This window comes from Vibrio wakamikoensis (assembly GCF_050337275.1).
GTDB lineage: Bacteria > Pseudomonadota > Gammaproteobacteria > Enterobacterales > Vibrionaceae > Vibrio > Vibrio chaetopteri.
The window spans coordinates 1-57,671 of sequence record NZ_JAKJST010000028.1 but is presented as its reverse complement, the minus strand read 5'-3'; the positions used below and the strand labels follow the sequence as shown (position 1 = coordinate 57,671).

At 46.3% G+C, this 57,671-nt stretch carries 60 protein-coding genes and 1 tRNA gene (1 of these 61 running past the window's edge); 26 read left to right on the top strand and 35 right to left on the bottom strand.

The genetic code is table 11. The annotated features are described in order from the left end of the window. Together L4C42_RS16985 and L4C42_RS16980 are read left to right on the top strand one after the other, a co-directional pair. Window positions 1–2, top strand: a tRNA-Arg gene (locus L4C42_RS16985); it begins 75 nt to the left of the window's first position. 418 nt (window positions 3–420) lie between these two features. Further along, a complete protein-coding gene (locus L4C42_RS16980; protein ID WP_353496766.1) occupies window positions 421–798 on the top strand; it encodes a YgiW/YdeI family stress tolerance OB fold protein in 378 nt (125 codons plus the stop codon). 385 nt (window positions 799–1,183) lie between these two features. Here L4C42_RS16980 and L4C42_RS16975 read toward each other — a convergent pair whose 3' ends face one another. Further along, window positions 1,184–1,690, bottom strand: a complete 507-nt coding sequence (locus tag L4C42_RS16975; RefSeq protein WP_353496767.1) for a DUF3087 domain-containing protein — start codon at window positions 1,688–1,690, stop codon at window positions 1,184–1,186. A gap of 371 nt (window positions 1,691–2,061) precedes the next feature. Further along, the gene (locus tag L4C42_RS16970; RefSeq protein WP_429761350.1) at window positions 2,062–3,021 is read right to left on the bottom strand and encodes a transposase; all 960 of its coding nucleotides are present in this window, start codon (window positions 3,019–3,021) and stop codon (window positions 2,062–2,064) included. 221 nt (window positions 3,022–3,242) lie between these two features. Here L4C42_RS16970 and L4C42_RS16965 point away from each other — a divergent pair, with 221 nt between their 5' ends. The 8 genes from L4C42_RS16965 to L4C42_RS16930 all read left to right on the top strand — a co-directional run bounded on the left by L4C42_RS16965 (window position 3,243) and on the right by L4C42_RS16930 (window position 10,306). Next, the gene (locus L4C42_RS16965; protein ID WP_429761348.1) at window positions 3,243–4,439 is read left to right on the top strand and encodes an MFS transporter; all 1,197 of its coding nucleotides are present in this window, start codon (window positions 3,243–3,245) and stop codon (window positions 4,437–4,439) included. Between the two features lie 102 nt (window positions 4,440–4,541). After that, a complete protein-coding gene (locus L4C42_RS16960) occupies window positions 4,542–5,546 on the top strand; it encodes a Gfo/Idh/MocA family protein (protein ID WP_353496770.1) in 1,005 nt (334 codons plus the stop codon). 227 nt (window positions 5,547–5,773) lie between these two features. Next, complete coding sequence (locus L4C42_RS16955) at window positions 5,774–6,184, top strand: hypothetical protein (RefSeq protein WP_418642033.1); 411 nt, start codon at window positions 5,774–5,776, stop codon at window positions 6,182–6,184. A gap of 16 nt (window positions 6,185–6,200) precedes the next feature. Then, window positions 6,201–7,022, top strand: a complete 822-nt coding sequence (locus tag L4C42_RS16950) for an LruC domain-containing protein (protein WP_353496772.1) — start codon at window positions 6,201–6,203, stop codon at window positions 7,020–7,022. Between the two features lie 91 nt (window positions 7,023–7,113). Further along, entirely contained in the window at window positions 7,114–7,602 is a 489-nt protein-coding gene (locus L4C42_RS16945) for a DUF4405 domain-containing protein (protein WP_353496773.1), read from the top strand. Further along, window positions 7,599–7,916, top strand: coding sequence for a hypothetical protein (locus tag L4C42_RS16940; RefSeq protein ID WP_353496774.1), 318 nt, complete (start codon window positions 7,599–7,601; stop codon window positions 7,914–7,916). Before L4C42_RS16945 ends, L4C42_RS16940 begins: the two co-directional genes overlap by 4 nt. 170 nt (window positions 7,917–8,086) lie before the next feature. After that, a complete protein-coding gene (locus tag L4C42_RS16935; RefSeq protein ID WP_353496775.1) occupies window positions 8,087–8,455 on the top strand; it encodes a hypothetical protein in 369 nt (122 codons plus the stop codon). Window positions 8,456–8,713: 258 nt separating this feature from the next. After that, the gene (locus tag L4C42_RS16930; protein WP_353496776.1) at window positions 8,714–10,306 is read left to right on the top strand and encodes a BCCT family transporter; all 1,593 of its coding nucleotides are present in this window, start codon (window positions 8,714–8,716) and stop codon (window positions 10,304–10,306) included. Between the two features lie 77 nt (window positions 10,307–10,383). Here L4C42_RS16930 and L4C42_RS16925 read toward each other — a convergent pair whose 3' ends face one another. Then, entirely contained in the window at window positions 10,384–11,220 is an 837-nt protein-coding gene (locus L4C42_RS16925; protein ID WP_418642032.1) for a hypothetical protein, read from the bottom strand. 208 nt (window positions 11,221–11,428) lie between these two features. Continuing rightward, the gene (locus L4C42_RS16920) at window positions 11,429–13,984 is read right to left on the bottom strand and encodes a DUF294 nucleotidyltransferase-like domain-containing protein (RefSeq protein ID WP_429761343.1); all 2,556 of its coding nucleotides are present in this window, start codon (window positions 13,982–13,984) and stop codon (window positions 11,429–11,431) included. A gap of 362 nt (window positions 13,985–14,346) precedes the next feature. Here L4C42_RS16920 and L4C42_RS16915 point away from each other — a divergent pair, with 362 nt between their 5' ends. After that, window positions 14,347–15,807, top strand: a complete 1,461-nt coding sequence (locus L4C42_RS16915; RefSeq protein ID WP_353496779.1) for a DUF3360 family protein — start codon at window positions 14,347–14,349, stop codon at window positions 15,805–15,807. A gap of 65 nt (window positions 15,808–15,872) precedes the next feature. On the opposite strand, the gene rodA is transcribed toward L4C42_RS16915, so the two are convergent. The 5 genes from rodA to dmeF form a co-directional block, all read right to left on the bottom strand. Further along, a complete protein-coding gene (gene rodA / locus L4C42_RS16910) occupies window positions 15,873–16,958 on the bottom strand; it encodes a rod shape-determining protein RodA (protein ID WP_429761341.1) in 1,086 nt (361 codons plus the stop codon). Window positions 16,959–17,019: 61 nt separating this feature from the next. Further along, window positions 17,020–17,697 carry a DedA family protein gene (locus L4C42_RS16905; protein WP_353496781.1) on the bottom strand — a complete coding sequence of 226 codons (678 nt, stop codon included), beginning with the start codon at window positions 17,695–17,697 and terminating at the stop codon, window positions 17,020–17,022. Between the two features lie 52 nt (window positions 17,698–17,749). Then, window positions 17,750–18,124, bottom strand: a complete 375-nt coding sequence (locus tag L4C42_RS16900; RefSeq protein ID WP_353496782.1) for a hypothetical protein — start codon at window positions 18,122–18,124, stop codon at window positions 17,750–17,752. 84 nt (window positions 18,125–18,208) lie between these two features. After that, a complete protein-coding gene (locus tag L4C42_RS16895; RefSeq protein ID WP_353496783.1) occupies window positions 18,209–18,625 on the bottom strand; it encodes a MarR family winged helix-turn-helix transcriptional regulator in 417 nt (138 codons plus the stop codon). After that, window positions 18,625–19,554, bottom strand: coding sequence for a CDF family Co(II)/Ni(II) efflux transporter DmeF (gene dmeF / locus L4C42_RS16890; protein WP_429761338.1), 930 nt, complete (start codon window positions 19,552–19,554; stop codon window positions 18,625–18,627). Before dmeF ends, L4C42_RS16895 begins: the two co-directional genes overlap by 1 nt. A gap of 232 nt (window positions 19,555–19,786) precedes the next feature. Between dmeF and L4C42_RS16885 the strand changes: the two genes are divergently transcribed. Further along, window positions 19,787–20,188 carry a DUF2061 domain-containing protein gene (locus L4C42_RS16885; RefSeq protein ID WP_353496785.1) on the top strand — a complete coding sequence of 134 codons (402 nt, stop codon included), beginning with the start codon at window positions 19,787–19,789 and terminating at the stop codon, window positions 20,186–20,188. A gap of 171 nt (window positions 20,189–20,359) precedes the next feature. After that, a complete protein-coding gene (locus L4C42_RS16880; protein WP_353496786.1) occupies window positions 20,360–21,199 on the top strand; it encodes a transposase in 840 nt (279 codons plus the stop codon). A gap of 81 nt (window positions 21,200–21,280) precedes the next feature. On the opposite strand, the gene L4C42_RS16875 is transcribed toward L4C42_RS16880, so the two are convergent. Next, on the bottom strand, window positions 21,281–23,110 hold the full coding sequence (locus tag L4C42_RS16875) for a hypothetical protein (protein WP_353496787.1): 1,830 nt from the start codon (window positions 23,108–23,110) through the stop codon (window positions 21,281–21,283). Between the two features lie 321 nt (window positions 23,111–23,431). Here L4C42_RS16875 and L4C42_RS16870 point away from each other — a divergent pair, with 321 nt between their 5' ends. Continuing rightward, window positions 23,432–24,799, top strand: a complete 1,368-nt coding sequence (locus L4C42_RS16870) for an endonuclease/exonuclease/phosphatase family protein (RefSeq protein ID WP_429761335.1) — start codon at window positions 23,432–23,434, stop codon at window positions 24,797–24,799. A 76-nt stretch (window positions 24,800–24,875) separates the two neighbouring features. Here the strand turns inward: L4C42_RS16870 and L4C42_RS16865 are convergent, their stop codons facing one another. Next, window positions 24,876–25,046 (bottom strand): hypothetical protein, encoded by a 171-nt coding sequence (locus L4C42_RS16865; RefSeq protein ID WP_353496789.1) that lies wholly within the window; start codon window positions 25,044–25,046, stop codon window positions 24,876–24,878. Window positions 25,047–25,322: 276 nt separating this feature from the next. Between L4C42_RS16865 and L4C42_RS16860 the strand changes: the two genes are divergently transcribed. Beyond that, window positions 25,323–25,664: a hypothetical protein gene (locus tag L4C42_RS16860; RefSeq protein ID WP_353496790.1), complete on the top strand. Its 342-nt coding sequence runs from the start codon at window positions 25,323–25,325 to the stop codon at window positions 25,662–25,664. 223 nt (window positions 25,665–25,887) lie between these two features. On the opposite strand, the gene L4C42_RS16855 is transcribed toward L4C42_RS16860, so the two are convergent. From L4C42_RS16855 to L4C42_RS16840, 4 genes are all read right to left on the bottom strand, one after another. After that, the gene (locus L4C42_RS16855; RefSeq protein WP_429761333.1) at window positions 25,888–26,388 is read right to left on the bottom strand and encodes a DUF3332 family protein; all 501 of its coding nucleotides are present in this window, start codon (window positions 26,386–26,388) and stop codon (window positions 25,888–25,890) included. Window positions 26,389–26,716: 328 nt separating this feature from the next. After that, entirely contained in the window at window positions 26,717–28,063 is a 1,347-nt protein-coding gene (locus L4C42_RS16850) for a magnesium transporter (RefSeq protein ID WP_429761332.1), read from the bottom strand. A 120-nt stretch (window positions 28,064–28,183) separates the two neighbouring features. Then, the gene (locus tag L4C42_RS16845; protein WP_429761429.1) at window positions 28,184–29,851 is read right to left on the bottom strand and encodes an amidohydrolase; all 1,668 of its coding nucleotides are present in this window, start codon (window positions 29,849–29,851) and stop codon (window positions 28,184–28,186) included. A gap of 373 nt (window positions 29,852–30,224) precedes the next feature. Further along, window positions 30,225–31,031, bottom strand: a complete 807-nt coding sequence (locus tag L4C42_RS16840; protein ID WP_429761330.1) for a crotonase/enoyl-CoA hydratase family protein — start codon at window positions 31,029–31,031, stop codon at window positions 30,225–30,227. A gap of 277 nt (window positions 31,032–31,308) precedes the next feature. Here L4C42_RS16840 and L4C42_RS16835 point away from each other — a divergent pair, with 277 nt between their 5' ends. Next, window positions 31,309–31,587: a hypothetical protein gene (locus L4C42_RS16835; protein ID WP_429761328.1), complete on the top strand. Its 279-nt coding sequence runs from the start codon at window positions 31,309–31,311 to the stop codon at window positions 31,585–31,587. Between the two features lie 215 nt (window positions 31,588–31,802). After that, complete coding sequence (locus tag L4C42_RS16830; protein WP_042496929.1) at window positions 31,803–32,042, top strand: hypothetical protein; 240 nt, start codon at window positions 31,803–31,805, stop codon at window positions 32,040–32,042. A 78-nt stretch (window positions 32,043–32,120) separates the two neighbouring features. Here the strand turns inward: L4C42_RS16830 and yihG are convergent, their stop codons facing one another. From yihG to L4C42_RS16775, 11 genes are all read right to left on the bottom strand, one after another. Next, the gene (gene yihG / locus L4C42_RS16825; protein ID WP_353496795.1) at window positions 32,121–33,005 is read right to left on the bottom strand and encodes a 1-acylglycerol-3-phosphate O-acyltransferase, YihG family; all 885 of its coding nucleotides are present in this window, start codon (window positions 33,003–33,005) and stop codon (window positions 32,121–32,123) included. Window positions 33,006–33,210: 205 nt separating this feature from the next. Beyond that, window positions 33,211–33,717, bottom strand: a complete 507-nt coding sequence (gene pgpA / locus L4C42_RS16820) for a phosphatidylglycerophosphatase A (RefSeq protein WP_112462109.1) — start codon at window positions 33,715–33,717, stop codon at window positions 33,211–33,213. Then, window positions 33,714–34,685, bottom strand: a complete 972-nt coding sequence (gene thiL / locus L4C42_RS16815; RefSeq protein WP_353496796.1) for a thiamine-phosphate kinase — start codon at window positions 34,683–34,685, stop codon at window positions 33,714–33,716. The genes pgpA and thiL overlap by 4 nt, the downstream gene beginning before the upstream one ends. Window positions 34,686–34,775: 90 nt before the next feature. After that, window positions 34,776–35,243, bottom strand: coding sequence for a transcription antitermination factor NusB (nusB, locus tag L4C42_RS16810; protein WP_353496797.1), 468 nt, complete (start codon window positions 35,241–35,243; stop codon window positions 34,776–34,778). After that, window positions 35,243–35,713, bottom strand: a complete 471-nt coding sequence (gene ribH, locus L4C42_RS16805; RefSeq protein ID WP_004741508.1) for a 6,7-dimethyl-8-ribityllumazine synthase — start codon at window positions 35,711–35,713, stop codon at window positions 35,243–35,245. The genes nusB and ribH overlap by 1 nt, the downstream gene beginning before the upstream one ends. Window positions 35,714–35,888: 175 nt before the next feature. After that, entirely contained in the window at window positions 35,889–36,998 is a 1,110-nt protein-coding gene (gene ribBA, locus L4C42_RS16800; RefSeq protein WP_353496798.1) for a bifunctional 3,4-dihydroxy-2-butanone-4-phosphate synthase/GTP cyclohydrolase II, read from the bottom strand. A gap of 76 nt (window positions 36,999–37,074) precedes the next feature. Next, window positions 37,075–37,728: a riboflavin synthase gene (locus L4C42_RS16795; protein ID WP_353496799.1), complete on the bottom strand. Its 654-nt coding sequence runs from the start codon at window positions 37,726–37,728 to the stop codon at window positions 37,075–37,077. Window positions 37,729–37,731: 3 nt separating this feature from the next. Next, window positions 37,732–38,841, bottom strand: a complete 1,110-nt coding sequence (gene ribD / locus L4C42_RS16790; protein WP_429761324.1) for a bifunctional diaminohydroxyphosphoribosylaminopyrimidine deaminase/5-amino-6-(5-phosphoribosylamino)uracil reductase RibD — start codon at window positions 38,839–38,841, stop codon at window positions 37,732–37,734. Window positions 38,842–38,877: 36 nt separating this feature from the next. Then, the gene (gene nrdR / locus L4C42_RS16785) at window positions 38,878–39,327 is read right to left on the bottom strand and encodes a transcriptional regulator NrdR (protein WP_042496919.1); all 450 of its coding nucleotides are present in this window, start codon (window positions 39,325–39,327) and stop codon (window positions 38,878–38,880) included. 82 nt (window positions 39,328–39,409) lie between these two features. Then, the gene (gene truC, locus L4C42_RS16780) at window positions 39,410–40,183 is read right to left on the bottom strand and encodes a tRNA pseudouridine(65) synthase TruC (RefSeq protein WP_353496801.1); all 774 of its coding nucleotides are present in this window, start codon (window positions 40,181–40,183) and stop codon (window positions 39,410–39,412) included. Further along, a complete protein-coding gene (locus L4C42_RS16775) occupies window positions 40,180–40,476 on the bottom strand; it encodes a YqcC family protein (RefSeq protein ID WP_353496802.1) in 297 nt (98 codons plus the stop codon). Before L4C42_RS16775 ends, truC begins: the two co-directional genes overlap by 4 nt. Before the next feature lie 135 nt (window positions 40,477–40,611). Between L4C42_RS16775 and L4C42_RS16770 the strand changes: the two genes are divergently transcribed. Continuing rightward, entirely contained in the window at window positions 40,612–41,661 is a 1,050-nt protein-coding gene (locus L4C42_RS16770; RefSeq protein ID WP_353496803.1) for a DUF3549 family protein, read from the top strand. A 9-nt stretch (window positions 41,662–41,670) separates the two neighbouring features. Beyond that, a complete protein-coding gene (locus tag L4C42_RS16765; protein WP_353496804.1) occupies window positions 41,671–41,970 on the top strand; it encodes a DUF3301 domain-containing protein in 300 nt (99 codons plus the stop codon). On the opposite strand, the gene L4C42_RS16760 is transcribed toward L4C42_RS16765, so the two are convergent. Next, entirely contained in the window at window positions 41,861–42,439 is a 579-nt protein-coding gene (locus L4C42_RS16760; protein WP_353496805.1) for a GNAT family N-acetyltransferase, read from the bottom strand. The two genes, L4C42_RS16765 and L4C42_RS16760, sit on opposite strands and share 110 nt — an antisense overlap. 829 nt (window positions 42,440–43,268) lie before the next feature. Here L4C42_RS16760 and L4C42_RS16755 point away from each other — a divergent pair. Together L4C42_RS16755 and L4C42_RS16750 are read left to right on the top strand one after the other, a co-directional pair. Beyond that, window positions 43,269–43,556 (top strand): hypothetical protein, encoded by a 288-nt coding sequence (locus L4C42_RS16755; RefSeq protein WP_353498720.1) that lies wholly within the window; start codon window positions 43,269–43,271, stop codon window positions 43,554–43,556. Further along, window positions 43,549–44,022: a YaiI/YqxD family protein gene (locus L4C42_RS16750; RefSeq protein ID WP_353496806.1), complete on the top strand. Its 474-nt coding sequence runs from the start codon at window positions 43,549–43,551 to the stop codon at window positions 44,020–44,022. The genes L4C42_RS16755 and L4C42_RS16750 overlap by 8 nt, the downstream gene beginning before the upstream one ends. Window positions 44,023–44,101: 79 nt before the next feature. On the opposite strand, the gene L4C42_RS16745 is transcribed toward L4C42_RS16750, so the two are convergent. The 5 genes from L4C42_RS16745 to ftrA all read right to left on the bottom strand — a co-directional run bounded on the left by L4C42_RS16745 (window position 44,102) and on the right by ftrA (window position 49,486). Further along, entirely contained in the window at window positions 44,102–45,352 is a 1,251-nt protein-coding gene (locus tag L4C42_RS16745) for a glutamate-5-semialdehyde dehydrogenase (RefSeq protein WP_353496807.1), read from the bottom strand. A 17-nt stretch (window positions 45,353–45,369) separates the two neighbouring features. After that, window positions 45,370–46,500: a glutamate 5-kinase gene (gene proB / locus L4C42_RS16740; RefSeq protein ID WP_418642026.1), complete on the bottom strand. Its 1,131-nt coding sequence runs from the start codon at window positions 46,498–46,500 to the stop codon at window positions 45,370–45,372. 159 nt (window positions 46,501–46,659) lie between these two features. Continuing rightward, the gene (gene crl, locus L4C42_RS16735) at window positions 46,660–47,049 is read right to left on the bottom strand and encodes a sigma factor-binding protein Crl (protein WP_353496808.1); all 390 of its coding nucleotides are present in this window, start codon (window positions 47,047–47,049) and stop codon (window positions 46,660–46,662) included. Between the two features lie 131 nt (window positions 47,050–47,180). Beyond that, window positions 47,181–48,428, bottom strand: coding sequence for an esterase FrsA (gene frsA, locus L4C42_RS16730; RefSeq protein WP_353496809.1), 1,248 nt, complete (start codon window positions 48,426–48,428; stop codon window positions 47,181–47,183). A gap of 53 nt (window positions 48,429–48,481) precedes the next feature. Continuing rightward, complete coding sequence (ftrA, locus tag L4C42_RS16725) at window positions 48,482–49,486, bottom strand: transcriptional regulator FtrA (protein WP_353496810.1); 1,005 nt, start codon at window positions 49,484–49,486, stop codon at window positions 48,482–48,484. A 65-nt stretch (window positions 49,487–49,551) separates the two neighbouring features. On the opposite strand from ftrA, the gene L4C42_RS16720 reads away from it, so the two are divergent. Beyond that, window positions 49,552–50,490, top strand: a complete 939-nt coding sequence (locus tag L4C42_RS16720) for a DMT family transporter (RefSeq protein WP_353496811.1) — start codon at window positions 49,552–49,554, stop codon at window positions 50,488–50,490. A gap of 108 nt (window positions 50,491–50,598) precedes the next feature. Here the strand turns inward: L4C42_RS16720 and gpt are convergent, their stop codons facing one another. Both gpt and L4C42_RS16710 read right to left on the bottom strand, forming a co-directional pair. Then, complete coding sequence (gene gpt, locus L4C42_RS16715; RefSeq protein WP_042477599.1) at window positions 50,599–51,063, bottom strand: xanthine phosphoribosyltransferase; 465 nt, start codon at window positions 51,061–51,063, stop codon at window positions 50,599–50,601. A 31-nt stretch (window positions 51,064–51,094) separates the two neighbouring features. Continuing rightward, entirely contained in the window at window positions 51,095–52,387 is a 1,293-nt protein-coding gene (locus L4C42_RS16710) for a solute carrier family 23 protein (protein WP_112462098.1), read from the bottom strand. An 891-nt stretch (window positions 52,388–53,278) separates the two neighbouring features. Here L4C42_RS16710 and L4C42_RS16705 point away from each other — a divergent pair. From L4C42_RS16705 to L4C42_RS16695, 3 genes are all read left to right on the top strand, one after another. Beyond that, a complete protein-coding gene (locus L4C42_RS16705) occupies window positions 53,279–54,748 on the top strand; it encodes an aminoacyl-histidine dipeptidase (RefSeq protein WP_429761319.1) in 1,470 nt (489 codons plus the stop codon). 137 nt (window positions 54,749–54,885) lie between these two features. Beyond that, entirely contained in the window at window positions 54,886–55,092 is a 207-nt protein-coding gene (locus tag L4C42_RS16700) for a YaeP family protein (protein ID WP_353496813.1), read from the top strand. 9 nt (window positions 55,093–55,101) lie between these two features. Beyond that, window positions 55,102–55,293, top strand: coding sequence for a DUF4250 domain-containing protein (locus L4C42_RS16695; protein WP_418642024.1), 192 nt, complete (start codon window positions 55,102–55,104; stop codon window positions 55,291–55,293). A 62-nt stretch (window positions 55,294–55,355) separates the two neighbouring features. On the opposite strand, the gene L4C42_RS16690 is transcribed toward L4C42_RS16695, so the two are convergent. Beyond that, entirely contained in the window at window positions 55,356–56,723 is a 1,368-nt protein-coding gene (locus L4C42_RS16690; protein WP_418642023.1) for a sodium-dependent transporter, read from the bottom strand. 737 nt (window positions 56,724–57,460) lie between these two features. On the opposite strand from L4C42_RS16690, the gene L4C42_RS16685 reads away from it, so the two are divergent. Further along, a partial coding sequence (locus L4C42_RS16685; RefSeq protein ID WP_429761316.1) for a helix-turn-helix domain-containing protein occupies window positions 57,461–57,671 on the top strand: 211 nt, incomplete at its 3' end.

The following is a 57,671-nucleotide window of genomic DNA, read 5'->3' as shown; positions in this document are numbered from 1 at the left end:
CATGTAAAACAAGGACTTAGCTATTGCTTCAGCTAAGTCCTTTTTGTTTGTGTCCACCAAACGTACACGGCTATACACCAAAAACAAAAAGCGGCTTTGTTGCACAAATCTAATACACTGAATATTAAGATGAGGGAGATTAATTCACAGACTATGATTTCATGCTTAAGTCCCGCTAAAAAACAACTTACTGGCACAAGTACAATAACGCTTTGATCAACAAAGGTTCACTCCTAAGCTCAATCAGGCAACAAATCCTCTGTGGGTGAAAGTGGTTTTCCTATAGCCATTTGGCACTTTTATGAACGCCACAACTTTTAGTTTTCTAGAGAAACCGCTGTTTATGACCTAGACTTCTCCGAGTATTGTTGAGGATTGTTTGTCTTCGATAAATCAACCACACCTTACTTAGGAGGTCGTATGAAAAAGTGCGCTGTTGCCGCATTGGCCATGTCATTATTGTTTGTTACAAATGTATTCGCCCAGCAGAATACCGCGGGCGGTGGCTTCAAAGGACCAAGCGCCGAAGACAATTTAAACACGGTGCAAGATATTTTGGATGCGACATGGCTATCTGATGGCACATACGTGACGGTTGTCGGAAAAATCACGATGTCGCTTGGTAATGAACTCTATACATTTACAGACAGCACAGGCTCGATGACAATCGAAATTGATGATGACGAATGGCGTGGGCAAACGGTAACCCCCGACCATACAATAAAGATCAAAGGTGAAATTGATAAAAACGACAGTGATAGTGCGGTTGATGTGGAATCGATTGAGATAGTCCAATAGATAGCTTTTGTCGCAATGAATGACCAAGAGACGTTGAAAAGACACACCTCACCATTACAAACAAAGCGACCTAAATAGGTCGCTTATCATTAATGAAATACCTGACTACAGAACCTGAAACATCGCCTATCCGCTATCAGTTCCTGAAATGCTGCCTTTTCAAGTTTCAGTGAGGTTTCATGAACACCCGCTTCAATGTACACATGATCAAGGTGAGTAAGTAGTTCATCAAATGCTAGGACATTGAAGGAGCGCACACTTCAGCATAAAAAGGACTATTACTTATACTCCATTAGGTAGTGAAGAAATAGTGGTGAGGAGCAAAGGGACATGCTACCCCATGAGGCGTTTGGTACGTATCCCTTTCTATGTTGGGCTGTCTCTGTCAAAACTGACGAAGTAGCCCCGACTGATAGCTCGATATATCAAGCTGCAAATTGTACGCTTCAGTCAATCCATCCAGTTTTGACTGCGCTGCATCTAGGCTCGTCATTACAATCGTATTATCATCAAGTTGCCACAACTGGCGTGATCCTTCGTAACTAAACTGAAGCGCTAACATGGCATCAGCATTGCCTTGTTCTGCCGCAGCCAACAACTTTCTGTTTTTCCGGTAAATAAGGTTAAGCTCTTTCTTTAACTGCCACACATACACGACTTCTTTCATTTTTGGGTGTTGTTTAAGTTTTAACAGGGTAAAACCTAGACCCAATGCACTCACCACTACGCCAAGAAGATTCCAATGAAAATGCGAGCCCGTGTCTGATGGTAAAAAGAATATCAAGCTTTGAGATATCGCTAAGCTGGAGACACTTAAGCTCACAATACATGCAACGATGACGATGTTTAGACGTGAGCGATATAACTGCTTGTCGATAGATTGTAATTGCATTTTGAATCCAATGGCGAATAAGGTGATTACGCTTTTCTAACCTTTAGAAGAACTGCTCTTATCAAAGGCTAGAAAACCAGTAGCTAGGGCAAACATTATCAAGCAACTGGCAATATATCCACTGTAAAAGTAAAGCATTAAAGCAGCATTAAAGGGACAGCATTAAAGGGACACACACCTTAAAAACCAAACGCAATCAAAATTGAAGCATTAGCAGACAGCCCTCTCGTTCAGACAAAACATGGAAGATTTGAGTACGTCAATACGTATAGGAAGTAGTTTGATGAAAGTAAAGACGCTATCAGGCACTCATAAAGYAAGCACTTAGTGGTACTTTGAATTGACTTATAAATTGATTCGAAACTTTAAGCTTACTCTAAACGATACATGTAAAGCTTCTGCTTGTTTAGCACTGTTTTCGTCTGTTCAGCCAACATGGGCGCCCCGAGTGCGGTTGCCCGAGATTTCTCYATCTGCGTACATACTTTTAGCCAATTTAATTGATTGATGTTTAGACGCTCCAATACTGGTGGAATCTTGTCTCTCATGGAAGCTTTCCCATCCCGAAGTTGACGAGCGGTCCAATCCACTAACTCGATGTAATCGACTAATCGAAACGGAATACCATCCAACATACGATTGCCGGGGTTGCCCACAAAAGGATGAAGACAAGGCGCTGTTGCTTGATTACGATTAAGTGTGTCAATTCTGAGCTTTATGGATGTATATTCCGAATCTTCTGGCGTTTTGGCTATTCCAGCCCGCACTGGATTTAGATCGACGTAAGCCATTGCGGCGGCCAATGCTTTTTCGTCAAGCAATGCCTGGCTTTTGAATCGGCTTTCCCAAAAGTGACCAGTACAATTATCCTCTCGGTTTGCTCTACAGGCGATGTCAAAGTTGAGCTCTTTCATGAACCAACTGAGGCTCCACAGTCTTTCTCTCCACGTTTCTATTATCTCTAGACACTTTTCTTCCTCAGCGTGAGACGAGAGCTGCTGAGTCTGCCAACGTTGAATTAGACTAGGCAGTTTATGCTCACTGCCCCAACGCTCCACTACATCATCAAGAGTAAGTGTTTGGGCGGATTCCCTGTTGAGATTTAGAACCAAGTGATAATGATTACTCATGATGGCATAAGCACAAATGTCAATGCAGTAGACTTGAGCAAGCGCATAAATCTTTTGTTCAATCCATTTACGTCGGTGTTCATAACTCGTGTTGGTTGAGGCATCCTCACCACATAGGAAACTACGGCGAACACAGCGAGAAACGCAGTGGTAATAGGAAGTTGCATCTATAGAAACAAGTTTTTTTCGAGCCGTTGTCAACGTTTTATCCTCCGTTTAGTCTGAAGGAACTCTAGCAGTCAATCACTAGAAACACCGTTGACAGGCCGCCAAATTAGGCAAAATCATACTATTTTCATACTTTTTGGTATGTGTCCTAGCAAACTCTCTTGCTAGCAAACTCTCTCCAAAAGAGTGTGAGATTGCTTTTCTGTCAAATTCCGTCACCATGGACACCATCAAAGTACCACATAAGAAAAACAATGAAATCATTACCATGGAACGCCTGGTTGCTTGCGCTAGTGCAGCCTTTTGTCCTGTCTGTTGGCGCATTGAATGTGTTTTTAGGCGGGATTGTCGGCGCGCAGCTTCATTCTGATCCTACGTTCGCGACCTTGCCAGTCACTGCGTTGATTGTCGGCGTATCGCTGAATGTTTTTCCCGCAGCTCGAATCCAAAAAAAGCTTGGCAGAAAGCGAGCCTTTGTTTTAGCCGCTATCGTAAGTAGTGCCAGTGCTTTGGGTGCCGCTTGGAGTATCGAGGTTGGCAGCTTTTGGGGGTTCTGCGCGAGTGCATTCTTACTTGGTACTCAGTTGGCGTATGTGGGTCAGTATCGTTTTGCCGCGATTGAAAGCTGTGAAAGTCCTGCTCAGCACCCAAGTGTTATTAGCTTAGTTTTAGTCGGTGGTATCGCTGCGGCGTGGGTTGGACCCGAGTTACTCAACTTAGGACAGGCAATCACCCTATTCGATGCTGAATATGCGCGCGCGTATGCTGCGCTCGGTATTCTAGAGCTGATTGGCGCAGCTATACTTGCTGTTGCGATGAAGCCACTGAATATCCAAGAGAACATCACTGAAGCGGGTGACAGTAGAACCTTGTCGGCGCTATTTCAGCAGCCCGTGCTGTGGCTAGCGATAGGCTCTGGTCTCACGGCATACGCAGTAATGGCTTTTCTTATGACAGCAACCCCACTCGCCATGTCAGGACACGGGCACGATATTCAAAGTGCTAAGTGGGTTATCCAAAGTCATGTTATGGCGATGTACCTTCCCTCACTCGTCACCCCACTTATCATTAAACGTATTGGTGTCTATAAGCTCATTACTCTCGGCTGTGTGGTCTTCCTCGCTTGTATCGCGGTTGCGCTATTGGGTCACTCTGTTCATCATTATTGGTGGGCATTGGTTGCGCTAGGAGTCGGCTGGAACTTTCTGTTTATTGGTGGCACCTCACTATTGCCGCAAACCTATAAACCGAGTGAGCGCTTTAAAGTGCAAGCGGTGAACGATTTTTCAATCACGGCCTTTCAAGCTTCTGGTTCGCTCGGCGCTGGGATCGTGCTCTTTACTCAAGGCTGGACATGGATGCTGCTTGCCTCGCTATTCCCAGTAAGTTTGTTGCTGTTGCTCAACGTAGTAATCAAGAAACGGCAATCGTTTGAGGAGACGAGCATCTAATTATTTAGTCAGATTCACATCACCTAATTAAGTCATTATTTTAAATAGAATTAGACCGTAAAAAGCATTTATTCCTGCAGAGCAGGCGCATAGGAGAATCACTTGACCCAAAAAATACGCTGGGGCATCGCAGGCCTAGGCAACATTGCCCATCGATTTACAAAAGATCTCATCGCTCACGTTGAAAACGGAGAGCTCTTTGCCGTTGCGGCAAGAGATCTCGGCCGCGCCGAAGAGTTTTCTAAGCAATATGGCTGCGAAACAAGCTATGGCTCTTACGTTGAGTTGGCTAACGATAGCAATATTGACGCTATCTACGTGGCGACTATCCATCCGTTTCACAAAGAGCTGATAAAGCTTTTTCTTAAAAATGGAAAACATGTACTGGTTGAAAAGCCCGCTCTCACTAATTTGGCCGACTGGGATGCGATGGCTGCGCTCGCGAAAAGCAATGGTCTACTTCTCGCTGAAGCGATGAAAAGCGTTACATTTCCGGCGTATCGCGCAATGAAGCAGTTTATCCTCGACAATAAAGTTGAAATTACCTCAGTTGAAGCATCGTTTGGCAACTGGCACGAGTACGACGGTGCTTGGCATCTGTTTAACCCTAAGCTTTGTGGTGGCGCGACGTTAGATGTCGGCGTTTATGGTCTTTGGCTATACGCGGATCTATGTCGACTTGCAGGTTGTGCGATTAACATTCCTACTGTCGAGTACGTTCAAGACAATGAACAAAGTAAAGTCGACGAGAACGCTACCTTTTCATTTGATGATCCATTGAAAGGCCGCATTTGCGCCTCAATTACACGCGACCTGCCACGAAATGCCATTATTCGAGGGCCAGAGCTAGAAATCGTTATGCACGAAAAATGGTGGAGTTCTTCGACCATAGACATTACCTACCAAGGTGAAGTGACCCAAATCGCTATGCCAATCAAAGGTGGCGGATTTGCTAACGAAATCGAGCACTTCTCATCATTGTTGCAAAACAATGTCCATCAATCGGATCTCCTAAACCATGAAACGAGTCGAAATGTCGTTCGTGTTATGGAGACCTGTTTGAACCGTGGCGGTTATGCAAGTTTAGTTCAAAGCTCAGAGAAGTAATACGTTATTACTTGGCTTTTCATCTGCTTATTTAGACCGCCTAACAAGGCGGCCTTCGCTCCATATTCTCTCCGGCTGCCTCAATTCTTGAGATGTTCCTTTGCTGATTCTCAGCTTAATACTCAAATTAAAAAACCTTTCTGACACAAGTTTAAATAATTGTTTTTATTAACAAAAAATTGGCGCATTCCGTGCATAAACTTCATCGCGTAGAAAGGAGACATTTTATGAAAGGATTAGCACTAGGAGTAGGACTTGTAAGCTGTGCGGTTACAGCGGCATGGAGTACTGAGTATCATTACCCAACAGGCGGTGCCGAAATTGGTTACAGTTTAATAGGCAAACCTGATGCAACCGTTAATGTTGGAGATTCCTTACCTACCGACTTATTAGAACGGATAGACAGCATGTTACCTCCGGGACAGAAAGTAAATCCGGGTTACATTGCAACGGATGCAAAAAGTAATATCGAGATTGATCCTGAATTTGCTGACACAGCTTGTGTTTCGTTTACCTTTCTCAATGAAGGGGCAAGCTTCAACAATGTGTTTGGCTATTTTGTTTTTGATACGGACACACCACCCACCACACGCAGCGAAGTTGCACAGCACCAAGTTGTCTTTCCCCAATGCCTCTAAGCCGCCCGCAGGGGAAATGCTACAAGGTGATCAACTCACTTACCAAATCCCCCTTCAAGCAGGTCAGAGCCTAGGTTTTTATGTGGTACCTAACGGTTGGGGTTGGCTAGGTGAGTACGGCAAAGTCCCTTATGACGGACTATGGCGACAACCTTTTTACTCTTTGTCGGCACTCAACCCTAAGAGAAGTAAAGCAGAACGCTATCACAATGTGGTTTTTGTCGATGAGGAAAACGAATTCTTAGTCATCGGTTTTGAAGATACTCTATACAGCAGTGGGGATAAGGACTTCAACGATTTATTATTCTCTGTCAACGTGACGCCGTTTGCCGCTTTGGATGGAATTGATGACGCTTCAGACAGCCAATACATTCCTTTGACAGCTTCGGAAAACTCACAACAGGGTGAAAGTACAACGACTTATTATCCAACCGCCAGCACCTATGCGACGCTCGCTTTTGAAGATCATTGGCCTTACGTCGGTGACTTTGATTACAACGATGTCGTCGTCCGCTACCAGATGACGCTTCAAAAAACGCCATCCAACGAACTTAAATCCTTAGAACTGGATGCTACGATTCAATCTTTAGGAGCGGATTACCACAATGCACTTGCGTGGCGAATTCCTAACTTAGGCTCAGACAATATTGAAACGGTCACCCTTACACTCAACAACACGCCTGTGTCACACAACATTGTTCAAATGGATGGCGAAGACGCCCTGTTTATACTGAGTGAAGATCTGCACCAAGACGTGAACACAAGCTGCGGCTTCTTCCGCAGCAAACGAAATTGTCAAATTCCATCGAATGGTGAGGTTACATGGTTCAATTTGTAAATCACTGTAAAACAAATTGAATGACGGCTTGAAATTGGTAGCGTATAGACATGACTTCTTAACGCACGCGGTTTAATTCGGACACCTCATCATGCAAACAAGAACTTGGAAAGACAGCTTAGTCAAAACACAATACGTCATGGATAGCGTATTGCTGATCGGCTTCATTTTGGTCTGCATTCCCAAAGTCACCGGAACGTGGGCACACGAGTGGTTGAGCCTGCTGTTCATTATCCCGCTTATTATCCACTTACTGCTGCACTGGGACTGGATGATGGCCTTGCCTAAGAACTTTGTTCATCGCCAATCCAATAAAGATCGATTTAACGCTATTTGGGATGCCCTTTTCTATCTGGTTATGCTGATGGCGACATTGAGTGGCTTCCTTGTTTCAGAAGCACTGCTTCCACAATTAGGATTACCTATCGATATCTTGCCTGTTTGGTCTAAGCTGCACCACGACCTAGGTAATCTGGTTATGCCGATGCTTGGTGTACACCTTGCTCTGCATTGGACTTGGATCAAAACAATGACCAAAAAAATGATTCAGAAACGCGATACAAAGGCAGGTGCTCAATGAAATATCTGGCAAAAAACTGGCAGCAAAGAACGATCATTATTGTTCTTATTTCATTGATTTTCAGTGGATTGATGTGGACGATAGAGTTTTCTTCATGGGCGGAGTCTATTAACAATTCTGCCATGATGACTGAATCACATAGCGATGAAAAATCCGCGCCATTTATATTCATGCTCGTGATGTCCTTCGTGAAATTGCTCGTACTCACGTTAGTTCCCTTTACTGTCACTTACGGCCTTGTTGCGCTTGTCAATAAAGTGAGTAAAAGCCAAAAACGTTCCGCGAAGACGATGCACACTCAACGCAACCGTTAGCGACACACAAATAATCTGGTAATGAGGTAACTACCTCACGCTTCAAGCGCCAGCTAAAGCTAATCCTTTATTTTAACTGGCGTGGAGCGAACTCCTAGCTTACTGTTTATAAGAGGCACACTTGATATCACTCCTGAAGTAACACGAGTGGACAGCATGTAGGGGGAAATTTGGCCAGCGTTATCCAAGAATGCAACCGTGAACTCAATAAAGTTGTCCAGTATTATCCGGAAGAAGCGCGCGATAGTGTTGATTGCCTAATGGCACAACTATTATGCTGCGAAATCTTTTTGATCCAATTTCCAATCCTCAACCATTTTAGAGGTAAAAGCTCTCCTTGGTATCATGTGCAGAACTTGCGTCATGCCCTGCTAACTAGCCCTCATCAAGGTGCTGTAAAGTGTTATGAAGAGCCGATATTTCAGGGTTGGTCGATGGCAAAAATTGATGACGCCCGTGTCTATGAAAAACCAATTCCAGACAGAGTGCGAAAAGCTTATGTCGACTATCAAGGCTTTCTTGAGCAGCTAAAACCTTAAGGTCGCTAACACCTAACTTACTGGTCTTGATAAATAATACCATTCAACCTGTCAATACCAAGCTTCCGAAGCCCCCTCGATCATGTCACAGCACACACATTGCAACAGCTTGAACTCTCAAAAAACTTCTGAACCTGAATGCGCTTTGTGTTAGGATGCTCGACCATTTTATGATGTGGGTCACACTTTTAACTACATGGCCACATTTAAATCCACAGCGCGATAAATTAACAGCGCTCCGTGAACAGTGATAATTTAATGTCAAATTCCAATACGGTTGAGGCTTGCTCAACCGCATCGATATCAGCGTATGATGCGATTCATCCACCTGAACGCATCAAGAGCCTTGCTGAAAAACTAGAAATGAACAACCCTGTATTCTGGCTCAGCGGTTCTTTCCTAACCCTCTTTGTCCTCCTTGCATTGACACACCCTATTGCCCTCTCAAGCGCTGTGAACTCCGGCTTTGATCTCGCTACTCGTTATTTTGGTGCCTTTTGGCAGCTACTCTTAATGGCTAACTTCATCATTGGCTTGGCCCTTTGTTTTGGTCGAACTGGTGATGTGAGACTTGGTGGTATGGCGCGTCCCGATGTAGAGAGCTTCAAATGGATGTCGATTGTGCTCTGTACGTTACTTGCTGGCGGCGGCGTCTTTTGGGCGGCGGCCGAACCAATTGCCCACTACTTGTCTCCACCACCACTATTCGGCTCTTCGTCCCCGGAAAACAACGCTATCAACGCGCTGTCACAATCTTTTGTACACTGGGGCTTTCTCGCATGGGCAGTATTAGGGGGGTTATCGTCAATCGTGCTAATGCATCTGCATTACGACAAAGGCCTGCCACTTAAACCCCGTACACTACTCTACCCATTGCTCGGACAGCGCGCCATTGAAGGTTGGATTGGCAATACTATTGATGCTTTAAGTATCATCGCTGTTGCCGCAGGTACTATTGGCCCGATTGGTTTTCTTGGCCTTCAGATCAGTTATGCGATGCAAGCGCTGTTTTCTATTCCCGACACCTTTGCCACTCAGGCGACGGTGGTCGTCATTGCGATGCTTTTTTACACCTTGTCTGCACTGAGCGGCGTTAATCGTGGCATTCAATTAGTCAGCCGCTACAACGTCATTCTTGCTGCGGCGCTTATCTTGTTCATCTTAATCGCGGGACCAACCGGCTTTATCATCGACAGTTACGTTCAAGGTCTCGGTACCATGATCGATCAATTTGTACCGATGGCAATGTACCGCGGTGATACTCAATGGCTGAGTTGGTGGACCGTATTCTTTTGGGGCTGGTTTATTGGCTATGCACCTATGATGGCCATTTTTATCGCGCGTATTTCACGCGGCCGCACCATTCGACAGTTAATTCTCTCCATTAGCATTGCCGCTCCATTGGTGACGTGTTTTTGGTTTACCATCGTAGGTGGCTCTGGACTGGCCTTTGAGCTGGCTACACCTGGTATCATTAAAGCTGGTTTTGAAGGGTTCAATATGCCAGGTGCGCTACTGGCTATCACTATGCAACTGCCATTTCCGTTGCTGATTTCAATCCTATTCTTAATTTTAACCACCACCTTCATTGTGACCACCGGCGACTCAATGACCTACACCATTACTATGGTGATCTCCGGCGACAAGGAGCCCAATGCTCTGATTCGCGCTTTCTGGGGAGTCATCATGGGTGCAGTGGCGATCGTGTTAATTTCAATGGGCAGTGGCGGTATTTCTGCATTGCAATCTTTCATTGTGATTACTGCGGTACCAGCGTCATTCATTATCGCCCCAAGTCTTTGGTATGCGCCTAAAATTGCCAATAACATGGCGAAGGAACAAGGCTTATAAATCACGAAGCCGACCTAAAAGGTCGGCTTACTTTTTGTCATTAACGCTGAATCCAAAACCACTCAAACTACTATGGGCTATTTAACTTCCAATCCAATCACGGTTTGTTGATTGTCGAGTGTAAGGTGAATGGTTCCACTCCCGTCCAGCGGTGCTCGATTTTGAGTATCAACAACTTCCAGCGCTAACTTCACCATCGCACCACTGTTCATTTTTATCAAATAGGCTTTATTATTAACGTACGCACTATTCTCAATCGGCGGAAAATAGAGCACAGCGAACTCTTGTTTATAGTCTTCGTAGATAGAAAAGCAACGTTTAGAATCAGACTGACACTCTGCTATCTCTGCAGATATCGTGGTGCGGTATTTGTCCGTCGTATCACGCAAGATATGAATATACTGCGCTTGATTATGTGGCTTCCCATAGAAATGGTCATCATCTTGGCAATAAAGCCTAACCAGATCACATTTGCTGCTGTGAGATACCGTAAGGTGCTTATCGACTGCATGATGGGTTAACGTACTCTCACTGATCCAAGGAACATCGTAACCGCGATGATCCATTTCTGATAGCAAATATACCGCTTCCATATCGCCATATAGCGCGTCGAGAAACGTGTATTGGTAGCTGCCATTTTGTGCCTGATACTCTTGCGCGGCGCCTTTGGAGTAGCTTTGACTCAATGTAAGCATAGTCCCTGATTTTGGCTCCGCGATTTCCAGTTCAAGCTTACTCTCGCGCCCGTATCGATAGGTTGTAATGCCATTGCTGGCCTTGCAAAAGCTGACCGATTTACCGTTTCTCAATTCACAGCCAGCAACACGCTGTTCCTCGGTCATACATAAATCGTTTGATTGCACCATGGTTGAAAATAAACAAAGCGCGGCGGCTAAACATAGGGCTTTGTTCATACTCTTCCTCTCTTCAATTACTGGAATCAGTTGTTTTTACACAACAATTATCGACAGTAATAAGAGGATTCGCCGCGCCGAGATCGCTAAATAAAGCTAAGATTGTCAATAGTTTGGAAAGTTTTCGAGTGAGCTATCAGTAAAGGAAAGAGACAATGAACACCCAGCTATCTTCATGCCAACTCACTCGCAAAATGTCACTGACTTATCATCGCAAAAAGTCGCGCTCTACTTTATCGTGAAATAGGCTTACTCGCTCAAGCACCGATTCTAAATGTTGGCGCTCCAACGTCGACAGCTTGGCCAAATCGATATCATCATTAACCTTGCAAAGATCGGTGTACTCGTCGATTTGGTTCATAAATCGTAGCTGCCATATATGATCAAAGATATACAGCATGTCACGAAGCGTCGGGGCGTCCAACTCCTGCTTTGCCGCCAAAAGTTTAAGACGAGTGACGGTATTACTCTCACGAATATCATGTTTTAACGCGTACAGACGACAGAAGATCTCCATTGGTCTTAAGCATTGCTTGAGGTTCAAGGTTAACTGCCCTTGATGATTCTCCACTTTGATCTGTTTCGTCGCGGTCAGTGGGATCTCATGCTGCAGGCAGTTATGTGCGTACGTTGTAAAAAACGATGGTTGGCGCTTGAGCTGATGTTGAATATTGTCGTGCATCGCATCCACTAGTGCCCCTTCACCATAGGTCGCGCGAATATCGAAAAACACATTCAGCTCCAGTATCGACTCAGCGGTAGCGTCTGCTATCCAGCGTTCAAAGTTGCGATTCCACTCATCAAGGCTCAAACACCACTGATGATTCGACGCCATAATCAGTCCTTCGCAATAACGATATCCTGCACGATTGAGCATAGAGCAGACATTTTCAGCCAAGCTCAAAAAATAGCGGCGAACTTGCTTTAACTCAGTAGGCTCTAACGTGGCACCATCAAACACAATGGCGTTATCTTGATCGGAAAACAGCGTCATGTCGTGACGCGCGTTACTACCAAAAGAAATAAAGGTAAACGGTACCGGTGGCTCACCAAGCTCAATCGTCGCCAACTGGATAAATCGGCAGATAGCCGCATCGTAGGCAGTACCTATGGTTCGGCGCAATATTTCAGGACGGCAGCCAGACTCTATCATCTGACGGATAACGACCGTCAATTGATTCAGTGTTTCCACAGCATGGCCTGGCGAATGGCTTTGTTCTATCTTGCTGATGATATCAGCGACCATAGGCTGATAGTCACGCACCTCATCGATAACGCCAAAACTACCGCCATAAATCTTGCGGGTTATCGGCCTAAACGACAGTACGTGCCCCTGTTTTTCAGACAAGAAGATACGCGATGAGCTAACAATGATATCTAGGGTATTGCCCTGTTTAGTGATAAGTTGCGCTTCAAACTCCCCAGGCTCAACTCCACCATCAAACAGTGCCTCAAGGTGCGCCAGCACTTTGGTGTTTTGAGGTGATTGAGTAAATAATCGAGACCAAATATCTTGCTGCTCAAAATCGTGTTCACTATAACCTACCATGCGATGAAGACAGGCATTGGAGTATATGATCTGCCCATCGGTCTCCAAAATGTAGCCTTCATTCGATGATTCGACTAAAGCACGATAGCGATCTTTCGCTTCATGTAGCGCGATTTCGGCGCGCTTTTTCCGATTTTCAATCACTTTGCTTTGCGACATAACAAAGCCGATACACACTACAAGACCGGCAAAAATCGCGGCAAAAATGGCGTAAAGCGTCCCTTCTAGCTTGTCGATACCCTGCTGGACATCGTCCAAATAGACACCTGTACCTATGATCCATTGCCACTCGTCAATGCCCTCCACATAAGTCAGTTTCGGCGTGGTCACATCCGCTTGGTCATTCCACTGCCACAAGTATTCCAAAAAACCATGTTGGTGGTTATCGACTAGCTTAGTGAACTCGACAAACACAGCAACACCGTCGCTATCTCGATAGTCACTGAGGTCTTGTCCTGTTAAGTCAGCGCGATAGGGGTGCATCACCATCGTTGGCTTACTGTCGATAATGAAGAAGTAATCGCGATTGTTAGGCCCATAGCGCATGGTTTCAATTTCATTCTTCGCGCGGATTTGCGCCTCTTGGAGGCTGAGCTCGCCTTTTTGCTCAAGCTCAATGTAGCTATCGACAATACTCACCGCAGAGGAGGTCAGCTGCGCCAACATGTTGCGCTTTTGCTCGACCATCGACTGCTCAACAAAGGGGACAATGGCGAAAATAATCGCAGCAACAAATAACACCAGCGCCAAAATCGAGGGGGCAACAATACGCAAGGTAAAGCGGTTTAACAGTCCGCGATTTTCAGAATGACGTGCATGTAAACCATCAAAGTAATCCATCAATTCATTGGCGCTCAATACAGCACTGAGTTCATCGCCGTCATGGGCATCGTGGTATTTGGTTTGAAACGTGCCATTTTCAAAATCAGCACGGGAAGGAATATACCCGTCGTAATCATCACGAATATGAGTTTCAAACACATTGCGTATCTGCTGGCGCGAATACTGGCCACTGAACTCTTGATACGCCTCGTTCAGCGCTTCTTTACAGTGCCGAAATCGACGGTGATCGTAGGGATCGCGAGTCACTGTCCCTTGCTTTAGAGCATGATCAAATCGATCGTGTTCAAAAAAACCATCAATCCATTTATGAATGTCTTCGGCACGGAGTCCGAATAATTGCTCCGTTCGATTGGCGTGCTCTGATATCTTCATTATCGCTAGGTGTTTGATTTCATAAGTTAATAACAAGAACCTGTGCTCGGCCTCGCAACTACAACAAAAAACTCACTTTACCCCGCGATCATTGGTGACATGCTAATCCAAATCAATAAAAGCCGTTTTCAATTTATTTACCTTTCATTCAATAGTGAAACACGGATCCAGCTGGTACCGATCATGGGTGCTGGCTATCACTAAGGAGAACACAAAGTTATTAAGTCTCCCTTCTGGCATTAAAAGAAGGAGCGCGGTAGCGGCTGGGATGCCGACTCGTATCAATCGAAGGTTGGTATGCCGTGCGCAAGTAGCCTTAAGTGCCGACTGGTTGTTCTCCCTCTCACAAGGGAAAGAGACGTATGTCTGGAAGTAGTAAAACCTTTTATAGGGATATGCGCCGTAAAGCGCAAGAGTTTGAAAGCAGGGAAGAATTTCTGAACCATGATCTTAAGATCATGAGCTTCAGACGGTGGGGTATTCACTTACCCTTTCGTGATTACAGTATCGAGATAGAAGACTGGGTACCGGCGATTGCCGCCACCATAGGGAAAGTGGTCATGGTGACAGCCATGGTCGCAGTGTTCGCAGCACAGTTTGGCCTATCACCGGAATTTGTCGCAGAAAACGTCCGATACGAGCTACTCATTGCGGGTGCTCTATTCGTTATCTTGTTTTCTGCGATTCTTAACCCCAATGCGAACCTTGCTGGAACACATGGGCCAATGATACCGCTGATACCCCTTGTGGCTGCCGCAGGTGGACACCCACTCGCCCTAGGTATAATGGTGTGCGCATTCGGGATGATACTCGCGCTCACCAAAGGGGGCTCCAAGTTGATGACCCTCACCGGGGTCGGCGTACGGGGAGGCTTGCTGATTTACTTAGGAGCCGTCGGCCTAATCAGCCAAATCAATAAAACCGAAGCATGGGCAAGCGCTAGCGGCCATGGCTATATCTCGTTTGCGGTGATTGGTGTCACTGTGTTGGTGTACGCCTACCTGGCTAAAGTGAACAAACGCTGGCTAGCTATCCCGCTTTGCTCGGCGATTGCCGGTATTGTCGCGTACGCCATGGGCGCAGAGTTTGCTTTTACTACCGAACCTGGCTTACCACATTTAAGTCCATTCTACTGGTGGGGTGAAGACACAGGTTGGAAGCTGGGCTGGCCGACGCTTGAACACTACATTGCGGTTGTACCGTTTGCACTTTTGGCTGTGGCGATGTGGTCACCTGACTATTTAGGTCACCGTGTATTCCAAGAGCTGAACTATCCAAAAGAAGCCAAAGGCGTACTGATGAACGTTGACGATACCATGATGGTGGCATCGATTCGTCAAGGTGTGGGCTCTTTACTTGGCGGCTCGAATCTCGCCTCTTCTTGGGGTACCTACATGATCCCAGCGGCTATCGCCAAGCGCCCTATTCCTGGTGGCGCGCTGCTTACGGGTATTTTGTGTATATTGGCCTCAGTGCTGGGCTATCCAATGGATTTAGCCATGTGGGAACCGGTGCTGCGCGTTGCGCTGATTGTTGGTGTGTTCCTGCCTCTACTTGAAGCAGGCATGCAGATGATTCACAAACACAAAGACTCACTCAGTGCGGGTATCTGTATTTTCTCGTGCGCATTTGTGAACCCGGTGTTCGGCTGGGCAACGACTATGCTGCTCGATAACATGGGCTTCATTGGCGATAGCGAGCGCGCTAAAACCCTGTCCAAAAAGGACAAGTACCTAATCCCAGGTCTGGCGTTTGTGGTCTGTATTGGCTCACTCGCAGTCGTCGGTCAATTGCCGGGTATCCCTGCTTTGATTGGTAACTAATCCCACGCTTTATTGACTCTCACCCAAGCGCCTTGTTTTAGCAAGGCGCTTTTTCTCATCTCACTTTAATCGTAACGCGATGTCGCTCGGCAGAGAGACATAATGATCCCAAAGCACACACCCTGAGTAATCATTGCGGTGCCGCCATAACTGAAAAACGGCAACGGGCTACCCATGACAGGTAATAGACCACTGACCATACCGGTATTGATAAACGCGTACAAAAAGAAGCTGAGCGCTAGCGCACCGCAAACCAAACGGCTATAGGCATGATGGCAATGACAAGCGAGCCACAAGGCTCTCAGCGTAATGAACAGATAGAGCGACAGAAGCAAAACACAGCCAATAAACCCCCACTCTTCTGCAAACGCAGAAAAAATGAAGTCAGTGTGACTTTCTGGAATAAAGCCCAACGAGCTTTGAGTGGCGTTCGTCCAGCCCTTCCCCGTTACCCCACCAGAGCCAATAGCAATATGGGACTGGATAATTTGATACCCCGAACCGAGTGGATCACTTTGCGGATTTAAGAACTGCAAAATGCGTTTCTTTTGATAGGTTTCTATCACAAAGAACCATAACAAAGGGGCAGAGGTTGCCACTAGAGCGACAAAGCCTCCGATGATCTTCCAACTCATGCCAGCGAAATAGAGCACAAACAGCATGTAAATCACGCCAAAGATTGCTCCATCCAAGTCTGGCTGAATAAAGATTAGACCCGCGGGAATGGCAGTCATCAAAATAGCCGCAATCAGCCGTAAGCCACTTGGTCTTGTGCCTTCCCTTTGAATAAACCAAGCCACCATCATTGGAACCGCAAGCTTTACCAACTCTGAAGGCTGAAAGCGAACCCCAGCTATACTTAGCCAGCGCTGAGAGCCATTACTGCTATCTCCTGCCAGCACCACACCGATTAGCAGGATAATGGTGAGTAAGTAAAGATGCGGTGAGAAACGTCGATACTGTTTCGCCGGGATCGAAGACATAATCAACACGCAGGTCAGTGCAATGCCGCAGCGCATCAAATGATTGGTCATCATCGCTTCGCTGTAACCACTGGCACTCCAAATGGTGAGCGAGCCAAGCATCATGATCGAGATAATCGCCAGCAAGATACTAAGGTCGAGCTGCGGAGTCTTAAAATTTTTCAACATGGGATTCTAATCAGAGGCGCTGCAAACGCCTCCTATGTGTGAGCTAGGAAATAGGACAGTATTAAAACTTATTGAGACGACGTTTCTTGTCACCGATAAGCCTACGCAGACGCCAGGTCGCAAAGGTGAAGATCGCCGCACAGAGCGTTGCAACAGGTGCTGCCATCAACACCATGGTAGCAAAACGGCTAATAGGCTCAGGCAGGGAAGGTAAGAGAAATCCTACGCCGGCCAGCAGGGCAATCCACAAGCTGGCACTGAACCAAGCAAAGTAGTGGAAACGCTGTACTTCATGCAGTCGAATCCCCATCACCATAGGTACCAGGCAGCGAACACCGGGAGCAAATCGAGCCATGAAAAGGGCAATAAGCCCATGGCGACCCAAAAGGTTATCCACCATTTTCATGTTGCTCTCAGGGACTTTGTTTACCCACCCTTGGACGACAGGCAAACGGTTTAACCAGCGCCCTTGTAAATACGCAAGCCAACTGCCCACGGACGCGGCAATGATAAGCAGCGCAAACGCGAGAAATGGGTTAAGAACCCCTACCGCAGACAAGGTACCCACCAGCACCACGACACTATCGCATGGCAAAGGTGCCGCAGGCAGGAAGCTGCTTTCTAGAAAAATAAACAAAGAGACCAAAACATAGATCAGTACCGCACTGCCAGGCGACAGCAGTGCGTCGAAGTCTTGATGCCATATAGCAATCAACACCTCTTGAGTCGCATCAAACATAGACACTCCAAAAGCTTAACGAAATGAGGAAGTTAAATCTTTGAAAGTGTGACTAACGCGAGTGAATGAAACGAAATTGTAGGTTGGACTCTTGCCAGCCACCGAGCCGAGGATTAGCAAAGGCGAGATAGCTGCTTGGGAAGGTGCATCTTAACTGCGAAAGCACAAACCATGAGGTCAGTGAAAACGCGACAATCAACCAAGGCAAGGGATCGCTCGGTCGGAACTGAGCTTTGTGTGATGGTACTCGCCATGTAGAAGGACGTAAAAGTTGATTCTCGTTAGCGAGGTCGGGCGCCCGCTCTGGATTTACGACCGCAGGCTGATAGGAATACCTCGTCTCACTAATAGACTCGGCGACGCTGCTCAAAAGCAACATCGTTAGCAAAGTCAGCAGTAATGGGAAGAAGTTAATCGTTCGCTTCACACAGAAAGCCTAGTAGTGGGATCTGCTTATATGTACTGCTAAGCGCTCAAAAAAGCAATGAGAAATTAACGACTCTTGGTAGCCTTAAAACTCTCGATTCATCTTCGATAAGCACGAGATAAGCAAAGCCTCTTGCCCCTCATCAAAATGGCGGGTGATGTCTTTGACCAAACTCTGGTGCAATTGGTTGTGGTGACGGTGAATCGCTTGCCCTCCCTCGGTCAAACCCACCACAATCGCGCGGCGATCATTAGGGTGTGGGAAACGCTCAATCAAGTTTGCAGCAACCAGCTTATCGACCTGTACCGTCAGCGTGCCGGTCGTGATCCCCAACTTGTCAGCAAGCTCCTTCATTCGCATTGCACCATGAGCACCCAAAACCTCTACGGTGTGTACTTGCGCCAATGAATACCCTGTCTCTTTAACAACGGACTGCTCCCAAGATGACATCTTGTCGTAAAACTCGGTCAATAGCTGGTTTAGCGTTTCTAGATTCTGCATTAAGTCGAACGTACTTCTAGTGTGAGATGGCTAATCTTATCAAACTTACTGAGTTTTTGTTTATACGCCTGCAAAGAAAGCGGGTCTTTAGACACTAAGGTAATGGCCGCAGCATAATGATGACCGCTCACTCTCCACATATGCAAATCAACCACGTCTGCTGAGGGGGCGAGTTCATGACGAATCTCAGTTCGATACGTTTCCTCTACGCTCTCATCGAGCAAAATAGGGCTGGTTTGTTTCAAAAGGTTGAGCGTCCACTTACCAATAACCACAGCACCAACAATGCCCATAAATGCATCTAGCCAATTCCAACCATAGAGCTTGCCAAGAATCAAAGCGCCGACAGCTAACAACGAGGTCAATGCATCCGCTAAAACATGCATGTAGGCCGCTCTTAAATTGTGGTCATGGTGATGATGCGAATGTCCGTGCTCATGTGAATGGTCATTGTCATGCGAGTGATGATGAGAATGATCGTGATGATGATCGCCAAGCAAAAACATACTCGCGACATTCACGGCAAGTCCTATAAAAGCCACGACAATTGCCTCATTAAAATGAATCGGCTGTGGATTGAACAATCGATGCACCGATTCGACGACCATCATAAGCGCCACAATACCTAGAGCAATAGCACTGGTATACCCCCCAAGCACGCTGACTTTACCTGTGCCAAAGGAAAACCGCTCGTTGTCCTCATGTTTCTTAGCATAGCGATAGGCAAATAACGTGATACAGAAAGCAGCAGCATGTGTCCCCATGTGCCACCCATCAGCCAAGAGTGCCATGGAGCCGTAAAAGGTTCCCGCCACTATCTCGACGACCATAGTGGTTACAGTTAGCAGCAGCACATAGAGCGTTCGTTTTTCACCTTGGTGATTATGACTAGAGAAATTATGTGAGTGAGGGGCGGATTCAAAAGGCATTAGGCACACTTTGTTTGACAATCAAAATACTTGACAATCAATGTAGTTTGATTATCAAACAAAGTCAAAAGTTTAAACGCCTAGATCCTGATAATCTTTGAGAATCGACTCAATCCAAAGACATTGATAGAAATAAACTATCAACTAAATAGGAGTAATTTACTTCTGTTACTGAGAATTATTATCAATAATGACCTCATCAACACAGATTAACGTTCATGAGGGTAACGTAATGATCAAGACACTTACTTTTGCAGGTATACACTTCTCTATCGCGACTATGGTTGCGTTTTCTCTGACTGGAGACTTCTTGCTTGGTAGTCTGGTCGCTATGGTAGAGCCGACTATCAACACTGGCGCGTTTTATCTTCATGAGAAGCTTTGGCAAAAACTGCCTTACCTAAAACGTCATGAGTCAAAGACTCAAGTGAAAACGGCAAGCTTTGCTGTCATCCATTTTGGCGTGGCGTTTAGTGTTACTTACCTACTGACTGGCGATGCCTTTATTGGTGGTCTAATGGCAACGATTGAACCCGCTATTAACTCGGTTGCTTATTTCTTCCATGAGCGTGTATGGCAACGCAACAAACACAACGTGGCACCACTTAGCATCACTAAAGCGGTAGCGGCATAACTCGCAAAATCCTCACTATCCAATGTGTCAGCGCGCTCCTATCAAAAGTGCTGACATATTGGACAACGCATCACGAGCAAATCCAATAGGGGTCAAGTCTTGCGTTTTGCCTTTCAAGGTTGATCCTTTATAGTAGAACGTTCATACACTTATGAGACGACCCCCACCGTTATGAGCAGACCACTACGAATCGAATACCCAGGCGCCCTCTATTATGTGAACTCGAAAGGCAACGACGGACAGTCTGTTTTTCAAGACCGTGAAGATTTTGAACTGTTCCTTCAAGTGCTCGATCACACCGCAACGCGCTACAACTGGATGGTTCATAGTTACTGCTTGATGAAGAGTCAGTATCACCTGCTGATTGAAACGCCAGATGGCAACTTAAGTATCGGCATGCGCCAGCTTAACGGCGTCTACACACAGCGCTTTAATCAAAAACATGGTCGCAGTGGACACCTATACCAGGGGCGTTTTAAATCCATTCTGGTCGAAAGAGACGCGCACTTTCTCGATGTCGGTCGTGACATTTTGCTCAGCCCAGTCAAAGCGAATATGGTCGTGGATCCAGAAAGTTATCCGTGGAGCAGTTGGGGCTACCTCAACGGCAGCAAAACAGCACCAACATGGTTTGTCAGTAAGCCCACTCTCGAATCTTTTGGCACAGATCGCGAGCAAGCATTGAGCCACTACAAACAGTTTGTTCTCGAAGGGAAAGAGTGCAATCCATGGCAACATCTAAAACGTCAAATTTTCTTGGGCGATGAGGACTTTATTCAGCGCCACCTTACGCAACTTGAATCGCTGACCGGGGAGCTTGGTGAGATCCCAAGTGCCCAGCGACGCTCAGCACCTCTTAGCCTGAAAGAATATGAGCAGAAAGCCAATAGCCGAGATGAAGCCATTTGCCTTGCGTTTCGCAGTGGTGGCTACACACAAAAGCAGATCGGTGCCCACTTTGGCCTGCACTACTCACGCATCAGTCGAATCGTGTCTAAAGGGCAAGCTTAGTCACCAGCCGGTTAGTGCCATACGAACAAAAGCCAGCAATGTTCAAGTGACATTGCTGGCTTTTTTACAGGTAGGAGTCAGTTACTGGTTTGTGCCAAGCGGCGTACCATCCGCCGACACATAGTACTGATTGATAATGCGTCCGTATGGGTCAAGAGCGTTATGGAATATACGAACCACATCGTCCTTTTGGCCACCAGAAACTTGGGTCATCCCCTCACCAATGGTGACACGGCTACCCTCGCCTTCTTGCTGAGGATGATATAGATACAAATCGCCTTCAGTGACAAACGTACTTGGTCTTGACCATTGGTAGACAAACTCATCCTTACGTCCGTTAAGCTGTTTTACTTCAGCCATGTACGGCGTCATTTCCAGCTGTGATGCTGGCGGCTCAGTCAGATAAATCTGTTTGTCCAAAACTTGAGCATCAAAGTGGAATGCCACTGTATATGTTTGGTTACTCGGGATTGCACCAGCTTCACTTATTGGGTACCCAGAAAGCATACCGCTAACAAAGTTGCCACTATCGACGAGATGGCAACTGGTCGAGTTCGGCGTACGGTAGACTTTATCCATCTTAATCACCTGGTCGGACGGCGATGTCACGGTGACAGAATTTAAGCCATCAATTACCGAGCTAAGCGGCGCTAACTCATCGAAAAACTCTGGATTGCCGAACTGCCACTCCCCCACTTCAGGAACCAACTCGCAGTCAGAGGCCGTCAAAAAACCAGACGTTTCAAACACCCAATCAAACGTATCAAAGTCACCCCAATTATAAGGTTTCGTCGCTTGGTTTAACTTGTATACCGCGTAAAAAGAGGTCGGGTATGGCTTATCGTCACCAAGGAACTTCAGCTTGCCTTCATCAAGCTCAAACCAAGCTTGGTCGCGCGCAATACTACTAGACGTGCTGGCTTCAAATGCCGTGGTATACCCTACCAGATAACGCTTTATCTCAGGCTGACTGTCAAGCAGCACTAAATCGCGATAACGCTCTAAAGACGCATCCTCTTCATTCGGCAAAACATTAAAATAGTTTTGATGCAGCTCTGCTCGGTTTGCACCAAACCAATGTGCTTCTGGCGCTAAGAACGCTTCAAACCCGGCCTGATCATCTTTAAGAAGAATCATGGCTTCGAGTATCTGCGAGGCTTGATTAAGCAGCGCCAGTTCTAACTTGAGCGTCTCCATCCCATAGTCCTCAGGCAACAACTGCTCCCCTTGCCAACCTTGCGCATAGGTAAGCGTTAGAGAGTGTTTAGGGTTAGGCCGGTAAGTCACCACAGCGCCATCAGAGTGATACTCTAACGCTAAAGCGGATAAGATAGCATCGAGTTCAGTGTGATCAGCTGGATAATACTCACGAAGCAAGTCGCTGTTTAGACCCACTCCCGCTGCTTCAAACAATGGTTTTAGAGTGTACTTCAACTCAACTTGCGCGGCTTCAATCGCTGCCGCAGTGAACTTAGACTGGTGCAGCTCAAAATCTTCAAACACAAGCTCAGCATCAACGCCCGCAACCTTACCAATAAGTAAGCGTGTTAGCGGGTTTAGATTCAAGTGCTGAGACATGTTATCCATCAAAATGGTGTACTCGTTGATGGCTTTAACACCAGAGGCTCCATCGATCTTAAGCAGCGTTGGATACACCAATTGCCCAGCATTGGCGATGGTAAAATCACCACCTTTTGGCGCTGTGTACACCATGCTATTGAGAACCGTTGTTCTATTGGGGCTTGCATCGACCTGTGCCAAGGCGATACGCCCTTTGATCCCACCACCAGCCGATGCTAGCCCTTGAATTGTCGAAAAAGAGGGATTGGTTTCGTTGGTATCACTGTCTTGGCTACAGCCACCCAGCATCATCCCCAAACCAACCAAGATAGAAAGCGCTTTGATGTTCATTATGTTCCTAAGCCATTACTGCTAAACGACATTCCGTCTCGCATAAAAAGAATTTGGCGGAGTCTAACTCAACCTTATCCTGTGGCTCCAAACAATAAAATCTATCGTGATCATGATTGCCGTTAATCAACGACTAAACTCACCCACACTGCGTCTTTAGCAAAGCTCAAATGTCATAAATGCGTCCAAAAACATGCGCTGAATATCACAATTAATTGAAATTTAATCTTTTTGCACAAACCAAATGCAACACTTATCACACAAATACCTTCACTATGACAGTAGACTCTGGCGCTGAATTTATAAAAATAGAGCCAATTTATGAAGACAATAAAAACAACACTCGCATTACTTGTAGGAGCAGTGGTGCTCTCTGGATGCAATGACTCCGACAAGCAGGCAGTGGCAGAGTCAACTCAAGTGAAAATCGCAACCTACAACCTCTCTTTTGATCGAGCAACCTTTGCCGATTTAGTTGCGGAAATGCAAATAGCTCCAGAGACTCAGCAGCAACTGGTTACCACCTACCTTGATGGCACTATCGACGATGCTGACAAAAGCCAAGCGGAGAAGGTCATCCAAATCCGAAATGTTGCGGCGATTATTCAGAAAAACCGTCCTGACGTGCTCATGATGGCGGAATACAACAATGATGGTGCCGGTGAAGACAAAGCTGCGCTGATCGGCTTTCAAACCAACTACCTCTCGGTCGCTCAAAGCCTAGATGGTGCGAGCGGTGATGCTAACTTAGAGCCGATTGAGTACCCTTTTTCGGAGTCTTACGCGACCAATACCGGCCTACTTTCAGAACTTGACCTTGATAACAATGGCGTTGCTGGCCAGCTACCGGGCGACGCTTGGGGCTTTGGGTTTTATCACGGCCAATACGCGTTTGCACTGATGTCCAAGTATCAAATAGATACGGCCAATACACGCACATTCCAAGAATTCAAATGGAAAGACATGGCAGGCGCTGAGATACCAACCATTACTCTTTGCGATGATGCCAACAACCCAATTCCTGCTGGTATGGCTTGCGGTGACAACTGGTATACCAATGAAGAGTGGCAACAGGTAAGACTGTCTTCCAAAAACCATGTGGATGCACCGATTATCATTCCAACAGCCGATGGTGATGAAGTGGTACACTTGTTGATGTCTCACCCTACACCACCAGTATTCGATACGGGTAAAAACAAAGCGCAAAATGCCGCGGAAGTAACGTTTTGGCATGACTACATTCAAGGTAAAGACTACTTCTACGATGATGACGGTAGCACAGGTGGACTTGATAGCAGTGCCAAATTTGTGATGATGGGCGACCAAAACCTTGACCCTGTTGCTGGCGATGGTATTAGCGCGGTTATGCAAGCGCTGCACAACGACCCACTCGTCAATCAAGCGGTTTCAAATGGTGAGCTGTACCCAACAAGCTCAGGTGCGGCAGAGCATGCTACTGACAACAGCTCTACACACCCAGCGCCTAATCGCCTCACTTCAACCTTTGGTCTAGCTGTCGACTATGCTCTCCCTTCTCAGACGTTAAACATCGTTGATTCTGGGGTTTACTGGGCAGCAAGTTACGAAAAAGGTCGTTTGCTGTTTAATGATTCACGTATCGGAAAATGGGGTAATGGAAAGGATGTCTCGTCCGATCACCGTATGATTTGGATTAAAGCGGAGTTCTAACTTTTCCTTATTCACATTCGCCTTAGCGGCCAAATCCGACGCTTAAGTCATCGCTAAGGCGAATGGTCACTACTGACTATCTGGCCTCGCCTCCTTTTTGCCTGCAAGCCGTCATTGGCATTCGAGTTGATTTCCCGTCAATGGTGCAGTCCACCAAAAAGCCAATTTTCCCGCCACTTTGACTGGCAAAGCTAGCACTTGAGAGCAAGAGTAGCGCCCCCATACCGGCGGCAATCATCCATTTCATAACGTGTCTCCTTACTTACAAAAGACACCATTAATTATGTATGAGAATGATCATTTCGCCACGCGTGTCAGCATGTGTCACCGGATAAAACTAGGCTCGATCGGAAACGAATTGTGCGATACAGCTCACTTACGACATTTAACTATCTGAATAAATGAACAATTTGTGCATGTTGACGGAAGAGTAAGTTAGAATCGGCAAGCCTAATAACATAGAGTCGGCATTAAGACTGACCCAAAAGGCATATCAGAGTAACAATAGCAGTAAGGTAAATAAATGAATCGAATCGTTCATGTACCCGCGCATTTTTGCGAAGTGGGAAAACATGAAGCTGTCGACTATAGCGATTCTCCCGTGTGGCGAAAAACGGGGTATTCCAAATCGGTAGTGGACAGTGTCCGTCTAGCAGAAGATCTGCAAAAAGCGGTCGCGACACTCAATCATGATGGCTTTGAGGTGGTCTCTATTACCCCAATCACGAGTGGTGACTATGACTTTAAAGCAATACTTGAGGCGGGTGGAAGAGGTGAAAATGGTTACGGTGGTTATGGCTATGGTTACGGCTTTAGTTATACGCAAGGACTGATTGTTACCGCCAAACGCATTCAAGCTGTCTAAACCTAATTAGAAGTCTCTAAACACGACCAAATGTTTCTGTAGAGAAGATTGCATACTGAATTTTACATTCTGCCACGCTCTGCTCATCGCGCTTTTTGAGCAACATGGTAAGATCGAGCTATACCAATTCGCTCCTTTTCCGCATCCTATTGATTGGTAAAAAGGCCGACCGGGATCAGCACCCAGTCGGCCTTTTTATTTGTGCTTTATCAACCAAATAGCATTAAGAAGCGGTCGCGTGCTGCTCTAGCTCTTGGTGTGTCGCGGTTGTCACGTATTGACCATCTAGGTAGAAGTCAACGCTGTCTTGGCCGCTTACGCCTACCAACGTGCGTGCTTTGCCCGCATCATCCAAAAATTCCATTTGCATTGTGCTGTCGTCAAGTTTCGATAGTTTCACTGGCGCTGTTGAGAACTTCTTACCTACTTTGTGGTTTACTTTAATGTAAGCCTCAGCCGGTGTGTCAGCGACGGCTTTTTTCTTTGTGATAGGGTTCGTACCCGTCCAGAACTCAATAGAGTTAACAACAAATAGGTCAGCAGCCGCTGTGATCGCGTACACTGGTGACATCAAAGTATACAGACCTGCGCGCGCGTAACGGTTATCGACACCCTTTAGGTTCACTTCGTACATTAGTGCACCTGTTGTCGCCATTTGGCCGATACAGCCTGTTAGCATAGTAGACATTAGCGCCGCAGCAATTGTTGTTTTGATCAGTTTCATCACTTAAACACCTATTGCCTGTCCGCGTATTCAAAGACAAGCAAGTTGATTGAAATCATTAGAAAAACACCAGTCAATACCACTGACGTTTTCATTCTCACCACCAATAAATGGCGCGGGATTATAACTCCAATCAAATAGAGTGCTAGGAAGGCAAAACGGGAAAAATCGACGCGTTAACAAAGGTGATCAAATTCACCAATATTTGTACCAAAACGAGGACAAAACTAACTTTTTATTCAATAAGTTACGTATAATTCGTTTTTTTGTAGGCCAGCTGATGTGATCACCAGCTGGTTACAAAAAAGCAAACTAGGCCAGCCTTTCCCTACAACAGCACCAAACTTGCCGTGCCTAAGAAAGCGAAAAAACCGACGACATCAGTGACTGTGGTGAGGATAACCGAACCTGCCAGAGCCGGATCAAGGTCGAGTTTATCGAGGATTAATGGAATCAACACCCCAAACAAGGCTGCGGTGATAATATTAACGACGATCGCCAGAGCAATCGTGCCGCCAAGCAGTGGCGATTGAAACCACAGCCCTGCTACAGCGCCAATAATCAACGCCCACAGCAGACCGTTGATCGCACCAATGCCAAGCTCATTTTTTATCAGCGCAAACCGGTTTCCTGCAGTGATCTGATTTAGCGCCATAGAGCGCACCATCAAGGTCAAGGTTTGGCTACCTGCAATGCCGCCCATGGAGGCCACAATAGGCATCAGAACCGCCAGCGCGACCACTTGCGCGATCACATCTTCAAACAGACTAATAGTTACAGAGGCAAGAATAGCAGTGAGGAGGTTAATGCCGAGCCACACACCACGTTTTTGTGAGCTTTTAAGAATCGGCGCAAACAGGTCATCGCCTTCGTCCATACCAGTACCCGCCATAAGGCGCGTTTCGTAAATTTCACGCTGAGTACTTAGTGCGAACTTCCAATCGATCTCACCTAGCAGTCGTTTACGCTCATCTAGGACAGGAAGCGAGGTAAACGCAGAGCGCTCCATGGCATCGACGGCTTCAGCGAGCTCTAGTGTGGCACTTAACGTGCTCACATGCTCCAGCACTAAAGACTTGATGCGTGTCGATGACTCTGCGCCGACCAACTCAGCGTATTCGACCATACCGCGAAAGCGGTGCTGTTTATCGATCAGATAAACGTAACCCGATGGCTCATGGGTGTACTTATCCACCAGCACTTTGGCACGGGCGACGGAAATATTAAATGGCAGTGCCACCACTTTACGCTCAACCCAGCGACCCAGCTCTTCTTCTTGGTATTCATTCGCAAGGTCGTAAAGCTCTAGCTCTGCAGGCTCTAGGAGGGAGATGGCCTCTTCGATGATCTCATCAGGCAGTGAGTCAGCCCATTCAATCAACGATAAGTTGTCGAGCTTAGCAAGGGTAAGCTTTAACTCGGTTTCAGATAGAGCATCGAGGATCGATACACGCACTTCACCACGAGACTCGGTAAGGACATCAATGTGGCTTTCGAGCGGCAGCTCGCGCCAAAGCCTAACCCTTTGTTCAATGGGAAATGCTTCTAGAATAAGCGCAATCGATGCGGCATCAAGGCCTTGCTCGATATATTGATTGAGGATCTGTGGCTGCTGCGTGTCTTCGGCCTGTGAGATTTGATCGATGTGAATTGAGAGATCTTGAAATTCGCTCACTAAGGGCTCCCTGAAACCATTCGCGTTAATAGAGTACCCTCTATCATAGCGAATAGGTCACAGCGCCACATTCATAATATTGATAAATATGAGCAATTGTTCAACGAACAACCATTTTGATTACTGTTCTGTCCACTGAAAGACGATTTCGCCTTGAGTCATGGTTAACGTTACTGCGCTTTCGGCGATCGCCTCCGGTGATAGCTGACGAATGTCTTTTTCAACCACCACCAAGTCAGCCGACTTGCCGACTGTAATTGAGCCCGTGAAGCCGTCAATCCCCAAACTCTTCGCCGCATTCATGGTGTAGGCGTCAATGGCAGCATCAACCGATGGCAATCCCGTGTCCTGCATCATGATGCTGTTCGCGATACCAACCAAAGGGTTAATGTCGTGAACATTCCAATCACTGCTGAGAGTTAAATTTGCGCCGGTATCAAAAATAGCGCGCAAGTTCATAAGCCTGTGAGCACGCACAGCGCCCAAGAAGGCTTTTGCCCATGCATGGTCTTGAAAGGCCACATAGTCAGAGCCCACCTGAAAGTCTGCTGTCACCGCAAGCTTTGCAAAACGAGGGATATCTTGCTCATTGACCAACTCAACATGGGTCAAGGTGTACGGCTTGTTGCTACCGAGGTTACGAACATGCTCAATGGCATTAAGTGATTCGTGCACTGCTCCATCACCAATGGCATGAATATGAGCACTATAGCCAAGCTTATCGAGAGCACTGAGCCAGGTTTTCATATTCTCAGGAGGAATGTAGTTGAGACCTTTAGGGCGATTGGGCAGATAGGTCTCTCTATAGGGCGCTAACAGCTTGGCTGTGCCATTGATAATGATGCCATCGCTGTACATCTTTACTTGATTGACGATCAGCTTGTCGCTTGGTGATACCTCAGCTGTGTAAATGGACTCGAGGAACTCAAGCTGCTCTTTCATATCCGCATCAGGATAGATCCACGGGCGCAGCAGCACGCGTGACGTCAACGCTTCTTGCTCTCGAGCATGTTGCCATACTTCAAACCAACCTCTTTTCCAGTAGAGCCTGCCATCACCAATGGTGGTAATACCGTGCTCTGCCGCAGCCGCTAAGCCATTGAGTAGCCCTTGATAGCTCTGCTCAAATTGTGCCTTCAAACTGTTCCAAGCGATTTCCATGATCGCATCCCCTGCACTGTCTAGCAGCACGCCATTGAGATTGCCCTCTGCATCGCGCAGCAATGCGCCGCCTTGAGGATCAGAAGTAGGCTTGGTAATGCCTGCCAGCTTTAACGCTTGTGAGTTCACCCACATCGAGTGTGAGGTCTGCTCCATTAAAATCACCGGACGGTGAGGGAAAACAGAATCAAGCAGCGTAATTGGAGATAGCTCACTGCTCTCTTCCATTATCATTTCGAGGGAAAAACCATAGCCAAGTAACCATCCGTCAAAACTGGCTTGCTCACGACAGTATTCAAGGTAAGGCCGCAACTCTAAGAGACTTGCAGAGGCACTGAGTTCGCAATTGCCCCCTGCTTCAGAGGCGGCTTCAAAGACGTGATTGTGGTTGTCAATAAATCCTGGAAGCAGAAACTGCTGCTCGAGATCGATAATTATTGCACGAGAATCGACACTGGATAAAACTTCATCGGCTGTGCCTATTTGAGTTATTACCCCGTTTTCAATCACTACGCTATTAGCTTTAGGATGCTGATAAACAACAGCATTAACCAAAACCATATTTTGCGACGCAGTTAACGTTAAAGGATAAAGCAATAAAAGCGAGCTCAACAGCCAAGCTTTCATTCGACTAGTTGCAACTATCCACTGACTTCTAAGCTGTTTGTTTCTTCGCACGACGCATAACCTAGACCAATAACTAAAACCAAGAGATTATCAATAAAAATACTTTAAAATCATAAGCTTAATTGAATAACACAACAGAGTTTTCCGCTATTCACTTTTATTTATAGAACTGTAACTATATACACAGCTTATATAAAATCTGAACCAATATCACACAACAACAACGTTAGGTATATTTTCATGTGCAAGTGTAAACGGCGATTCGCGATCGTTAGAATCAAGCGCAGTTTATGGCAAAAGCTCTCTGTCATCAAAGAGCTTTTCCGCTGCCGAGTTTGTGGGGAGGATCTGATCGTCCGCTAAGGTTTCCCCACTACCAATAGCGCTGTCTGGGCTGAAACTCAGGCGGCGCTTTTTTTCGCAGCGCGCTTTGCATCCGCCCAAAATTCCTTCCTAACATGATGCGTATCTGACTGTAGGTTTCATAGGCCAATAGCTTCCACGCTGGCGCTGTCCAATATCGAGTGTACATGTGTTTCATCGCTGCGTTCACATCGGGAGACATGCGTTTTACTTTATTTGCTAGCGTTTGGGCTGCCTCCAGTGGCACTTCACAGACCTCTGTTACCAATCCATATTTTAACGCTTCTTCTGCTGACAACTCTTGACCACAGATAGAGATGAGCATCGCTCTGTCCTTTGGCATCACCTCACGCAAGGCAATAGAGCCAGCCATGTCCGATGTTAAACCCATCTTTGATTCCATAATGGATAGATTCGCCTTTGGCGAGCAAATACGAAAATCAGCACCAAGCGCAATTTGCATCCCAGCGCCCCAGCAGTAACCGTCGATTGCCGCAATGACAGGGACTGATAATTTGCGCCAGTTACTGCTTACCTGTTGAGCGCGGTTGGACTGACCCGGCCACCATTTGAACAACAGTTTCGCCGCATTGCTTTTATTGGTCATCATGGATTTAAAATCGAGACCCGAACTAAAGTTGTCCCCGGAACCCGTCAAAATCACCGCTCTGAGTTGGCGATCTTTACGTAGCGCACGACTCACGCGAATCAGCTCTTCGAACATCCCCATATCGACACCATTAAGCTTATTTGGGCGATTTAACGTCACAGTCACCACATCCTCAGTGCGGCTGACTTTGATCCTTTTATAGTCCATCCTTATTCCTTTATTTTGCTGGCTTTTTCATCAGTGTAGTGAGCGCTGGCAGAAGCGTTAGAATGTTTACTCAATAATGAGAACCCCATCGTGTATAGCACTGGCCTCATATACGCATTGCGACAAAGCCCCAACCGAATGTGATGTCTGACCAAAACTGACAATACAATCATTTATTTTTTCGATGTCGCTTACGTTATTGAGCTGTGTTACTTGTTTTGAGCATTTAGCGTGATTGAATGAAAGCGTTAGATTGGATGAATAGGAAGTAGAATCCATGATTAAGGAAAATCAGCAAAAACCTCACCACGACTCAACCACAGTGATCCAATATCAGGATAGCGATCCATGGTGGTTTAGTGTCTTATTAGTCGTATTTACCTACCTATTGTTAGCCTTTGTGCTCCCAGATCAATTGTCTAAGGGCGATCAAGATACCGCCGCCTTCATTGATACAGTAAGTTGTTTTGCACTCCCCATTGCGATGACATGGTGTATTCCTTCACTGGTAACGCGAGCTAAGCAACTTATCATTAGCAAAAGACAGTTCGCTTAAAAATTAGACATTTGTCATTTTTAATGGTGGATGCTTAATTCGTCCACCAAAAGTTTATTTTTTCACCTTATAGGCAGAACTTCTCAGGTTTACAAACAGTTAGCTCTAGCACGTTATATACCCCACAAAAATGTGAGTAAGATCACCTTGATCGTACTTTTTCATGGTGTTATCGTGGTTTTGATGACGAAAATGTGACCACAAAGGAGTGTGCTTTGCCGAATATTCAAGTGAGCCGTTGGCGTGTTGAATCTTGCCCTAAAGCATTAGAGCAAAAAATCATCTCAGCCGTCGCCTACAAGGAAATGAAGGGAACTATTTCTGATTTTGAGTTGTGTCAGATATTCGGAGAAACCGTTTGGAAGAGCGGTGAGGATTACCATACTCATGCAGTATCGGTGTTAATTAACGAAGCCGAAAAGTGCTGCAGAGTGATACCTAGACAGTTTGCTTAACTGTTTTAGTCGCATTAAAAAGGTCTACCCTAGGGTAGACCTTTTTTGTATCTGACTTTGTTGTCTCTGAAACGCGACTTAGCTTTGCGAATAAATCGTCTCTAGCGTCTCATCTTTACGCTTCCAGACCTCGTTGAGCCAATTGTGGAAACGGCGCTTGAATACTTTGTCATTAAAGTAATCACCGTTAAGATTTTCATCCATTTGATAGACATCTATCTTAACCACTACTTTGGTGAGCTTACCTTTCAACAAGTCCTTAAACGGATCTTCGCGGTTTTCTGGGTACGCCAGTGTAATGTCGACGACACCATCTAATAGATGATTCATAGCATTAAGTGTGAACGCAACGCCACCTGTTTTTGGCTTCAACAAGTGTCTATATGGCGTTTTAACCGTGACCAATTTTTCTTCGCTGTAACGCGTACCTTCAACAAAACTGATCATAGTGGTGGGTACATGTTCAAACTTCTTACACGCCTTACGAATCGCATTGAAATCATCGTTGCGGCGCTCTGGGTTCTTTACAAGGTAAGCTTGCGAGTGCCTTTTCATAAATGGCATATCAAGTCCCCAGCACGCAAGGCCAACAAACGGGACATACAATAGGCTCTGTTTAAGCAAGAACTTACACATCGGCATTTTATTTTTCATTACCGAGGTAATGATAACGATGTCCGCCCAACTGAGATGGTTAGACAGCAGCATGTACCACTGCTCTGGTGTCAACTCATCGCCGCCTTCTATATCCCATTCGATATTGTTGTTCAGATTAAGAAGCCACAAATTAATCGTTGCCCAAAGCCACATCTGCTTATTAGATAAGCTCGTCATCAGAGTCTTAACAGACGCAAGAGGTAGGGCTAATTTAATGATCGAGAATGTACAAACCACGACAGCCGTGATAGCCGTATTGACCATGACAAGAAAAGAATTAATGAAAAGACGTAGATTGCTAAACATACCAATTGTTACAGAGCGTAAAAGAGGCAGCAATCATAGCAACTTTTAACCAAACGTATAGTAAAGCTTTGTCATTCAGATATTGCTTTGTAAAAAACAACTAAGAAAACACTTAAATTACATAGTCTTAGAAAATTACCGAACAATAGTCCTCCGACCAGAAATGAAAAAGCCTTGTGAACAAACAAGGCTAAAGATCGTCATTTTAAGCCAACCAGCCAGCAAAATGTCCCACTAAATACAAACAGAGCCCTGCCATAATACCGGCAACAATATCATCAATCATAATACCGAGGCCGCCATGCATACGTTTGTCGAGCCAGCCGATAGGCCAAGGCTTTACCATGTCAAAGAAGCGAAACAGCACAAAGCCTGTGATTAACCACTTCCAATCATCGGCAGGCAATTTGAGTGCGGGTACAATAGCCATGGTGATCCAAAAGCCAGCAAACTCATCCCAAACGATTGAGCCGTGATCATGCACGCCCATGTCTTGAGAGGTGACGTCACAAATTTTTATACCAATGATACAGGCGATAACCACGGCAATGAGGTAAACGCTTAACGGCAGCTGAACCAGTAGCAGGTACAAAGGGATCGACGCGAGCGTCCCCATGGTGCCGGGGATAATCGGTGACAAACCACTACCAAAGCCTGTTGCTAGCAGGTGCCACGGATTTTTAAGTGAGATTAAGTCGAGAGGATTGCTCATTGATTTCCCTTAAAATGATCAAAACCGTCGAGTTGCCAGTCCACTGGCGCATCGTCGTTGTGAAGCTCTATATATTCTGTGCCGGTCAGTTGCCCAATACAGGTAAACGGCGTATTACTTAACGCCACTTCAAGTTGACCGCGATTGGCCTCTGGTACCGTAAAGCATAGTTCGTACTCTTCACCACTGGTCAGTGCATATTGCTGAGCAAGTGCCCGGCTACCGACAAACTGCAGCAGTTCTTTTGATGTCGGAAGCGCTGCAACATTAAGCCTTGCGCCAACCTTAGAGCGTTTCAGAATATGCCCTAAATCAGCCACCAGCCCATCAGAAATGTCGATGGCTGCTGAAGCAATATCTCGCAACGCTATACCCGCTAGTACGCGTGGCGTGGCTTCAAAGTGACGTCGTTGTAGCTCTTGATTGAGGCTGGTATCCGCGCTGATGTTGTTCTCTAAAATCACATCAAGTCCCGCTTTGGCATCACCAAGTTGTCCGGTGACATAGACCCAGTCTCCTGACTGGGCACCATGGCGAGTCAACGCCTTACCTTCAGGTAGTGTGCCTTGAACAGTAAGAGTGATAGTAAGTGGACCTTTAGTGGTATCGCCGCCAATCAGTTGAATACCATAGTAATCGGCAAGCTTAAAAAACGCATTGGAGAAACGCTCTAGCCATGCCGTATTGATTTCAGGCAACGAAATACCCATAGAAACCCAAGCAGGGGAAGCGCCCATGGCCACGAGATCACTGATGTTTGACGCGAGGGCTTTGTGAGCAATTTGCGCAGGATTAGCGTCAGCGAGAAAATGAGTGCCCGCCACTAAGGTGTCGGTACTAATGGCAATATGAGAGCCAGCAGTAGGGGCGACAATCGCACAATCGTCTCCTTGAGCGAGGATCACATCCTTTCGGTTTTGCTGCTTATGAGCAAAGTACTTATCGATTAAACTAAATTCACCAGACATCTTGTCGACTTGGCAACGAAAAGGTGAACAGAGTATATAAAAAAGGCCAGCAAATTGCTGACCTTTTTACGAATAGACAAACGTTGTTTGTTACTTCTTACGAACGTGTGGTGCTGCTTTATCTAGTACACCGTTAACAAACTTGTGGCTGTCTTCTGCAGCGAATACTTTTGCAAGTTCGATCGCTTCGTTAATAACCACTTTGTAAGGTACGTCTTCACGGCGTGTCATCTCGTACATCGCTAGGCGAAGTAGCGCAAGTTCCATCATGTCTAGGTCTTGCATTGGACGAGAAACAAATGGACGTAGCTTGCTGTCTAGCTCCGTGTGATTCAACGCGACACCCGTGAGTAGGTCACGGAAATATACAACGTCAGTCTCTGGCGCAGTCAACGCAGGCTCAGCAGCATGATGTTCTTCTTCATCATACTTACCACCTGATAAGAACTGTTCTTCAACAGTGGCAACATTTTCTTTAGTAATTTGCCAAGAATAAATTGCTTGCAGAGCAAATTGACGTGCATTACGACGTGCGGCTGGTTTCACACTGGCCCCCATTAGGAATCGATTTCAGAAAGAACGTTGATCATTTCAAGCGCGCTTAGTGCAGCCTCTGCACCTTTATTACCAGCCTTGGTTCCTGCACGCTCGATAGCTTGATCGATGGTATCAACAGTCAATACACCAAAGGCTACTGGTAGGCTATATTCCAGAGACACTTGTGCAAGACCTTTATTACACTCACTACAAACATAGTCGAAATGTGGTGTACCGCCACGAATGACTGTACCTAGCGATACGATTGCATCAAACTTACCTGTTTTCGCAACACGTTGAGCAACAAGTGGTAGTTCAACTGCGCCTGGGCAGCGTACAACCGTGATGTTGTCTTCGCTCACTTGACCGTGACGTTTCAAAGTATCGATAGCACCCGATAGTAGGCTTTCATTGATAAAACTATTGAATCGTGCAATTACAATAGCAATCTTTGCGTTCGGTGCTGGGAAGCCACCCTCGATAACTTTCATATGCTTTCCTTATAAACTATGTTCATCTCGCGAGAATCGACGGATTCTAGCACAAGTCATTTATTAATATCTACCGCTAACTTCGTCCAGACAAGGCTTTAGCAAGGTGTCCAAAAGTAGGGCGCAGTCTTGATAACAAAAAGCCTTTGCTTATCAGAAGCAAAGGCTTGATAGGTTACTCTGTGACGTATTCCGTGACCGTCAAACCAAAACCACCGAGGGCATGGTATTTTTTGTCTGCTGATGACAGCAATTTCATTTCATGCACGCCAAGGTCAGCTAGAATTTGAGAGCCCACACCTACGCGGCGAGATGTGCCCTGCTTTTTCGCCATAGTAGGTGCTGTGCCGCTATCTTGCTGTTCGAACATTTTCATCTTGTGAATCAAGAAGTCAGTGCTCTCTTCATTACCCAGTATGACCAGCACACCACCTTCATTGCCAATGCGCTTCATCGCTTTTTCCAGTGTCCAGCTGCGATCTGAGTTACGGTTTGAGCGCAGAATGTCAGTGAACGTGTCTTGCAAGTGAACACGAACCAGTGGCGTGTTTGCCGTCAAGTCACCAGCACACATAGCGTAGTGGATTTGGTTATCGATGGTATCGCGATATGTGACCAGCTCAAACTCACCAAATTCTGTCGGCAAGTGACACGCAGCAACGCGTTCAATCGTTGTTTCGTTGTTGTTGCGGTACTCGATAAGGTCAGCAATCGTACCTAGTTTGATGTCATGCTTTTCAGCAAACACTTCAAGATCTGGGCGACGCGCCATAGTGCCATCGTCGTTTAAAATCTCAACGATCACCGATGCTGGCTCAAGTCCCGCCAGTTTTGCTAAATCGCAGCCCGCTTCAGTGTGACCTGCGCGAGTTAGTACACCACCATCTTGAGCAGCAAGTGGGAAGATGTGTCCTGGCTGAACAAGATCGGCCGCTTTGGCATCTTTCGCAACAGCCGCTTGCACAGTGCGCGCGCGGTCGGCAGCAGAAATACCGGTAGTCACACCTTCAGCGGCTTCAATCGATACGGTAAAGTTTGTGGTGTATTGCGCGTTGTTGTCTTGCACCATAGGAGGCAAACCTAGGTTTTCACAGCGCTCTTTGGTCATGGTTAGGCAGATAAGGCCACGACCATGGGTTGCCATAAAGTTGATAGCTTCAGGGGTAATTTGCTCAGCGGCCATAATAAGGTCGCCCTCGTTTTCACGATCTTCATCATCCATTAGGATGACCATTTTCCCTAAACGGATATCTTCAATGATTTCTTGCGGCGTACTAATTGGCATTTCACGTTCCTGTTATTGCGCTTGTTTTTATCTGGGTTTTGCAATTCTTAGATTTTCGAGAACTAGATTCGCGAGATTAGGCAAAACCGTTTTGTTGTAAGAATTCCATCGTCAGTCTCGACTCAGGCTCAGAGTGAGTCTGCGCTTGAAGTAATCGCTCCATGTAACGAGCCATAACATCGACTTCAAGGTTTACTTTTCGCCCTACCTGGAACTGGTCGATGGTGGTCTCTTCTGACGTATGTGGCACGACAGTTAGCTTAAACGCATCTTTGCGAAGATCGTTCACTGTCAAGCTAATACCATCCACAGTAATCGAGCCTTTTTGGGCGACATACTTAGTGATTTCCGATGGCATCTGTACCCAATACTCAACTGCACGACCGACTTGCTGTCTGTCGACAATCTCACCCACGCCATCGACGTGACCAGAGACAATATGACCACCGAAACGCGTGGTCGGTAACATGGCTTTTTCAAGGTTGACCTTGTCACCCACGCTGTAGTTGGCAAAGCCGGTTTTCTTTAGCGTCTCTAATGATAAATCCGCTTGGTAACTACTGTCAGTGAACGCCACCACAGTTAGACACACACCATTGGTCGCAATACTGTCGCCGAGTTTTACATCGGCCATATCCAGTTTGCCAGCATCAACGGTAACACTGATGTCTTCCCCTTTTGGCGTAATCGCTTTTAGGGTACCAACGGCTTCAATAATTCCTGTAAACATCTTCTATTTCTTTTTTAGCTGTGGCGTGGCAACGATTCGAATATCACTACCCACCAAACGAATGTCTTTAATATCGAGATCGATAACCTGTTGCATCGACTCAAGCCCAAGCGCGCCGATCAGTCCTCGGCCATCAGCCCCCATAAGCTTAGGTGCTAAATAGACGATAAGCTCATCGACAAGCTGCTGCTCTATCATAGAGCTCGCCAGAGTTGCGCCCGCTTCCACCCAAACATGGTTAATTTGGTGCTCTTCGGCTAGTACATCTAGCGTTTGGGCAAGGTCTAGCTGCTCGCTTGAACCTGCTGGGATGTTAAGATCGCCACCTTCATGAGCCACTCGGAGGATAACGCCTTCGGTGCTGAACAGTTTTAGATCAGAGCTGAGCTGATTTTGTCTGTCCAATATGACACGAACTGGCTGACGAAGCTCTGTGGAGTCAATCACCGAATGAACTTGGCTTGGCAGTTCATTCCAGCGAACATTTAGAGATGCATTGTCGTCAATAACGGTGCGGCTAGTAGACAAAATAGCGCCAGCTTCAGCACGATACGCCTGTACATCGCGGCGCGCTTCAGCGCCTGTGATCCACTGGCTTTGACCATTAGCAAGTGCGGTTTGCCCATCGAGACTGGCCGCCATTTTAAGCTGAACGAAGGGACGATTGGTTTCCATTTTCTTTAGAAAGCCTCGATTTAGTGCTCGCGCATCTTGCTCCAAGATGCCAACCTGCACTTCAATACCCGCCTCTTCAAGCATGGCAAAACCACGCCCAGCGACTTGCGGGTTTGGATCGGACATGGCACAGACGACTTTCGCGACACCCGCTTTAATCAGCCCTTCGGCACAGGGTGGCGTGCGCCCATAGTGGGAACATGGCTCTAGGGTGACGTACGCCGTCGCGCCCTTAGTTTGCTCACCCGCCATACGCATTGCGTGCACTTCGGCGTGCGGCTCACCCGCTTTCTTATGGTATCCCTGCCCCACAATGACATCATTTTGCGTTATCACGCAGCCGACATTCGGATTTGGAGCAGTGGTGAAGCGGCCTTTCTTGGCAAGGTCAATCGCTAAACTCATCATCTGATAGTCAATAGCGCTAAACTGACTCATAGTAATCCATACCTATCGCTGATTTTGGGGTGGCTGTTAGTCTTCCAAGCGAGCGATTTCTTCACCGAACTCGCGAATGTCTTCAAAACTACGGTAAACAGATGCGAAACGGATATAGGCCACTTTATCCAGCTCTTTCAGCTGAGTCATGACTAGGTTTCCTATCATTTCACTTGGGACTTCACGCTCGCCGGTAGCGCGAAGTTGAGATTCAATATGACTGATCGCAAGTTCAATCGAGTCTGCACTTACAGGACGCTTTTCTAGCGCTCGCTGAATGCCACCGACCATCTTATCCTTGTTGAAAGGCTCACGATTACCATTGGATTTAATCACCTTTGGCATAACCAGTTCGGCGGTTTCAAAGGTGGTGAAACGCTCACTGCACGCCAAACATTGACGACGACGACGCACCTGATGGCCATCGGCTACCAGTCTGGAATCGATAACTTTTGTGTCATTTTCTGAACAAAATGGACAATGCATAACACCTCCTATGGTTTAGACCACAGTTTAGCGAAAATTCACCTATTAAGAAATCCACTATTTAGTCCGTAAAGTAACGTAATTAGGTGTAATCTTGGATTGCGTCACACTCTTGCCAGCCAAATTCACTCATTAGACTCTGCCAAACCGAATCAAACCCTGCTTGAATACGTATTGGCTCGCCAGTAATTGGGTGGTTGAACGCCAAACAAGACGCATGCAACAGCATACGATGGGTATCGTAATGCTCCCTAAACAAGCGATTGTGCCGGCCATCACCATGAGTCGTATCACCGACAATCGGGTGACTTAAATGATGCATATGACGACGAAGTTGGTGCTTACGACCCGTCTTTGGCTTCATTTCCATTAAGCAGTAGCGGCTAGTTGGAAAACGACCTGTCGAGTATGGCACTTCAACCTTAGCCAATGGCTGATAGGCGGTGACCGCTGGCTGCGCCTCTTTTTCTTGGTCGGCAAACTTATCGGCAATTTTGTCGAGTTCCACTTTCAGTGGATAGTCTAAAACATCGCCTTGCTCAATCCAGCCACGAACAATGGCGTGATAGGTTTTCTCAATATTGTGCTCGGCAAACATCGGCATCGCTTTCGCTGCTATCTCACTCGAAAGTGCAAATAACAACACACCCGATGTTGGTCTATCCAAGCGGTGCAAAGGAAAAACGTGCTGACCAATTTGATCACGCAAAGTTTGCATGACAAAACGTGTTTCATTTTTATCTAGCCATGAGCGGTGTACCAACATACCCGCAGGCTTATTCACCGCAATGAGGTACTCGTCTCGGTAGACAATCTCTAGTAGCTCAACCTCTGGTAAAGCTGTCGATTCACTCATTTTGCGGCCTCATCTATCTGTTTAAGTACCATTAGAACCTCGGCCAACTCAGGACGTCGCTTCCACACTTCTTCAAAGTATGGCGTGATTTCAAACCCTTTTGGGGTGTCGCCACCGGCCTCAATCAGGGACTCCATTCGGGCAATAAAAATCCATTGCAACCACTCTTGGGGCTCAAGGGTATCTACTGCGAACGGCTGTTGGCTACTCAATGCCACTATATTTGGGGCGTTAAGCTGCCAAAGTGAGTGTTTTTTAAGCTGCTGTTTCAGCTCAACAAGTAATAACTTCATAGATCTATCTAGTAGCGCGACGAACTATTTCACGACTTTGCATCATCGCTATTGAAAATGGTCGTCAATGACTTGAAAATTGGCGATAGAATACCATTTATTGTTCTATACCCAAACCGTACTAGGAACCCCTCCATGGAAACCATTCATACTTTGACGGATCTATTGGTCAACAGTGGCTGCCAATATCACATCTACGATATCTCAAGACGCGTACAACTGATTGATAACGATCAGTTTGCTGCCGTCGAGCGCGCTAGTCAGCCTTACCCTTATCCGATTCAAAGACAGGCTCAGTTTGCCATCGCCTACTGGAACGAAGAAAAACAGCCTTGGATTTGGTTCCTTAAATTCCAGCTTGATGAGCGTGGATTACTGAGCCAAGTCGATGTCGGCCAGTTTCTAAAATACGTTCTTGAAGCAATGGGGACACGTCTTGGAAAAGAGATGAGCGAGGAGCAGCAAAAAAAGCTGTCAAACAACCCATTTACGTTTAAACCAACAGACGACAAGTTAGCTGTATTCCATAGCTTATTAAGAGCAGAATTGGATCTGACCACCAGCCAATACTATCAGCATGCACGTGACTACTTCCGTGGCGACCTTGGCTGGGATAACTGGCAAACGGTTGGACTGCAAGGCATCACCGATATGGCAACTAGGCTTGGACGTGATGAAAACGGTCGCTTGATCCGCACCAGCCTGCGTCACCTTGCCAGCGAGCCCCGCTATGCCCTGCTTGGCGCACTTGAGCATGTGGCGTTGCCAGAAAAGCTCTCTACAACGCTGCGCGAACTTGCTCAATTTGAATGCGAGTCCGACGAGCCGGATCTATTCTTGTTAGCCGCTTATGCTCGTGCGCTATCGGGTGGCAAGCCAGAGCAGCTAGAGTCATTAGTTACTGATATTTTAGCCAGTGCGCGCTTGAGTCATCTGGAAGTGCTGATTGCCATAGCAGGCCGTGCATGGCAGCCTCTGACTACGCCAGCCTTAGCCGAGAAGTTCTTGGTACGCTTGGCTCAAACTGGCAACCAAGGCTTGTTTAATCAATTATTTGCCGATCTAGTGATGATGCCGAGCCTGCGTTTAGTGCTTTTGCCACTGCTGCATTCTAGCCCATCACCAGAGCTCGCCAGCGCATTGATCGCGTTGCAACAGGCGGCAACACAAGGAAAAACTCACTAGGAAGGTGAAATGATAGATAATCTTTTGATGATATTGGCGCTGAGTGTGTTCTGCTTTGTATTTTGGCAGCAGCGGCGTCAATCTGAGATTGCCAAGGCGGCGGTGACACGTCGCTGTAAGGAGTTAGATCTGCAAATGTTGAGCGTCTCGTTTGGTGCTCACAGACTTAGAGATGCCAACGGCCGATTCGGTTGGCACACTATTTATGAGTTTGAGTTTTCAGCACTCGGTGACGACTATTACCAAGGAAAGCTGGTGATGAAAGGTTTTCATGTGCTGAACTTTCACTTTCCAGCACACCGAATGTAGATTGAAACTGATAGTACGGGCCATGCTCATCTTCCGCTTGTCCGTACTGTTCAAACCCGAGTTTACTCAGCAATCGAATCGAAGAGGCATGGTCAATATCGACGTTCGCTTCAAGCCTATTAAGCCCTAAAGTATGGACGGCATCAGGAATAAACGCTCTTAATACCTCTGTTGCAATCCCTTTGTTCCAATATTGCTTGTCAAAGATATAGCCTATCTCTCCTTCACCCTCCGCTCCGCGCTCAATGAAAATATGCCCCATATAATCGCGCGTACGCAGATCCAGAGCCGCCATCGCATAGAACTTTGAGTCGCTCAATATGGTATGAAACAATCGACGCGCAGTGGCTAGGGTATGAGGACCATTCATGTGTTTACGATTTTTCGCACACACGTTAAGCATCAGAAAATCCGACTCCAGATAGTCGGTATAGGGGACGAGAATGGTTCTGCGAGTAACTATTGTCATTGACTTCCTTTTCGTAACTGAATACCCAAATAACCTAATATAGGCTTTAGGCTCTGTGTTCTTTAGATTAAGTGCGACACTTACAAGAGAAGTATGAAAGTTAGGGTTTATAAATAAGAAAAGCCCCAACACTTGCGTATTGGGGCTATAGTCTTACTCGCAGCAGTCCGGCTACTAAAAATGCTCCATGCATCATCCGTAATAGTGGCTGAATCCTTCAGCTATATCCATTCGTCGCCGTCCTAGCGGTGTCCATCTCATCCAATGACGCTAACTATCCCAGTCAGCTCGCTTCACTTGTTCCTTGAGCGGTGTCCTTGACCATCATCCTGATGGGGTTCCTTGCACTCTTCCTGAGTGTATCCATTTCCCTAAAAATCACCGTCCTGATGATTGTTCGCTTCCCGCGCTATCCTAACTTCCGTGCTGGTTACGTTTCCCTTGGTAACCAAATCTTCTTCCTGAAGATGACCTTCCAATGTCATTCCTGTTCCGTGTCAGCATCCTTCCGACAGGTTCTAATTTACCCTAATGGCGATTCTGGACAATCTACCCAATTCAAAAAGTTTTTCGTCGACACTGTTAATTAAAGGTTAAATACCATATTTAACATGAGCTTATTGATTTTCTCTTCCAAATTTCTGGCGATTTTTTCTCTTTATCTCACAGCTCGTGTGAGAGATCTCGCACAGGGTGTTTCCAAATTGGCTAATGTCTTAGATTCACTCGCTTCAAGTCACTGGTGATGACCGTCACACAAGCTCCATCTGTACCTCCCTTAGATTCGAAGGTACTATTAATGGCTAGCCTATTTAACGGAATAACCAACATGATAACCAAAGATGTCTCCGCTGAGATTGAAGCTGCAATCAGCTCATTGCACGCAGAGGGAAAAGAGCCAACCGTCGCACTAGTAAAAGCGCGTTTGAAGACTAAAGTACCTATGCCTGCGCTGATCACCGTGATCAAATCTTGGAAGAGCAGTCAACATGTACCAAAAGTTGAAATCGCTGCTGAGAAAGCAGAGCAACCTCTAGAGCTAAGAGTGAAGGAATTAGAGCAGCAAGTTGCCACACTGACTCAGCGATTGACTGCATTGGAGCAATCTCGTGACTGAACCGTTAAAACAAGCCGTTAAGATTTGGGTCGATGCCGATGCATGCCCAAAAGTGATTCGAGAAACACTGTGCCGAGCCGCGGAACGCACTGGCTTAACCTGTACCTTTGTTGCTAACCACAGCGTACCTGTACCGAAACGAGACAATATCCACTCGCTAACCGTACCTGCTGGGTTTGACATTGCAGACAATGAAATCGTGAAAAGAGTCAACGCCGGTGACTTGGTTATCACGTCTGATATTCCTTTGGCAGATGAAGTGATCACTAAAAATGCTTTGGCGCTCAGCCCACGCGGTGAGCTTTATACTAAAGATACCATTAAGGCTCGTCTTAATATCCGTGACTTTATGGACACTATGCGCTCTAGTGGAGTTCAAACTGGTGGTCCGGCACCACTTGGGCAGACAGAGCGCCGTGAATTTGCCAACCATTTAGACAGATTTTTGGCAAGAGCAACACGCTAGGTTGAAATGACCACCTCAAAACAAAAAAAGAGTCAGCCGATATTCGACTGACTCTTTTTGTATTCAATGTAGTCAAGCGTTATGGACGCGGTAAGTAATCCGCTTTACCCACCCACTTGTAGCTGGTTAACTCTTCTAGCCCCATAGGGCCGCGAGCATGGAGTTTCTGCGTTGATACCGCAACTTCTGCACCAAGACCAAATTGAGCGCCGTCCGTGAAGCGTGTCGAAGCATTTACGTAAACTGCAGCTGAGCCTACAGAGTTAATGAATTTCTCTGAGTTAATTAGGCTGTTAGTCATGATCGCATCAGAGTGGCTAGCGTTATGAACGCGCATATGGTCGATGGCTTCTTCAACATCTGCCACAACTTTCACACCTAAAGTGAAACTCAGCCACTCGGTATCAAAGTCACCCTCACCTGCGTCACGCAAATCATCAAAACCTGCCAACATCGCTTTCGCTTTTGGCTCTGTGACCAGTGAAACTTTACCTTTCAAGCGCTCAGCGATCATTGGTAGGAATTCAGTTGCGACTTTCTCGTGCACAAGCAGAGTATCTAATGAGTTACATGCCGATGGACGTTGCACTTTTGAGTTCTCAACCACATCCAAAGAACGAGCAAGATCCGCACTATCATCAACAAAGATATGGCTAATGCCAAAGCCGCCGATGATAACTGGGATGTTACTGTTCTCTTTACACATTTTGTGAAGACCAGCACCACCGCGCGGGATGATCATGTCTACGTAGTCATCCAGCTTAAGTAGCTTAGAAACCAGTTCACGATCCGGTTTTTCAATGTACTGTACTGATGCCGCAGGCAGACCCGCTTTATCGAGTGCAGACTGGATCACTTTAACCAGTTCCATGTTAGAGAAGAAGGTCTCTTTACCACCACGAAGGATGCTGGCGTTACCGGTTTTCAAACACAGTGCTGCGATATCAATCGTAACGTTTGGACGTGCTTCATAAATCACACCAACAACACCAAGTGGCACGCGGCGGCGCGATAGGCTCATGCCGTTTTCAAGCACTTTGCTGTCGATTTCACTGCCAACAGGATCAGACAGAGTGATAACGTTGCGAACGTCATCAGCAATGCCTTTCAGGCGTTGTTTGTTCAGCAGCAGACGATCAAGTAGCGCTTCTGTTAGACCGGCTTCACGACCTAGGTCGATGTCTTTCGCATTCGCAGCCAAAATAACGTCGGCGTTTGCTTCAAGTTCATCGGCAATGATTTGCAGTGCGCGATTCTTTTGCGCCGTTGACGCGGTCGCCAAAGCAAAGCTGGCTTGCTTCGCGTTTTGGCCTAGTTTAATCATGTCCATAACGGTTCCCTTTATTCTTAATCTTGAATGACGACCATATCGTCGCGATGAATCACTTCTGCACCATAATCATAGCCAAGCGTATCAGCAATTTCTTTACTGTGCTTACCTGCTATTTTGGACAGATCGGCATCGGAGTAGCCACAAATTCCTTTTGCAACTAAAGCCCCGTCATTGGTCGTCACACGTACCACTTCACCACGAGCGAAGCGGCCTGAAACTTTTATAACCCCTTTAGCAAGTAAGCTACTGCCCTTGCCTATTACCGCATTCACTGCGCCTGAATCGATAACAATGTTACCGGTTGCTGCAGGGCCTGCGAGTATCCAACGTTTACGATTTTCCAATGCTTCTGGTAGAGGCAAGAAGCGAGTACCTTGAGGCTCATCAGATAGTGAGTCAAACACCACGTTTTCCGCACTACCCGCTGCAATAATAACTTCAATCCCTGCTCGGCGTGCAATGTCTGCCGCTTGAAGCTTGGTTGCCATACCACCGGTTCCTAATGTGGTACCGCTGCCACCTGCGATCTTGCGAAGCGTTTCATCAATCGTTGTCACTTCACGGATCAACTCTGCATTTGGGTCTTTGCGAGGATCGGCGGTAAACAAACCGCGTTGGTCGGTAAGCAGCAACAGCTTATCCGCACCACACAAAATACCCACCAATGCCGATAGATTGTCGTTGTCGCCAACCTTAATTTCACTGGTCGCAACTGCGTCGTTCTCATTCACCACTGGAATGATGTCGTTCTCAACCAAGGCATTGATGGTATCGCGTGCATTAAGAAAGCGTTCACGATCTTCAAGATCGGCACGCGTTAGCAGCATTTGGCCGATTTTAAGCCCGTAAATAGCAAACAAAGACTCCCATACTTGAATAAGCTGGCTTTGACCAACAGCGGCTAAAAGCTGCTTACTCGCCATCGTTTTGGGAAGTTCGGGGTAACCTAGGTGCTCGCGACCCGCCGCAATTGCACCTGACGATACCATTACAACGGAGTGTCCAAGCTTTTTCAGCTCAGCACATTGTCTGACCAGCTCAACCATGTGCGCTTTATTTAGCGCTAGGGAACCACCTGTTAGGACACTAGTACCTAACTTCACCACTACCGTTTTTTTGTCGGCAGTTTGACGAGTAATATCCAAAGTTATCTCTACTTGTTTGACGTGAAAAATTGAATAAGGAGTGATGTTTTAGCAATCAAACATCATTTGTACAAGTAAAAAAGCAAAGCGGGGGGCAAAGAGGCACAAAAAAGGCTCCAAAGCTGCTCAAGGCTGGCTCTGGAGCCTAATGACAGGCGGTTATACAAACTCTACTGAGTCGTCATGAATAGAGACAGCGAGTTCGAACTTATCCTTAAGTGTCGCTTCCAATTTTTGATGAAACACCTCTTGGGTGCGATTTATTTCGTTAATAGCCGATTTTGGTGCCGATTCTAAAATCCACTCGCCTGTTTGGTTGTAGCGACCGATTTGATACGTCGCCTCAAACTGCCCATCTACTAGGGCTAAATCGAGCCACCAGCCCCAAAACTCTCTATCTTCTGGAGATTTGGCATCATCCACGCACACCGAAAGGCAGTCAAAGTGATAGCTACCGTCTTTACTCAAGGTTTCTCGTAAATACGGACCAATAGCTTTAAACGCAGCAATTAAGCGATAGTGAGTAGGGGTTTTCGCCGTTTCTGACATAGGGAAACTCCGTTTCTATATGAAATAGGGATAAAACATAAATAGCGATAATAAATTGTGTTTAATTTATATTTTTATCATGCACTTGATTACACAATCATTTCACATAGTTCACTAAATTTGCACAAATGTCACTTTAAAAGTTCGTCCTCCAACCACTTGATGGCCATTTCGAGGGATTGCGCATATCCCTTAGCTATGCCTTTTGCAGGTATCTCACGTGCTTTGCCATATTGACTAAACATCGCTAACAAGCGGTTATCGGATAGCGGCGACACAATATCCCCTTCCATACTCATTGCCAAAATAGGCACTTTAGTTCGGCGAGATGATAAGAAGCCTTGAATTTTCAGCGACCATGCCATCAGTTGCCCAGCAAGGCTATTAATGTCTACCGCATCTTTCCCAAGACGAGACGCTAGCATATCGATATACATTTTCGGCATCGACTGAATGATCTTCGGTGTCGCTAAACAGTGGTGAATTGGTGCACCAAGCGTCACGCACGCTTTAATTTTATCTGGCTCAAGAAACGACAAACGAGCCATGGCGTTGCCGCCAAAACGAAAGCCGAGCAAACCCACTCTAAAATGGTCAACCCAAGGAATATTTGGCAGCTCTTGTATTACCGCTTGGTGCAGACAAGAGGTATCTTCGGTTAGTGGCCAGTGTGAGCTGTGCCCTATCGATGGCATATCCACCGTCAACATCGCGATACCGGCCGGCGCTAGGTAGTCTCTAAATAAACGCCACATATCGGTTTGCAACGAATCAAGTCCAGCGCTAACAATGACAACAGGCTGAGGTTTTTCGGTGCTTACCAGGTGAAGGTTAGCGGTAATGCGTCGATTCTGATAAGGAATCTCAACTTGCTTAATGATGTGACTGGTGTGTTTCGCGGCTTCATTGTAGGCGTTATTTGCCAGAACCTGAGCTTGCAGTGCCAAGTTGTCATTTTTAAGATGGGGGTAGCCTGCGATACTAAAGCTAAGCGATGCTTTAAACAGCTCTTCCGCCGCAGCATCGCCTTGCAAATCATTGGCACGCTTTTGATGCATCATGCCATGCTTAGTCCACTCATAGTTCCAGTTGCCACCGTGGTACCCCATAACGGTATCCAGCCACTCATCAACCGTTCTCGAGTGTTCTGAAGAGGCAATTTTTGCCAATACCGACTCTAATTCAATCGGATCCATCCCTTGCCAAACCCACTGCAAACGCAATAAGTTGCGATACCAAGAGGTTGGCTGCTGTGATCGACGCTCCTCAAGCACTCGGATACTGCTTGGCATATACCGGATAAGGTGGGAGGTTTCTTTAGCCTGCTTGTTTTTTTCAAACAAGGTTTCAGAGATGTTTTTGCTGACTTCTTCGGACATACGCGCACCTAGCATTACCTGTTAACAGCAACAATATAATCGAATAATCGCGATTATTCAGTGTTTTTGTCTCTCAATTGCTGCAAATTACTCGATGATTGACGCCGAAACTCAGTTGGCGTTTGACTTACTAGCTTTCGAAACTGGTGTCGGAAGGTACTTTCGGAGGCAAAGCCGCAATGGTAGGCAATGTGTGACACCGTTGAAGAGGTCGTTGCTAGCAGTTCTTTAGCGCGATCCACTCGTGCTCGCGTTAGCCATTCAATCACAGGGAGCCCTACAACATTCTTAAATGTTCGCTGAAAAGTACGCGGCGTCATATCCATCTGACTGGCAAGAGAGTCCACATTGTGAGGTTCAGACAGTCTCTCTCTTACCCAATCCATAACTTCCGCAATCTTAGTCTGCGAAGTCGCCATCGCTTCTTGAGAAACGATCTGTAGCTGTTCACCATCTCTGTATGCCGGTATCACCAAGCGCTGTGCCACCATATTGGCAATTCTATAACCATAATCCTGACGTACGATATAGAGCATCATGTCCAATCCCGCCGCTGAGCCCGCTGAGGTCAAGATATTGCCATCTTCGATGTACAGCGAAGATGGGGACACCCGAAGGCTTGGATAGCGTTGTGACAGTAGGTTTGAATGATGCCAATGTGTCGTCACCGCTCGACCATTGAGTAACCCTGCTGCTGCGAGCACAAATGCCCCTGTGCAAATACTACAAATACGTGCGCCTCGTTCATGAGCTCGCTTTAGTGCATTGACCAATACCTCTGGGGGCTGCTCATTAACATCTCGCCAACCAGGAAGAATGATTGTGTCGGCTTGCTCTAGTATCTCTGGACCGTGCTCAAACGTCACCGACACGCCCCCTATCGCTTGCACCGTACTTGACTCTATCCCACACACTTTAAACTGATACAAATCAACGCCAAGCTCTGGTCGTTCAAGTCCAAAAATTTCCACCGCACAGCCAAACTCAAAGGTTCTCAGTAACTCGAATCCCACTAAAACAACAGCGTGTGGCAACGAGTTGGCATGATCTTGATGCATTTTGTCCCTATCCATTCTGTTGTATGAGCCTTTTTGCTTATAGCCTTTGGTAAAGATTACCACACATGGACTTTAGCCAAGCGATGAACCTGACGACCTACTTCAAATTATTCCTTTCTGCTTTTTTTTGGGGAGGCTCGGCCATCGCAGGGAAAATAGCGATGGAGACCTTTTCTGTCTCTATGGTCACTATATTAAGATTCGGTATTGCCGCTTTGGTGTTAGCGCTGCTTTATCGGCGACAGATTCAGCGCTATTCCATGCCAATAATGCGCCATATCAAGGTAGCGCTCACCGCCTTCTTTGGGATCACCGCCTGCTACTACTTCTACTTCCGAGGCCTTGACCTATCAAGTGCATTCAACGCAGGTGTCATTGAAGCAACGATTCCTTGTCTAACACTGTTTATCGCTACTTGCAGCGGAAAACGAGAGAGTCTCACCAAAGTGGTTGGCTTTATCGCGGCCTATGTGGGGGTTATTTACATCGTATTTGATGGGCAATTGGATAAACTGCTCAGTATTGAGTATTCCGTTGGCGACCTGTTGCTTCTGCTTAGCACATTCTGCTTTGCTGTTTACAACATTTTTGTCGAACGCAACAAACAAGATACGCCAAACAATCTGTTTATGTACTATATCTTCCTGTATGGAAGTCTGTTGCTGCTTCCGTGGCCACTCATTGAATGGGCAATGACAGGTAATGCTATGGTATTGAAGCCAATAGGCTTCGACGCCATTGTTGCCATCCTATTTATGGCCTTGGGTGGCTCTGTAGTGGCATATCTATTTTTCAACCAAGCAATTTCCGTTATTGGTGCAGCCAGTGCGTCCTCATTTATTAATCTAGTACCCGTAATTACCGTGTTTCTGTCGGTGTTCTATCTCAAGGAAGACATCTCAGTCAGCCAATGGATAGGCTCCGCTATCATCTTTGTCGGCGTGGCTATTTCGAACTATGAACCGAAGCGTCGCCAAAAAAACATCAGCCAACAATCTAGCTGACGGATTTACAGACAGGACAATTCAAAGTGTATCGCCAGTGGTTCCAGTAATCGCTAGACGAAAAAAAACCGCGATATCAACTATCGCGGTTTTTTTAAACATCACTGTTTACTTTTGCTTACGGTTAATTGGCTCAACGTAAGACAGTGCCATATCCCATGGCTGCTCGATCCAACAATCTTGGTCGATATCAACAATATATTCGTCAACTAGCTCAACGCCAGCAGGCTTAGCACACACTGTTACTAGCTTAGCTTTAGGGTACATTTCACGGATTTTACGAGCCGTGTCGCCGCTATCCACTAGATCATCAACGATTAGGTAACCTTCACCGTCGTGCTCTGGTGCTTTTAGTACCGTCATATCACGTTGGTGATCGTGGTCGTAGCTAGAGATACATACTGTATCTACATAACGAATACCTAGCTCACGAGCTAGAATCGCTGCTGGTACTAGACCGCCACGACTTACACCGATAATGCCTTTCCACTGTTCAGCTGGCATTTGACGCTCAGCGAGTTGACGGCAATATGCGTGCATATTGTCCCAAGTGATGATGAATTTGTTAGCCATAATAATAACCTAATTAAACCGTATTCGAGACTTAAGCAGCCACAATGTACTTGATGACAAAGATTGCAGACATTACCCATACACTCATAGATACGTCACGACCTTTACCACTCAATGCCTTAATAGCCGCGTAAGCGATGAAGCCAAGTGAGATGCCTTCTGCAATTGAGAATGTAAATGGCATCAGCAAGCAAGTTACAACAACCGGTGCCGCTTCAGTAATGTCTCTCCAGTCGATACCAACTAGACCAGACATCATGAGAATTGCTACATAGAATAGCGCACCCGCGGTTGCGTAAGCTGGGATCATACCCGCCAAAGGCGAGAAGAATAAAGCAAGTACAAACAAAATGCCAACAACAACTGCAGTAAGACCAGTACGACCACCTGCCGCAACACCTGCTGTACTTTCTACATAAGAAGTCGTGTTTGATGTGCCGAGTAGCGCACCTACTGATGTTGCTGTTGAGTCAGCCAGTAGTGCTTTATTAAGACGTGGGATCTTACCATCTTTACCGATTAGGTCTGCTTTTTGAGCAACACCTACTAGCGTGCCTGCCGTGTCGAACAAGTCAACAAATAGGAAAGCAAACACAACAGAAATCATACCGATTTCGAACACTGCAGAGAAATCAAGCTGCATGAACGTTGGTGCAATGCTTGGTGGCGTAGACATAATGCCGCCCCACTGAACATCACCAAAAATAAGGCCTAGACCTGTTACTGCAAGGATAGCAATCATTACCGCGCCTTTCACACCACGGTGAACAAGAGCGATAGTAATGAAGAAACCTACAGCAGCTAACGTAGCTGGAAGAGAGGTAATGTGACCTAGAGATACAAGCGTCGCTGGGTTATCAACTACGATACCCGCGTTCTTTAGAGCAATCAGCGCTAAGAACAGACCAATACCCGCAGAGATACCAGTACGAAGCGACATAGGAATGGAGTTAATGATCCACTCACGGATCTTAAACACACTCAAGAGAATGAATAAAATACCAGAACAGAATACCGCCGCCAGCGCGACTTGCCATGTATAGCCCATGCCCAGCACTACCGCGTAGGTAAAGAAGGCGTTTAGACCCATACCTGGCGCTTGAGCAATTGGGTAGTTAGCAACAAAGCCCATGATAAAACAGCCAATCGCAGCTGCTAGACAAGTAGCAACGAATACTGCGCCGCGATCCATGCCGGCATCAGCTAGAATTGCTGGGTTAACAAAAATAATGTAAGCCATCGTCAGGAAGGTAGTAATACCTGCGATAATCTCAGTGCGCACTGTAGTGCCATTTTCACTGAGCTTGAACAGCTTCTCGAGCATAATCGAATCCCTAAAAAGTGTAAAAAGTAAACGGTTGCGTAAACGATTGGCGCGAATTATAAGGTTATCAAAACGCAAATTCCAGCTAGAATTTAGACTCTAATCAACATATTTTCCGCTTGATATGAAACCTATTCGGTAACGACTGCTAACAAATTGAAATAGTTACCGCGTTTGCGCCCTATTTCATCATAGCGATAAGGTGAGATAACTGGACAAAAATTCACCATCCTTTTTGAGATTAAGATGGCATTTCTTAGAAAAAGGCAAAAAAAACGCCACTCCAGAGAGTGGCGGTAGAATAATTTGGTCATCAATTGGGGTATATAACCAACAACAAATTCTCAATTTAGGGGAAAATCTTAATGACTATCTACCGTAGTAGACATTGTACGCGAAGTCTTTCGTGTATACGTTTTGGTTGGTCCAAAACATCGCGCTTGCTAAACCTTGCATAACATCACCTTCTAACAAAACAAATAATGGATAAAGTTGCTTTGAATCTCGGTTCCTTGGAGGCGATAAATCGGGCTCAATCCTTGAACAAGCTATGTTGAATCACTCAACTGTTCAAAAGAATACCATATTGGATTTAAATTACAAGACTTATGGCGATCTAAGTCACATAAATTTCATAATCATTGAAATCCACTGCCAATTCTGTAATTTTATTACGGATAGCATTATCACCAATATGCATACCAGTGCATTTTATAAATCATTCCAGTAACACGCGACATTACATAATTGCTTTGCTTTTACTACTCGTTGTTTACAACTAATGGTATCCTTCTCTTTATCTTAAATAAGCTAGAAAACCAGATGTTCTCACCTCGAATCTAAACATCTGGGGAATAACAATCTAGCCTAGTCTGCATAAAGGAGAGTTCCGTGTCTGAATTCCATTCTGAAATCAGCAAGTTGTCACCGGCACCGGTTTGGCAATTTTTCGACAAAATCTGCTCAATCCCACACCCTTCAAAACATGAAGAAGCCCTAGCACAGTACATTATTGGCTGGGCGAAAGAGCAAGGTCTTGATGTAAAACGCGACGATACAGGCAACGTATTCATTAAAAAGCCAGCAACGGCAGGCATGGAAGACAAGAAAGGTGTGGTTCTACAAGCGCACATCGATATGGTGCCTCAGAAAAATGAAGACACTGACCACGATTTTACTCAAGACCCAGTCCAGCCATACATTGATGGTGAGTGGGTAACCGCAAAAGGCACAACGCTTGGTGCTGACAATGGCATCGGTATGGCAACTTGCCTGGCTGTACTTGCTTCAAACGATATCAAACACGGTCCACTAGAAGTTCTATTGACCATCGATGAAGAAGCTGGCATGACTGGCGCATTCGGCCTAGAGGCAGGCTGGCTAGAAGGTGACATTCTTCTAAACACTGACTCTGAGCAAGAAGGCGAAGTGTACATGGGTTGTGCGGGCGGTATTGACGCAGCCATTACGTTCGACATCACTCGTGAAGCAGCACCTCAAGGCTATGTTGCGCGTCAGCTAACACTGAAAGGTCTGAAAGGCGGCCACTCTGGCTGTGATATTCACACTGGTCGCGGCAACGCCAACAAACTGCTCGGCCGCTTCTTAGCGGGTCACGCAAAAGAGCTTGATGCTCGCCTAATTGAATTCCGTGGTGGCAGCCTACGTAACGCTATTCCACGCGAAGGTTTTGTTACTCTAGCACTACCAGAAGAAAACCTACCGAAGCTAGAAGAACTTTACAGCTTCTACACTGAGCTAGTGAAATCTGAGCTAGGCGCTATTGAAACTGACATTGTTAGCTTTAACGAAGCAAATGATCTTAGCGATGTGTTCGAGTCTTACGCTCAATCGCGCTTTATCGCAGCACTGAATGCTTGCCCGAATGGCGTTATTCGAATGAGTGATGACATTGAAGGTGTCGTTGAGACCTCACTAAACGTTGGTGTGATCACGACGCAAGCGGATAAAGTTGAAGTACTATGCCTTATTCGCTCGCTTATCGATTCAGGCCGCTCTCAAGTAGAAGGCATGTTGGCATCGGTCGCAGAGCTTGCGGGTGCGACGATTGAATGTTCTGGCGCCTACCCGGGTTGGAAGCCAGATCCAGAGTCAGAGATCATGGCTATCTTCCGTGATATGTACGAAGGTATCTACGGTCACAAACCAAACATCATGGTGATCCACGCGGGTCTAGAATGTGGTCTATTCAAAGAACCGTATCCAAACATGGACATGGTCTCTTTCGGCCCAACTATTAAGTTCCCTCACTCGCCTGACGAGAAGGTGAAAATCGACACGGTTGAGCTATTCTGGAACCAAATGGTAGCACTACTAGAAACGATTCCAGCGAAAGCTTAATTAAGTCAGAACTGTGATTGATAAGCCGATGTTTAACCAAAACGTCGGCTTTTTTGTTTCACATCAATTGTGCCTTTTGAGTTTCCTCTGCAGCCTGTGTATATTGAGACCAGTTATCATTTATAGAGAAAGACATTATGCAAGTTTACGGTTGTTGTGATTTGGTTCGCGAAATCTACGCACAAATTGGCAGTGGCGATCAAGCCTACATTCCACAAGCAATTTCATGTGCCGTTCGTACTCTAAACGAAGTGGCTGCAAATGAAAGCCTACCAAAAGATATCCGTGAGCAAGCGGCATTCGCGGCAGCAAACCTTTTGATTTCGGATTTTGAAGATAAGTAGAAACTAAAGATGAATCTAGCCAACTTTGAAACTATGGATCCTGTGATGCTAATGAGTATCGTCAACATGAAACTGCGTGACGACTTTGGAGGTGATTTAGATAAACTCGTCAACTACTTCGACATCAGTAAACCTGCTCTTATCGAGAAGCTTGCCAGTGTTGGCTTTGACTTCCTAGAAGATGCCGGTCAGTTCCGATAGACAAAAACACCGCTAAGGGAAACCTAGCGGTGTTTTTTTCATTCTTGATTCATAGTCAGTGTTTAGCCAAATGACGCCCAAATCACGGTAACAACAAGTACTGGGCACACAAACTTCACGTACCAAGGCCATACCTTACCAAACCAGCCAAGTTGGAACTCTGGGCAGCCTTGTTCAAGCTCTTTAATCTTACTCGCGCGGCTCCAAACCCAACCACCAAACAAGCAGAACAACAGTGCGGCAATAGGCTGTAAGTATTGCGTCGCAACCATAGCGACAAATCCAAACAGATCACCAAAGTTAAATACGATGTAGATACTAAACAGCGCAATAAGCGCACCGAGTACCCAGCTGGTTTTCTTGCGGCCGGTGTTAAAGCGCTCATCGACAAGGGCAACCGGACACTCTAGCATCGAAATAGATGACGTTAGCGCTGCAATGGTCAATAGCAAGAAAAACACCACTGAGAACACTAAACCAAGTATGCCCAATGATTCAAACATCAACGGTAATACCGTAAAGACCAAGGTATCTGAGCTCAATAGAGAGCCATCTTCTGCATAAATCTGAACGCCTTTTTGCATCGCGACAAACATCGCCGGCATCACCACAAGGCCTGCAATAAACGCCACTGAGGTATCCACTAAGGTCACATTCATTGCCATTTTCGGCAGGTTTTCTTTTTTCGACAAGTAAGAGCCGTAAATAAGCATCGAACAGCCACCAATCGTCAGCGAGAAGAAGCCTTGCCCCATGGCCGCGAGGATGAGTTTTCTGTCCCACACTTTTTCAAAATCTGGGATCAGATAATGTTTAAGCCCTTCAACTGCGCCCTGCTGCATCATGATATAGATAAACAGCAATCCAAAAAGGATGAACAGCGATGGCATCAAACGTGTCGACCATTTTTCAATGCCCTTCTTTACCCCGCCTTGAACAATCAACACCGTCAGCAAATAGAAAAGCACTGTACCAAATACATTTCTTTCGACACTAAAACCTTTGAACCAGTCCGCAAGTGACGTCAGACCGGCAATGTCTGCCAGTGCGCCAAACAAGAAGCAAATCAGCCAGCCGCCGACGATGGAATAGAACGCCAATACTGCGCAAGGCACCGCGAGGCCAATCCAACCGACTATGCCACCAACCACCTTGCCGATAGGGTGGGAGGTAAGAGACTTCATGCTATCGACAGGGTTGGCTTGCCCATGTCGACCGATGGCCATTTCCACCACTAACATAGGAAACGCCACGACCAATATCATGACTAAATACACCAATAGGAAAGCACCACCACCGTTGCTGGCGGCTTGTGTTGGGAAGCCCCAAATATTACCCAATCCTACGGCTGCACCTGCAGCGGCTAAAATGAAGCCTAAACGAGAACCGAAATGCTCCCTTGGAGCCGTCGCTAAGTTTGAATTATCCACTGTAAAGATTCTTATGTACTAGTTTGCTGGTACATTAAGATAAAAATCGATTATAAGCAATCAATTTGGCGCAATAAACTAACGAAGACAAAAAATGCAAACGTAAGTATTAATTTACGAACAATACTTAGAATAGGTTCGACTCGCTGTTTTTTTTGCACGCTATTTGTTCGGTTAACACTGTTACCCGTCTGCTCGGTCAGTTCATGTTGAGCGTAAGCCCCCCTAGTTCGTCATTCCTGCGCAGGGGTGACGACTTAATTGAGTTTGTTGAACAAGCTACATTCGTCATTCCTGCGCAGGCAGGAATCTACTCAAGGCTTGGTGATCGCGTATAGAAGACCCCTGTCTACGCAGGGGTGACGACTTAATTGAGTTCGTTGAACAAGCTACATTCTTCATTCCTGCGCGGGCAGGAATCTACTCAAGGCTTGGTGATCGCGTATAGAAGACCCCTGCCTGCGCAGGGGTGACGACTTAATTGAGTTCGTTGAACAAGCTACATTCTTCATTCCTGCGCAGGCAGGAATCTACTCAAGGCTTGGTGATCGCGTATAGAAGACCCCTGCCTACGCAGGGGTGACGACTTAATTGAGTTCGTTGAACAAGCTACATTCGTCATTCCTGCGCGGGCAGGAATCTACTCAAGGCGGTATTGACCGGGCTCATAGGTAACAGTTCTAACCGGGCACATGGGTAACAAGTGCTAATGTGTAAGCTTCGAAGAGGAGAAGCTTATGCCATGGGAAGAGACTTGCATCATGAGCCAAAGAGAACTTTTCATTGAAGATTGGCTTAGCCATCGATTTTCTATTAGCGAGCTGTGCCAGCGTTATGGCATAGCTCGTAAAACAGGCTACAAATGGATCAACCGTTTCCGCGAGCAAGGAATGACTGGTTTAGCTGACTTGAGTCGAGCTAGACATACCCATTCCAATCAAACGCCGG

Excerpts from the sequence above, each read along its gene's own strand:
- L4C42_RS16710 (WP_112462098.1), bottom strand. The coding sequence starts at position 52,387 with ATGCTCGAGAAGCTGTTCAAGCTCAGTGAAAATGGCACTACAGTGCGC.
- L4C42_RS16795 (WP_353496799.1), bottom strand. The coding sequence starts at position 37,728 with ATGTTTACAGGAATTATTGAAGCCGTTGGTACCCTAAAAGCGATTACG.
- L4C42_RS16840 (WP_429761330.1), bottom strand. The coding sequence starts at position 31,031 with ATGGACTATAAAAGGATCAAAGTCAGCCGCACTGAGGATGTGGTGACT.
- L4C42_RS16880 (WP_353496786.1), top strand. The coding sequence starts at position 20,360 with ATGAGCAGACCACTACGAATCGAATACCCAGGCGCCCTCTATTATGTG.
- rodA (WP_429761341.1), bottom strand. The coding sequence starts at position 16,958 with ATGTTGAAAAATTTTAAGACTCCGCAGCTCGACCTTAGTATCTTGCTG.
- thiL (WP_353496796.1), bottom strand. The coding sequence starts at position 34,685 with ATGTCTGGTGAATTTAGTTTAATCGATAAGTACTTTGCTCATAAGCAG.
- L4C42_RS16885 (WP_353496785.1), top strand. The coding sequence starts at position 19,787 with ATGATCAAGACACTTACTTTTGCAGGTATACACTTCTCTATCGCGACT.
- L4C42_RS16835 (WP_429761328.1), top strand. The coding sequence starts at position 31,309 with ATGATTAAGGAAAATCAGCAAAAACCTCACCACGACTCAACCACAGTG.
- L4C42_RS16855 (WP_429761333.1), bottom strand. The coding sequence starts at position 26,388 with ATGAAACTGATCAAAACAACAATTGCTGCGGCGCTAATGTCTACTATG.
- L4C42_RS16905 (WP_353496781.1), bottom strand. The coding sequence starts at position 17,697 with ATGTTTGATGCGACTCAAGAGGTGTTGATTGCTATATGGCATCAAGAC.
- L4C42_RS16975 (WP_353496767.1), bottom strand. The coding sequence starts at position 1,690 with ATGCAATTACAATCTATCGACAAGCAGTTATATCGCTCACGTCTAAAC.
- frsA (WP_353496809.1), bottom strand. The coding sequence starts at position 48,428 with ATGTCCGAAGAAGTCAGCAAAAACATCTCTGAAACCTTGTTTGAAAAA.
- L4C42_RS16915 (WP_353496779.1), top strand. The coding sequence starts at position 14,347 with ATGTCTGGAAGTAGTAAAACCTTTTATAGGGATATGCGCCGTAAAGCG.
- L4C42_RS16870 (WP_429761335.1), top strand. The coding sequence starts at position 23,432 with ATGAAGACAATAAAAACAACACTCGCATTACTTGTAGGAGCAGTGGTG.
- ribH (WP_004741508.1), bottom strand. The coding sequence starts at position 35,713 with ATGAAAGTTATCGAGGGTGGCTTCCCAGCACCGAACGCAAAGATTGCT.
- yihG (WP_353496795.1), bottom strand. The coding sequence starts at position 33,005 with ATGTTTAGCAATCTACGTCTTTTCATTAATTCTTTTCTTGTCATGGTC.
- ribD (WP_429761324.1), bottom strand. The coding sequence starts at position 38,841 with ATGAGTCAGTTTAGCGCTATTGACTATCAGATGATGAGTTTAGCGATT.
- L4C42_RS16920 (WP_429761343.1), bottom strand. The coding sequence starts at position 13,984 with ATGAAGATATCAGAGCACGCCAATCGAACGGAGCAATTATTCGGACTC.
- L4C42_RS16755 (WP_353498720.1), top strand. The coding sequence starts at position 43,269 with ATGATAACCAAAGATGTCTCCGCTGAGATTGAAGCTGCAATCAGCTCA.
- L4C42_RS16760 (WP_353496805.1), bottom strand. The coding sequence starts at position 42,439 with ATGACAATAGTTACTCGCAGAACCATTCTCGTCCCCTATACCGACTAT.
- L4C42_RS16720 (WP_353496811.1), top strand. The coding sequence starts at position 49,552 with ATGGACTTTAGCCAAGCGATGAACCTGACGACCTACTTCAAATTATTC.
- L4C42_RS16695 (WP_418642024.1), top strand. The coding sequence starts at position 55,102 with ATGAATCTAGCCAACTTTGAAACTATGGATCCTGTGATGCTAATGAGT.
- L4C42_RS16950 (WP_353496772.1), top strand. The coding sequence starts at position 6,201 with ATGCTACAAGGTGATCAACTCACTTACCAAATCCCCCTTCAAGCAGGT.
- L4C42_RS16875 (WP_353496787.1), bottom strand. The coding sequence starts at position 23,110 with ATGAACATCAAAGCGCTTTCTATCTTGGTTGGTTTGGGGATGATGCTG.
- nusB (WP_353496797.1), bottom strand. The coding sequence starts at position 35,243 with ATGGGGGCCAGTGTGAAACCAGCCGCACGTCGTAATGCACGTCAATTT.
- crl (WP_353496808.1), bottom strand. The coding sequence starts at position 47,049 with ATGTCAGAAACGGCGAAAACCCCTACTCACTATCGCTTAATTGCTGCG.
- L4C42_RS16765 (WP_353496804.1), top strand. The coding sequence starts at position 41,671 with ATGATAGATAATCTTTTGATGATATTGGCGCTGAGTGTGTTCTGCTTT.
- L4C42_RS16940 (WP_353496774.1), top strand. The coding sequence starts at position 7,599 with ATGAAATATCTGGCAAAAAACTGGCAGCAAAGAACGATCATTATTGTT.
- L4C42_RS16845 (WP_429761429.1), bottom strand. The coding sequence starts at position 29,851 with ATGAAAGCTTGGCTGTTGAGCTCGCTTTTATTGCTTTATCCTTTAACG.
- L4C42_RS16700 (WP_353496813.1), top strand. The coding sequence starts at position 54,886 with ATGCAAGTTTACGGTTGTTGTGATTTGGTTCGCGAAATCTACGCACAA.
- L4C42_RS16965 (WP_429761348.1), top strand. The coding sequence starts at position 3,243 with ATGAAATCATTACCATGGAACGCCTGGTTGCTTGCGCTAGTGCAGCCT.
- nrdR (WP_042496919.1), bottom strand. The coding sequence starts at position 39,327 with ATGCATTGTCCATTTTGTTCAGAAAATGACACAAAAGTTATCGATTCC.
- L4C42_RS16945 (WP_353496773.1), top strand. The coding sequence starts at position 7,114 with ATGCAAACAAGAACTTGGAAAGACAGCTTAGTCAAAACACAATACGTC.
- L4C42_RS16745 (WP_353496807.1), bottom strand. The coding sequence starts at position 45,352 with ATGGACATGATTAAACTAGGCCAAAACGCGAAGCAAGCCAGCTTTGCT.
- L4C42_RS16860 (WP_353496790.1), top strand. The coding sequence starts at position 25,323 with ATGAATCGAATCGTTCATGTACCCGCGCATTTTTGCGAAGTGGGAAAA.
- gpt (WP_042477599.1), bottom strand. The coding sequence starts at position 51,063 with ATGGCTAACAAATTCATCATCACTTGGGACAATATGCACGCATATTGC.
- pgpA (WP_112462109.1), bottom strand. The coding sequence starts at position 33,717 with ATGAGCAATCCTCTCGACTTAATCTCACTTAAAAATCCGTGGCACCTG.
- L4C42_RS16925 (WP_418642032.1), bottom strand. The coding sequence starts at position 11,220 with ATGAACAAAGCCCTATGTTTAGCCGCCGCGCTTTGTTTATTTTCAACC.
- L4C42_RS16770 (WP_353496803.1), top strand. The coding sequence starts at position 40,612 with ATGGAAACCATTCATACTTTGACGGATCTATTGGTCAACAGTGGCTGC.
- L4C42_RS16980 (WP_353496766.1), top strand. The coding sequence starts at position 421 with ATGAAAAAGTGCGCTGTTGCCGCATTGGCCATGTCATTATTGTTTGTT.
- L4C42_RS16895 (WP_353496783.1), bottom strand. The coding sequence starts at position 18,625 with ATGCAGAATCTAGAAACGCTAAACCAGCTATTGACCGAGTTTTACGAC.
- ftrA (WP_353496810.1), bottom strand. The coding sequence starts at position 49,486 with ATGCATCAAGATCATGCCAACTCGTTGCCACACGCTGTTGTTTTAGTG.
- truC (WP_353496801.1), bottom strand. The coding sequence starts at position 40,183 with ATGAGTGAATCGACAGCTTTACCAGAGGTTGAGCTACTAGAGATTGTC.
- L4C42_RS16955 (WP_418642033.1), top strand. The coding sequence starts at position 5,774 with ATGAAAGGATTAGCACTAGGAGTAGGACTTGTAAGCTGTGCGGTTACA.
- L4C42_RS16930 (WP_353496776.1), top strand. The coding sequence starts at position 8,714 with ATGTCAAATTCCAATACGGTTGAGGCTTGCTCAACCGCATCGATATCA.
- ribBA (WP_353496798.1), bottom strand. The coding sequence starts at position 36,998 with ATGCCAATTAGTACGCCGCAAGAAATCATTGAAGATATCCGTTTAGGG.
- dmeF (WP_429761338.1), bottom strand. The coding sequence starts at position 19,554 with ATGCCTTTTGAATCCGCCCCTCACTCACATAATTTCTCTAGTCATAAT.
- L4C42_RS16775 (WP_353496802.1), bottom strand. The coding sequence starts at position 40,476 with ATGAAGTTATTACTTGTTGAGCTGAAACAGCAGCTTAAAAAACACTCA.
- L4C42_RS16865 (WP_353496789.1), bottom strand. The coding sequence starts at position 25,046 with ATGAAATGGATGATTGCCGCCGGTATGGGGGCGCTACTCTTGCTCTCA.